Annotated in this window: 56 protein-coding genes, 2 tRNA genes, 2 riboswitches and 1 other annotated feature; of the genes, 39 read left to right on the top strand and 19 right to left on the bottom strand. The window is 38.6% G+C overall.

What is annotated here, in order from left to right; genetic code table 11:
* Positions 1-77: 77 nt before the first annotated feature.
* The 7 genes from ACRPLQ_RS24360 (at position 78) to ACRPLQ_RS24390 (ending at position 8518) form a co-directional block, all read left to right on the top strand.
* Positions 78-168 (top strand) — tRNA-Ser (locus tag ACRPLQ_RS24360).
* Between the two features lie 20 nt (positions 169-188).
* Positions 189-260 (top strand) — tRNA-Glu (locus ACRPLQ_RS24365).
* Between the two features lie 294 nt (positions 261-554).
* On the top strand, positions 555-2516 hold the full coding sequence (gene glgB / locus ACRPLQ_RS24370; protein WP_033579577.1) for a 1,4-alpha-glucan branching protein GlgB: 1962 nt from the start codon (positions 555-557) through the stop codon (positions 2514-2516).
* Positions 2467-3618: a glucose-1-phosphate adenylyltransferase gene (locus ACRPLQ_RS24375; protein ID WP_016765788.1), complete on the top strand. Its 1152-nt coding sequence runs from the start codon at positions 2467-2469 to the stop codon at positions 3616-3618. The genes glgB and ACRPLQ_RS24375 overlap by 50 nt, the downstream gene beginning before the upstream one ends.
* Before the next feature lie 22 nt (positions 3619-3640).
* Entirely contained in the window at positions 3641-4666 is a 1026-nt protein-coding gene (locus tag ACRPLQ_RS24380) for a glucose-1-phosphate adenylyltransferase family protein (protein ID WP_025750736.1), read from the top strand.
* The gene (gene glgA, locus ACRPLQ_RS24385) at positions 4663-6093 is read left to right on the top strand and encodes a glycogen synthase GlgA (RefSeq protein WP_028411872.1); all 1431 of its coding nucleotides are present in this window, start codon (positions 4663-4665) and stop codon (positions 6091-6093) included. The genes ACRPLQ_RS24380 and glgA overlap by 4 nt, the downstream gene beginning before the upstream one ends.
* A gap of 13 nt (positions 6094-6106) precedes the next feature.
* Positions 6107-8518: a glycogen/starch/alpha-glucan phosphorylase gene (locus ACRPLQ_RS24390; RefSeq protein WP_028411871.1), complete on the top strand. Its 2412-nt coding sequence runs from the start codon at positions 6107-6109 to the stop codon at positions 8516-8518.
* A gap of 38 nt (positions 8519-8556) precedes the next feature.
* Here the strand turns inward: ACRPLQ_RS24390 and ACRPLQ_RS24395 are convergent, their stop codons facing one another.
* Both ACRPLQ_RS24395 and ACRPLQ_RS24400 read right to left on the bottom strand, forming a co-directional pair.
* Complete coding sequence (locus tag ACRPLQ_RS24395) at positions 8557-9354, bottom strand: TIGR00266 family protein (protein WP_063248614.1); 798 nt, start codon at positions 9352-9354, stop codon at positions 8557-8559.
* A gap of 94 nt (positions 9355-9448) precedes the next feature.
* A complete protein-coding gene (locus ACRPLQ_RS24400; RefSeq protein WP_165635082.1) occupies positions 9449-10201 on the bottom strand; it encodes a TraR/DksA C4-type zinc finger protein in 753 nt (250 codons plus the stop codon).
* Between the two features lie 353 nt (positions 10202-10554).
* Between ACRPLQ_RS24400 and ACRPLQ_RS24405 the strand changes: the two genes are divergently transcribed.
* The 8 genes from ACRPLQ_RS24405 (at position 10555) to ACRPLQ_RS24440 (ending at position 21919) form a co-directional block, all read left to right on the top strand.
* A complete protein-coding gene (locus ACRPLQ_RS24405) occupies positions 10555-11976 on the top strand; it encodes an isochorismate synthase (protein WP_165635083.1) in 1422 nt (473 codons plus the stop codon).
* A complete protein-coding gene (gene menD, locus ACRPLQ_RS24410) occupies positions 11963-13717 on the top strand; it encodes a 2-succinyl-5-enolpyruvyl-6-hydroxy-3-cyclohexene-1-carboxylic-acid synthase (protein ID WP_033579580.1) in 1755 nt (584 codons plus the stop codon). Before ACRPLQ_RS24405 ends, menD begins: the two co-directional genes overlap by 14 nt.
* A gap of 3 nt (positions 13718-13720) precedes the next feature.
* Positions 13721-14530, top strand: a complete 810-nt coding sequence (gene menH, locus ACRPLQ_RS24415; RefSeq protein ID WP_165635084.1) for a 2-succinyl-6-hydroxy-2,4-cyclohexadiene-1-carboxylate synthase — start codon at positions 13721-13723, stop codon at positions 14528-14530.
* A 16-nt stretch (positions 14531-14546) separates the two neighbouring features.
* The gene (gene menB / locus ACRPLQ_RS24420) at positions 14547-15365 is read left to right on the top strand and encodes a 1,4-dihydroxy-2-naphthoyl-CoA synthase (protein WP_013085280.1); all 819 of its coding nucleotides are present in this window, start codon (positions 14547-14549) and stop codon (positions 15363-15365) included.
* Positions 15366-15447: 82 nt separating this feature from the next.
* Complete coding sequence (locus ACRPLQ_RS24425) at positions 15448-16911, top strand: o-succinylbenzoate--CoA ligase (RefSeq protein WP_165635085.1); 1464 nt, start codon at positions 15448-15450, stop codon at positions 16909-16911.
* A gap of 3 nt (positions 16912-16914) precedes the next feature.
* Positions 16915-18018 (top strand): o-succinylbenzoate synthase, encoded by a 1104-nt coding sequence (gene menC, locus ACRPLQ_RS24430; protein WP_028411865.1) that lies wholly within the window; start codon positions 16915-16917, stop codon positions 18016-18018.
* A gap of 278 nt (positions 18019-18296) precedes the next feature.
* Positions 18297-18482, top strand: a riboswitch (cobalamin riboswitch).
* Between the two features lie 133 nt (positions 18483-18615).
* The gene (locus ACRPLQ_RS24435) at positions 18616-20859 is read left to right on the top strand and encodes a ribonucleoside-diphosphate reductase subunit alpha (protein WP_028411864.1); all 2244 of its coding nucleotides are present in this window, start codon (positions 18616-18618) and stop codon (positions 20857-20859) included.
* A gap of 16 nt (positions 20860-20875) precedes the next feature.
* A complete protein-coding gene (locus ACRPLQ_RS24440) occupies positions 20876-21919 on the top strand; it encodes a ribonucleotide-diphosphate reductase subunit beta (RefSeq protein ID WP_013059560.1) in 1044 nt (347 codons plus the stop codon).
* 29 nt (positions 21920-21948) lie between these two features.
* Here the strand turns inward: ACRPLQ_RS24440 and ACRPLQ_RS24445 are convergent, their stop codons facing one another.
* Together ACRPLQ_RS24445 and ACRPLQ_RS24450 are read right to left on the bottom strand one after the other, a co-directional pair.
* Complete coding sequence (locus ACRPLQ_RS24445) at positions 21949-22152, bottom strand: hypothetical protein (protein WP_013059559.1); 204 nt, start codon at positions 22150-22152, stop codon at positions 21949-21951.
* Between the two features lie 66 nt (positions 22153-22218).
* Positions 22219-22377, bottom strand: a complete 159-nt coding sequence (locus ACRPLQ_RS24450) for a DUF1540 domain-containing protein (RefSeq protein ID WP_013059558.1) — start codon at positions 22375-22377, stop codon at positions 22219-22221.
* A 207-nt stretch (positions 22378-22584) separates the two neighbouring features.
* On the opposite strand from ACRPLQ_RS24450, the gene ACRPLQ_RS24455 reads away from it, so the two are divergent.
* The 3 genes from ACRPLQ_RS24455 to ACRPLQ_RS24465 are packed head-to-tail and all read left to right on the top strand — an operon-like array spanning position 22585 to position 24150.
* The gene (locus tag ACRPLQ_RS24455; protein WP_028411863.1) at positions 22585-22866 is read left to right on the top strand and encodes a DUF2325 domain-containing protein; all 282 of its coding nucleotides are present in this window, start codon (positions 22585-22587) and stop codon (positions 22864-22866) included.
* Positions 22867-22920: 54 nt separating this feature from the next.
* On the top strand, positions 22921-23676 hold the full coding sequence (locus ACRPLQ_RS24460; RefSeq protein WP_432236305.1) for a hypothetical protein: 756 nt from the start codon (positions 22921-22923) through the stop codon (positions 23674-23676).
* A gap of 15 nt (positions 23677-23691) precedes the next feature.
* On the top strand, positions 23692-24150 hold the full coding sequence (locus tag ACRPLQ_RS24465) for a flavodoxin (RefSeq protein ID WP_034271367.1): 459 nt from the start codon (positions 23692-23694) through the stop codon (positions 24148-24150).
* Positions 24151-24179: 29 nt separating this feature from the next.
* On the opposite strand, the gene ACRPLQ_RS24470 is transcribed toward ACRPLQ_RS24465, so the two are convergent.
* Both ACRPLQ_RS24470 and ACRPLQ_RS24475 read right to left on the bottom strand, forming a co-directional pair.
* Positions 24180-25217 (bottom strand): cytochrome d ubiquinol oxidase subunit II, encoded by a 1038-nt coding sequence (locus tag ACRPLQ_RS24470; protein WP_028411860.1) that lies wholly within the window; start codon positions 25215-25217, stop codon positions 24180-24182.
* A gap of 15 nt (positions 25218-25232) precedes the next feature.
* Positions 25233-26567, bottom strand: a complete 1335-nt coding sequence (locus tag ACRPLQ_RS24475) for a cytochrome ubiquinol oxidase subunit I (RefSeq protein ID WP_028411859.1) — start codon at positions 26565-26567, stop codon at positions 25233-25235.
* 152 nt (positions 26568-26719) lie between these two features.
* Here ACRPLQ_RS24475 and ACRPLQ_RS24480 point away from each other — a divergent pair, with 152 nt between their 5' ends.
* Positions 26720-26965: a type B 50S ribosomal protein L31 gene (locus ACRPLQ_RS24480; protein ID WP_013059552.1), complete on the top strand. Its 246-nt coding sequence runs from the start codon at positions 26720-26722 to the stop codon at positions 26963-26965.
* A 29-nt stretch (positions 26966-26994) separates the two neighbouring features.
* On the opposite strand, the gene ACRPLQ_RS24485 is transcribed toward ACRPLQ_RS24480, so the two are convergent.
* Positions 26995-27954, bottom strand: coding sequence for a metal ABC transporter solute-binding protein, Zn/Mn family (locus ACRPLQ_RS24485; RefSeq protein ID WP_028411857.1), 960 nt, complete (start codon positions 27952-27954; stop codon positions 26995-26997).
* An 83-nt stretch (positions 27955-28037) separates the two neighbouring features.
* Entirely contained in the window at positions 28038-29225 is a 1188-nt protein-coding gene (locus tag ACRPLQ_RS24490; protein WP_098112338.1) for a GTP-binding protein, read from the bottom strand.
* A 119-nt stretch (positions 29226-29344) separates the two neighbouring features.
* On the opposite strand from ACRPLQ_RS24490, the gene ACRPLQ_RS24495 reads away from it, so the two are divergent.
* Entirely contained in the window at positions 29345-29917 is a 573-nt protein-coding gene (locus ACRPLQ_RS24495) for a beta-class carbonic anhydrase (protein ID WP_028411855.1), read from the top strand.
* 3 nt (positions 29918-29920) lie between these two features.
* Here the strand turns inward: ACRPLQ_RS24495 and yidD are convergent, their stop codons facing one another.
* Complete coding sequence (gene yidD, locus ACRPLQ_RS24500; RefSeq protein WP_098112337.1) at positions 29921-30148, bottom strand: membrane protein insertion efficiency factor YidD; 228 nt, start codon at positions 30146-30148, stop codon at positions 29921-29923.
* A 150-nt stretch (positions 30149-30298) separates the two neighbouring features.
* Here yidD and ACRPLQ_RS24505 point away from each other — a divergent pair, with 150 nt between their 5' ends.
* From ACRPLQ_RS24505 to ytkD, 5 genes are all read left to right on the top strand, one after another.
* On the top strand, positions 30299-30772 hold the full coding sequence (locus ACRPLQ_RS24505) for an S-ribosylhomocysteine lyase (protein WP_013059547.1): 474 nt from the start codon (positions 30299-30301) through the stop codon (positions 30770-30772).
* Positions 30773-30922: 150 nt separating this feature from the next.
* Complete coding sequence (locus tag ACRPLQ_RS24510; protein WP_013059546.1) at positions 30923-31363, top strand: Dps family protein; 441 nt, start codon at positions 30923-30925, stop codon at positions 31361-31363.
* Positions 31364-31454: 91 nt separating this feature from the next.
* Positions 31455-31880: a phage holin family protein gene (locus ACRPLQ_RS24515; RefSeq protein WP_098112336.1), complete on the top strand. Its 426-nt coding sequence runs from the start codon at positions 31455-31457 to the stop codon at positions 31878-31880.
* Positions 31881-31954: 74 nt separating this feature from the next.
* Positions 31955-32275, top strand: a complete 321-nt coding sequence (locus tag ACRPLQ_RS24520) for a hypothetical protein (protein ID WP_028411854.1) — start codon at positions 31955-31957, stop codon at positions 32273-32275.
* A gap of 104 nt (positions 32276-32379) precedes the next feature.
* The gene (ytkD, locus tag ACRPLQ_RS24525) at positions 32380-32850 is read left to right on the top strand and encodes an RNA deprotection pyrophosphohydrolase (RefSeq protein ID WP_013059543.1); all 471 of its coding nucleotides are present in this window, start codon (positions 32380-32382) and stop codon (positions 32848-32850) included.
* 46 nt (positions 32851-32896) lie between these two features.
* Here ytkD and ACRPLQ_RS24530 read toward each other — a convergent pair whose 3' ends face one another.
* From ACRPLQ_RS24530 to ACRPLQ_RS24540, 3 genes are all read right to left on the bottom strand, one after another.
* Positions 32897-33616 carry an ABC transporter permease gene (locus ACRPLQ_RS24530; protein ID WP_223269001.1) on the bottom strand — a complete coding sequence of 240 codons (720 nt, stop codon included), beginning with the start codon at positions 33614-33616 and terminating at the stop codon, positions 32897-32899.
* Positions 33617-33689: 73 nt separating this feature from the next.
* Positions 33690-34460, bottom strand: a complete 771-nt coding sequence (locus ACRPLQ_RS24535; RefSeq protein ID WP_028411852.1) for an ABC transporter ATP-binding protein — start codon at positions 34458-34460, stop codon at positions 33690-33692.
* 1 nt (position 34461) lies between these two features.
* A complete protein-coding gene (locus ACRPLQ_RS24540; RefSeq protein WP_028411851.1) occupies positions 34462-35460 on the bottom strand; it encodes an ABC transporter substrate-binding protein in 999 nt (332 codons plus the stop codon).
* Between the two features lie 172 nt (positions 35461-35632).
* Between ACRPLQ_RS24540 and ACRPLQ_RS24545 the strand changes: the two genes are divergently transcribed.
* Both ACRPLQ_RS24545 and ACRPLQ_RS24550 read left to right on the top strand, forming a co-directional pair.
* Positions 35633-36415, top strand: coding sequence for an alpha/beta hydrolase family protein (locus tag ACRPLQ_RS24545; RefSeq protein WP_028411850.1), 783 nt, complete (start codon positions 35633-35635; stop codon positions 36413-36415).
* Positions 36416-36469: 54 nt separating this feature from the next.
* Positions 36470-36712, top strand: a complete 243-nt coding sequence (locus tag ACRPLQ_RS24550; protein WP_028411849.1) for a DUF2584 domain-containing protein — start codon at positions 36470-36472, stop codon at positions 36710-36712.
* 34 nt (positions 36713-36746) lie between these two features.
* Here ACRPLQ_RS24550 and pckA read toward each other — a convergent pair whose 3' ends face one another.
* Complete coding sequence (gene pckA / locus ACRPLQ_RS24555; RefSeq protein WP_028411848.1) at positions 36747-38336, bottom strand: phosphoenolpyruvate carboxykinase (ATP); 1590 nt, start codon at positions 38334-38336, stop codon at positions 36747-36749.
* A 373-nt stretch (positions 38337-38709) separates the two neighbouring features.
* Positions 38710-38827: riboswitch (SAM riboswitch) on the top strand.
* 132 nt (positions 38828-38959) lie between these two features.
* Here pckA and metK point away from each other — a divergent pair.
* Positions 38960-40162 (top strand): methionine adenosyltransferase, encoded by a 1203-nt coding sequence (metK, locus tag ACRPLQ_RS24560; RefSeq protein WP_013059536.1) that lies wholly within the window; start codon positions 38960-38962, stop codon positions 40160-40162.
* A 33-nt stretch (positions 40163-40195) separates the two neighbouring features.
* Here metK and ACRPLQ_RS24565 read toward each other — a convergent pair whose 3' ends face one another.
* The 3 genes from ACRPLQ_RS24565 to ACRPLQ_RS24575 form a co-directional block, all read right to left on the bottom strand.
* Entirely contained in the window at positions 40196-41341 is a 1146-nt protein-coding gene (locus ACRPLQ_RS24565) for a glycosyltransferase family 4 protein (protein WP_049166263.1), read from the bottom strand.
* Between the two features lie 18 nt (positions 41342-41359).
* Positions 41360-41884, bottom strand: a complete 525-nt coding sequence (locus tag ACRPLQ_RS24570; RefSeq protein ID WP_028411846.1) for a phosphatase PAP2 family protein — start codon at positions 41882-41884, stop codon at positions 41360-41362.
* A gap of 191 nt (positions 41885-42075) precedes the next feature.
* Positions 42076-42603, bottom strand: coding sequence for a gamma carbonic anhydrase (locus ACRPLQ_RS24575; RefSeq protein WP_028411845.1), 528 nt, complete (start codon positions 42601-42603; stop codon positions 42076-42078).
* A 107-nt stretch (positions 42604-42710) separates the two neighbouring features.
* On the opposite strand from ACRPLQ_RS24575, the gene ACRPLQ_RS24580 reads away from it, so the two are divergent.
* Together ACRPLQ_RS24580 and ACRPLQ_RS24585 are read left to right on the top strand one after the other, a co-directional pair.
* Positions 42711-43487: an alpha/beta fold hydrolase gene (locus ACRPLQ_RS24580; protein ID WP_013059532.1), complete on the top strand. Its 777-nt coding sequence runs from the start codon at positions 42711-42713 to the stop codon at positions 43485-43487.
* 31 nt (positions 43488-43518) lie between these two features.
* The gene (locus ACRPLQ_RS24585) at positions 43519-44577 is read left to right on the top strand and encodes a tetraprenyl-beta-curcumene synthase family protein (protein ID WP_028411844.1); all 1059 of its coding nucleotides are present in this window, start codon (positions 43519-43521) and stop codon (positions 44575-44577) included.
* 12 nt (positions 44578-44589) lie between these two features.
* Here ACRPLQ_RS24585 and ACRPLQ_RS24590 read toward each other — a convergent pair whose 3' ends face one another.
* Positions 44590-45159 (bottom strand): class I SAM-dependent methyltransferase, encoded by a 570-nt coding sequence (locus tag ACRPLQ_RS24590; RefSeq protein WP_033579588.1) that lies wholly within the window; start codon positions 45157-45159, stop codon positions 44590-44592.
* Positions 45156-46118, bottom strand: a complete 963-nt coding sequence (locus ACRPLQ_RS24595) for a TIGR01212 family radical SAM protein (protein ID WP_432236306.1) — start codon at positions 46116-46118, stop codon at positions 45156-45158. The genes ACRPLQ_RS24590 and ACRPLQ_RS24595 overlap by 4 nt, the downstream gene beginning before the upstream one ends.
* 169 nt (positions 46119-46287) lie before the next feature.
* Between ACRPLQ_RS24595 and ACRPLQ_RS24600 the strand changes: the two genes are divergently transcribed.
* From ACRPLQ_RS24600 to ACRPLQ_RS24630, 7 genes are all read left to right on the top strand, one after another.
* Positions 46288-46551 (top strand): YtzC family protein, encoded by a 264-nt coding sequence (locus tag ACRPLQ_RS24600; RefSeq protein ID WP_230183016.1) that lies wholly within the window; start codon positions 46288-46290, stop codon positions 46549-46551.
* A 12-nt stretch (positions 46552-46563) separates the two neighbouring features.
* Positions 46564-46719 (top strand): hypothetical protein, encoded by a 156-nt coding sequence (locus tag ACRPLQ_RS24605; protein ID WP_013059527.1) that lies wholly within the window; start codon positions 46564-46566, stop codon positions 46717-46719.
* Between the two features lie 158 nt (positions 46720-46877).
* Positions 46878-48065: an MDR family MFS transporter gene (locus ACRPLQ_RS24610; RefSeq protein ID WP_033579590.1), complete on the top strand. Its 1188-nt coding sequence runs from the start codon at positions 46878-46880 to the stop codon at positions 48063-48065.
* A 157-nt stretch (positions 48066-48222) separates the two neighbouring features.
* Positions 48223-49545 (top strand): GntP family permease, encoded by a 1323-nt coding sequence (locus ACRPLQ_RS24615; RefSeq protein WP_028411840.1) that lies wholly within the window; start codon positions 48223-48225, stop codon positions 49543-49545.
* A 411-nt stretch (positions 49546-49956) separates the two neighbouring features.
* Positions 49957-50175, top strand: a binding site (T-box leader).
* Positions 50176-50239: 64 nt separating this feature from the next.
* On the top strand, positions 50240-52654 hold the full coding sequence (leuS, locus tag ACRPLQ_RS24620) for a leucine--tRNA ligase (RefSeq protein WP_028411839.1): 2415 nt from the start codon (positions 50240-50242) through the stop codon (positions 52652-52654).
* Positions 52655-52893: 239 nt separating this feature from the next.
* Positions 52894-53205: a rhodanese-like domain-containing protein gene (locus ACRPLQ_RS24625; RefSeq protein WP_028411838.1), complete on the top strand. Its 312-nt coding sequence runs from the start codon at positions 52894-52896 to the stop codon at positions 53203-53205.
* A 214-nt stretch (positions 53206-53419) separates the two neighbouring features.
* On the top strand, positions 53420-53599 hold the full coding sequence (locus ACRPLQ_RS24630) for a sporulation protein Cse60 (protein ID WP_013059521.1): 180 nt from the start codon (positions 53420-53422) through the stop codon (positions 53597-53599).
* 4 nt (positions 53600-53603) lie between these two features.
* On the opposite strand, the gene ACRPLQ_RS24635 is transcribed toward ACRPLQ_RS24630, so the two are convergent.
* Positions 53604-54875, bottom strand: a complete 1272-nt coding sequence (locus tag ACRPLQ_RS24635) for an NAD(P)/FAD-dependent oxidoreductase (protein WP_432236307.1) — start codon at positions 54873-54875, stop codon at positions 53604-53606.
* Positions 54876-55085: 210 nt separating this feature from the next.
* Between ACRPLQ_RS24635 and ACRPLQ_RS24640 the strand changes: the two genes are divergently transcribed.
* On the top strand, positions 55086-56729 hold the full coding sequence (locus tag ACRPLQ_RS24640) for a putative polysaccharide biosynthesis protein (RefSeq protein ID WP_028411836.1): 1644 nt from the start codon (positions 55086-55088) through the stop codon (positions 56727-56729).
* A gap of 50 nt (positions 56730-56779) precedes the next feature.
* Positions 56780-57496 carry a pseudouridine synthase gene (locus tag ACRPLQ_RS24645; protein ID WP_028411835.1) on the top strand — a complete coding sequence of 239 codons (717 nt, stop codon included), beginning with the start codon at positions 56780-56782 and terminating at the stop codon, positions 57494-57496.
* Positions 57497-57671: the final 175 nt, after the last annotated feature.

Raw genomic sequence — 57671 nt, forward strand, 5'->3', positions numbered from 1 at the left:
CCACAGTAGCTCAGTGGTAGAGCTATCGGCTGTTAACCGATCGGTCGTAGGTTCGAGTCCTACCTGTGGAGCCATACGGAGAAGTACTCAAGTGGCTGAAGAGGCGCCCCTGCTAAGGGTGTAGGTCGTGTAAGCGGCGCGAGGGTTCAAATCCCTCCTTCTCCGCCAGTCGTTTTAAATTTAAATATGGCCCGTTGGTCAAGCGGTTAAGACACCGCCCTTTCACGGCGGTAACACGGGTTCGAATCCCGTACGGGTCATCTTAAAAAGGTTTGCATATATGCAAACCTTTTTTTATTTGCGCTTTTTTAAAGATTAAGTAAACAGGAATAATAGTTAGGAATAATTACCATGAATTTTCAGAATAAAAAGTAAGTTTTAAGCAGGATTTTCCCTATATCATATGGAATTATTCATAAAGTAATAAAGTATGAAGAGTATGGAATAAAGAGTAATTTTAAAGAACATTTATTCTATTATATTTGTAGAAAAGGTTTATGTTTTTACTATAAAAGGGAATGAGTGGTAAGAAGCGTATATTATGTGCGTATATTATGTTTGAAGTTAAAGGGGTGGCAAAAGTGAATCTAGCGGTTCAGCCTACTGAATTTGATGTTCATTTGTATCACGAAGGAAACTTATTTCGCAGTTACTCTATTTTCGGTGCGCATCAGGTAACGGTAGAAGGAATTGAAGGCGTACGATTTTGCGTGTGGGCACCTCATGCAAAGGGTGTAAGCGTTGTAGGTGATTTTAATAAATGGAACGGTTTTCAACATTCAATGGTTAAAGTTAATGAAGAAGGTATTTGGATGACATTTATCCCTGAATTAGAACAAGGGACTATTTATAAATATGAAATCATCACACAAAGCAATCAAAAAAAATTAAAAGCAGATCCATACGCTTTCTTCAGTGAAGTGCGTCCAAACACTGCGTCTATTGTTTACTCATTGGATGGGTACAAATGGAACGACCAATATTGGCGTAGAAAGAAAAAACAGCAAAATATATATGAAAGACCACTGTGTATTTACGAGCTGCATGCAGGGTCTTGGAGGACTCATGAAGATGGCAGCCTTTATACATACAGTGAATTAGCACAGGAGCTTATTCCTTATATTGCTGAACAAGGTTTTACACATATTGAGTTATTACCAGTCATTGAGCATCCGCTCGACCGATCCTGGGGATATCAAGGAACTGGATACTATTCTGCTACCAGTCGATACGGTACACCTAAAGAGTTGATGAACTTTATAGATGAGTGTCATCAAAATAATATAGGCGTTCTTTTAGACTGGGTACCCGGGCATTTTTGTAAGGATGAACATGGTCTGTATATGTTCGATGGAGAACCTACTTATGAATACAAAAAAGAACCCGACCGTGAAAACTATGTTTGGGGAACAGCTAATTTCGATTTAGGCAAGCCTGAAGTACAAAGTTTTCTCATTTCGAACGCTTTGTTTTGGTTGGAGTACTTCCACATAGATGGATTTCGAGTAGATGCTGTAGCTAATATGCTTTATTGGCAAAATTCTTCTGGAAAAGCAGTAAATGATGGAGCTGTCAGCTTCTTAAAAAAATTGAATGAAGCTGTTTTTAAATCTGATGAAACGATATTAATGATGGCAGAAGATTCAACGGATTGGCCCCTTGTTACAGCACCTACGTATGAGGGCGGTTTAGGCTTTAATTATAAGTGGAACATGGGATGGATGAATGACGTTTTAACGTACATGGAAGCTGGAGTGGAAAGACGTCCCTATCTTCACGATAAAATGACCTTTTCACTAATGTATGCGTTTAACGAAAACTTTATTTTGCCGCTTTCTCATGATGAAGTCGTACATGGGAAAAAATCATTGCTTAATAAGATGCCAGGTGATTACTGGCGCAAGTTTGCACAGCTTCGACTGCTATATGGATATTTCTTTGCACACCCTGGAAAAAAGCTTTTATTTATGGGCGGAGAGTTTGGCCAATTTGATGAGTGGAAAGATTTAGAAGAGTTAGACTGGATGCTTTATGACTTTGACATGCATCGCAATCTTAACGGATATATGAAGGATCTCATCAAGATTTATAAAAGAAGCAAGCCTTTATATGAATTAGACCATAATCCAGATGGATTTGAATGGATTGATGTTAACAATCATCATCAACAAATTTTCTCCTTTATTCGCAAGTCGAAAGAAAATCAGGAGATTTTTATAGTTGTTAGCAATTTTTCTGAGCATCCATATCATTCTTACAAAGTTGGAGTTCCAGTTGAGACAGAGTACATTGAAGTTATTAACAGTGATGACGAAGTGTACGGCGGTTCAGGCATTGTAAATAAAAAGGCATTAAAATCAGTGGATGAATCGTTTCACGGTCAACCTTTTTGCATTGAAATGAATATTCCGCCGTTTGGCATTAGTATACTACGAGCAAAGAGAAAACGAGGGGAGAGAAAACAACATGTTAAAAAAGAAATGCGTAGCGATGTTATTGGCAGGAGGAAAAGGTAGTCGGCTAAGTTCGCTTACAAAAAATCTAGCAAAGCCAGCTGTACCATTTGGTGGTAAGTATCGAATTATTGATTTTGCTTTAAGTAATTGTACAAATTCAGGTATTGAAACAGTGGGTGTATTAACACAATATCAACCGCTAGTTCTCAATTCATACATTGGAATTGGAAGCGCTTGGGATTTGGACCGACGGAATGGTGGCGTCACAGTATTGCCTCCATACGCGGAGTCAGATGGAGTAAAGTGGTATAAAGGCACAGCTAGCGCTATTTATGAAAATTTAAACTATTTGACACAATATGATCCTGAGTACGTACTGATTCTATCAGGTGATCACATTTATAAAATGAACTATGAAAATATGCTTGATTATCATATAAACAAAGAAGCAGATGTAACGATTTCTGTTATTGAAGTACCTTGGGAAGAAGCGAGCCGTTTTGGTATTTTAAATACAAATAGTGACCTAGATGTAATGGAGTTCGATGAAAAGCCACAGCGTCCTAAAAATAATCTAGCTTCTATGGGGATTTATATTTTTAAATGGAGTATTTTAAAAGAATATTTAGAAATGGATGCACGCAATCCATACTCAAGCCATGATTTTGGTAAAGATGTTATTCCGCTTTTACTAGATGAAAAGAAAAAGCTAATTGCATATCCATTCCAAGGTTATTGGAAAGATGTAGGAACTGTAAAAAGCTTATGGGAAGCGAATATGGATTTGTTATGTGATAAAGACGAGCTTAATTTATTTGACTCTTCATGGAAAGTATACTCTGTTAACCCTAATCAGCCTCCTCAATATATTGCGCCAAACGCCTGCGTGGTGGAGTCATTAGTAAATGAAGGGTGCGTTGTCGAAGGAAACGTAGAGCAGTCCGTGTTATTTCCAGGTGTACAAATCGGTTCAGGTTCTGAAGTTAAGAAAACGGTTGTCATGCCTACTGCAAAGATAGGCTCTAACGTATATATTGAAAACGCAATTGTTCCATCGGACATTGAAGTTCCAGACGGTACTATCATTCGACCGACCAAAGGAAGCGAAGAAGTAATTCTTGTTACTCAAGAATTGATTGAATCAGTTGCTAAATGCATTTAACGAACAGAGAGGATGAACGACATTGAATAATCAAATGCTTGGTATTATTGATGCTTGTACAAACACAACAGCGCTGCAGCCTTTAACCTTTTATAGATCGATTGCTGCCATTCCTTTTGCAGGGCGCTATCGATTAATCGATTTTACGCTTTCTAATATGGTGAACTCTGGAATTTCGAGCGTTGCCATTTTTCCTCGTGATCGCTATCGCGCATTGATGGATCATATAGGTTCAGGAAAAGAATGGGATTTGGATCGGAAGCGAGATGGATTGTTTATCTTCCCTCCTATGACAAGTGATTTACACTTAGAGAGTCCATCACTATTCACGCAGTTCCGTTATCATATTGATTATTTCTTAAGAAGTAAGCAGGAATACGTATTAATTGCTAATAGTTATACGATATGTACAGTTGACTTTGAGCACGTGCTGCAGCGTCATATTGCTTCAAATGCAGATATTACTGAAATGAAGCAGGGTGATAAATCGCTTAATATGTATATTATTAATAAATCTATTCTAGTTAATATTTTGCAAAATGAATCGCATGATTTTTATACGATTAAAGAAATGGTTCGATATATGGCACAATCTCATCGTGTAGAAAAGTACGAGCACCATGGATATACGGCTGAGATTTCTAGCTTAGATGCCTACTATAAAACAAGTATGGAAATTTTATCTCCAGATGTTTGGAAGCAGTTATTTATCAACGAACGTCCTGTTTTCACTAAAGTAAAAGATGAACCGCCTACTCGTTACGCAAAAAAAGCGGTTGTGAAAAACTCAATGATCGCAAACGGGTGCGTGATTGAAGGACATGTGGAAAATAGTATTATCTTCCGAGGCGTTAAAATTGGAAAAGGTACGGTCGTTAAGAATAGCATTGTGATGCAAAAAGGCGTTATTTTAGAAAATAGTGTATTAGAAAATGTTGTTTTAGACAAAGATGTGAAAATAGGAAGTAATGAAACGTTGCTAGGTGAGTCAGGTCTACCTAGAGTCATTGCTAAAGGAACAACTCAAGGAGCGTTGATGAAGTCGTGAATGTATTATTTGCTGTATCAGAATGTGTACCTTTTATTAAAACAGGAGGATTAGCAGACGTAGCAGGTGCCCTGCCTAAAGAATTAAAAAAGTTAGGAACGAACGTATGTGTAGTCATGCCAAAGTACGGAACCATTCCTCAACATTATCAAGATGAAATGGTGCTTGAAAAAGTTATTCATGTGCAGGTTGGGTGGAGAAGACAGTACTGCGGGATTGAATCGTTAACGATGGATGGCGTTAAATATATTTTCATTGATAATGAATATTATTTTAAAAGAGATAGCTTATATGGGCACTACGATGACGCTGAACGATTTGCTTTCTTCAGCAGAGCTGTGCTTGAAGCTATCCCATTTTTAGAGAATGAGCCTGATATCATTCATTGTCACGACTGGCATACGGCTATGATTCCATTTTTACTTCGTGCTAATTATGATATGTATGATCATATCCAGACGGTCTTTACGATTCATAACTTGCAATTCCAAGGAATTTTCCCTAAAAGCAATTTATATGAGCTATTAAATTTAAATGATTATTATTTTACTACAAGCCAGCTCGAGTTTTATGGGAATATTAATTTTATGAAAGCGGCTCTTGTATCAGCTGATAAAATTACCACGGTAAGTCCTACATATCGAGATGAAATTCAAATGCCCTATTACGGAGAAAGTTTAGATGGATTATTGCGTCAGCGAAATCAAGATTTAATTGGGATTGTAAATGGAATCGATGAAGAAGCTTATAGCCCAGACGCAGATCAGCTTATATCTTATCCTTATTCTGTAGAAGAGATTGAAGGAAAATATAAAAATAAAAAAGAGCTCCAGCGCTATCTTGAATTAGAGGAAAATAACGATGTTCCAATTATTTCGATGGTTACAAGGTTAACCCAGCAGAAGGGATTGGATTTAGTCAAGCACGTTTTCCATGAGACGGTTAACTTAGGAGCCCAAATTGTTATTTTAGGAACTGGCGAACACGAGTTTGAGCAGTTTTTCCGTGAGATGGAAGATACGTACCCGCAACAAGTAAAAGCCATTATTGGTTTTAATGAGGAACTCGCTCATAAAGTTTATGCCGGTACGGATTTATTTTTAATGCCTTCCCGTTTTGAGCCTTGCGGACTCGGACAATTAATAGCCTTAAAGTATGGAACCATTCCAGTCGTGCGTGAAACGGGCGGCCTGAATGACACGGTCAAAGCTTATAATGAATATAGCGGAGAGGGAAATGGCTTCTCTTTTAAGAATTATAATGCTCATGACATGCTTCATACGTTAGAAAGAGCTGTTTCATTTTATCACCAGAAAGATGTATGGAAAAAATTAATGATGGATGCTATGAGTCAGGATTATAGCTGGGGGCAATCGGCATTTAAATATAATCAATTGTATTCAAATTTGACATCTACTCCATCGTGAAAGGGTGAGCAGATTGTTCTCTGATAAAAAAAGCTTTCAAGAGGCTTTTTTAAAAAAGCTGGAAATGACATATGGAAAGAGCTTTAAAGAATCTACTGTTCAAGATCACTATCATACATTAGGAAATATGGTGCGAGAGTATATTAGCAGCGATTGGATTTCAACCAATGAAATTCATAGGTCTTCACATACAAAGCAAGTGTATTATCTTTCTATCGAATTTTTATTAGGCAGACTGTTGGGTCAAAATCTGTTGAACTTAGGAATTCGGGAAGTTGTAAAAGAAGGATTAAGTGATCTGAATATTTCACTTGAAAATATTGAGGAAATCGAAGTAGACGCAGGATTAGGAAACGGGGGATTAGGCAGGCTTGCTGCTTGTTTTTTAGATTCTCTTGCTTCACTTAATCTTCCTGGTCACGGTTATGGGATTCGCTATAAACACGGTTTGTTTGATCAAAAGATTGTAAACGGCTTTCAAATTGAGCTCCCAGAACAATGGTTAAGGCATGGGAATTCATGGGAAGTACGCAAATTAGATCAAGCAATCGAAGTGAACTTTTGGGGCGAAGTTGAAATGGTACAGGAAGACGGAACATTCTCTTTTCGTCATGTAAAAGGAGAACCCGTCTCTGCTGTTCCTTATGACATCCCGGTTATCGGGTATAAAACAGATACAGTGAATACACTTCGCCTTTGGAATGCGGAGCCTTCATCATTTCCAGTACATAAAGATGTGATGGAGTATAAGCGTCAAACAGAGGCTGTATCAGAATTTTTATATCCGGATGATACACATGAAGATGGTAAAATATTAAGGTTGAAACAGCAATATTTTCTTGTGTCAGCTAGCTTACAAAGTATTATCAGAGCACATCGAAATACCTATCAAACACTTACAAACTTTCACGAAAAAGTAGCCATTCATATTAACGATACGCATCCTGTACTTGCGATTCCTGAGCTAATGAGAATTTTACTGGATGAAGAAAAAATGGAATGGGAAGATGCATGGCATATTACGTCCAATACCATTTCATACACAAACCATACGACTCTTTCTGAAGCCCTTGAGAAATGGCCGATTGATTTATTTCAACCCTTGCTTCCACGAGTGTATATGATTATTGAAGAAATTAATGAGCGCTTTTGTAAAGAATTATGGGAAGCATATCCAGGAGACTGGCAGCGGATTGAAAATATGGCTATTTTAGCGCACGGGCTAGTAAAGATGGCTCATTTAGCAATTGTGGGAAGTTATAAAGTAAACGGCGTGGCAAAGATTCATACTGATATTTTAAAAGAACGAGAAATGAAAGATTTTTATCAGTTTTATCCTGCTAAATTTAACAATAAAACGAATGGAATTACCCACCGGCGCTGGTTGTTAAAAGCTAACCCGCAGCTTTCCTCTCTTATTACCGAGGTGATAGGAGATAAATGGATTAAACAGCCGCATTCTCTTATAAAGCTCCAAGAGTATGTGGAAGATCCAAGCTTTTTACAAGGACTAAAAACAGTAAAACAACAGCGTAAAAAGCTGCTTGCCGATATTATTCAAGAGCAAACGGGAATTAAAATAGATTCACATTCTATTTTTGATGTACAGGTTAAAAGGCTTCATGCTTATAAAAGACAGCTTTTAAATGTACTGCACATTATGTATTTGTACAATCGATTAAAAGAAGACCCTAATTTTCAAATCGTGCCTCGTACATTTATTTTTGGTGCGAAAGCTTCTCCCGGCTATTATTATGCAAAAAAAGTCATCAAGCTAATTAATTCTGTAGCTGATGTTGTCAATCATGATCCACAAACATCACCGTTTTTAAAAGTCGTTTTTTTAGAAAACTATCGAGTGTCACTTGCTGAGTATATCTTTCCTGCAGCGGATGTCAGCGAACAGATTTCAACCGCCAGCAAAGAAGCTTCGGGAACGGGAAATATGAAATTCATGATGAACGGAGCGTTAACTCTTGGTACGATGGACGGAGCGAACGTCGAAATTAGCGAGGCAGTAGGAAAAGATAATGTCTTTATTTTTGGGTTAAAAGCCGAAGAAGTATTGAGCTATCAGCAAAATGGAGGATACCGTGCCTATGATTATTACCATCATGATAAGCGGATTCGACAAGTGCTCGAGCAGCTCACAAACGGCTTCTTACCTGACACATATGACTTATTCGAGCCTATATATGATTCATTATTAATGCAAAATGATGAATACTACGTACTCCGTGACTTTGACTCATATGTTACGGCACAGCAAAAAGTAAACGAAGCTTATGGAAATGAAAATAAATGGCTTCAAATGAGTGCGACGAACATTGCACATTCCGGCTTTTTTTCTAGTGACCGAACGATTGAGGAATATGCATCTGATATTTGGGGAATTCATTCCACTAAAAATTTATTAAATCAATAAATAAAAAAGGTGTAGTCAACGACTACACCTTTTTTATTTTATCTGTTATCACCGTTTAAGAAATCACCTAAAGAACCAAGGATACTGCCTTCGCCTTTACCTCCCGTTGGTGAAACTGCACTTGATAAAACGCGATCGGCTAGTCGACTAAAAGGAAGAGATTGAATCCAAACTGTTCCCGGTCCTGACAGAGTAGCAAAAAACATGCCTTCTCCTCCAAACAGAGCTGTTTTAATTTTCCCTACATACTCGATGTTGTAATTTACATCACGGGTCATGGCCACTAAACAGCCAGTATCCACACGAAGGCGTTCACCCGGCTGCAGCTGTCTCTTATGAATGGTGCCGCCTGCATGCAAAAATGCGAGGCCATTGCCTTCTAATTTTTGCATAATAAAACCTTCACCGCCAAAGAAGCCCGTTCCTAGTTTTTTTTGAAAGTCAATACCAACGGATACGCCTTTGGCAGCGCATAAAAAGGAGCTTTTTTGACAAATAATTTTATGATCGAGCTGCTCTAAATGGACAGGAATAATCTTACCTGGAAAAGGTGAAGCGAAAGATACTTTTCGCTTGTGATATCCGTTATTTGTATATACCGTCATAAATAAACTTTCACCAGTTAATACGCGTTTCCCAGCACCTTTTAGTTTATTAAAAAGTCCGCTGCTGTTGGAGGAAGAACCGTCACCAAAAATGGTTTCCATCTCAATATCATCTTCCATCATCATCATTCCTCCAGCTTCTGCTATCACACTTTCTGAAGGATCTAATTCAATTTCAACAAACTGCATGTCATCTCCATACAATTTATAATCAATTTCATGTGCATTCATTATGTTCACCTCATTATTAATTCTAATCTCCTATTCATTCGATGTCATCTCCCATAGCTCCTACTAAAAATAGAAAAAAGAGTAGTATGAAGAACTACTCCTTTTCAGTGTATGGATCTTTCTCATAGGCCGGTAAATCTCCAAATATGGTCATCGTACCTTCTTCATCCAGTGCATTTTCATATCGCTCATGCTCTTTTGAAGGATAAATAGGAAGAGGCTGTCCATATAAATCGGTAGCGGCAAAGTTTTCATAATCTTCAACGTACCCAATAGCTTCATCCGCCTCAATATAGGTTTCACTATAGTTAGACGTATCTTCTATAAAATCAGAAGGAGATTCAGACGTCCCGTAACGCGCAACGTCTTGCCAAGAATCTTCTGCGTCGTATCCTGTCGTCTCGGTATCGTCATAGTCGTATTGACCAAATGGGTGATGGAGAACATTTTCTTCTACAGGTCTGTGCTTTGGAATATCCTGTGATGGGCTATGTTCTCTACAGTATAAAGTAGTTGGTACAGCCTGAAGTCTTTCAAACGAGATATCTGCTCCACATACTTTGCATGTTCCATACGTGCTGTGAGCGATTGCCTGCAGTGCTTCTTCTATTTCATGTAGCTCTTGTTTTGCATGTTCATTTAGTGCAAGGTCTTTTTCACGCTCGTATGTTTCTGTGGCTGTGTCACCAGGGTGGTTATCGTAGCTTGAAAGTTCTCCTACAGAATCGTGAGCGTCGCTTCGAGTTAGACCAAAATGATCATTTTGATCAAAGTGCGATTGAATATCAGCCTGCTGCTGCTGTAAATTTTGTTTTAACTGACTGATTTCTTGTTTTGAAAGTGTCATGAAGCTCCCCCTTAAAAATTTAGTGTGCTTTTGTAGTATGTGTTAAAAATTCAAAAAAACACGATTCATATTAGGAGGATTTGGGGTATTCATGAAGCTAAGAGAGAAATGGAGTGGAAAATTAAAGAAAGGTAAAGGTTATAGAAAAGGGTATGATAAAAATAACATTCTTGAGGGCTAAAGAGTACTAAATAGATCATAAAGATTTTTTTATTGGTTTACTGAAAAGGCGTAATTTAGACAAGCGAAATTAATTTTTGCTCATGAATCGCGATGCTAGATTTTTTTGAACTGAAAGTTTATAATAAGTTAGTTACAGACTTAAGAAAAAAAGATGAACGGGGGGACGTAGTGTGATTGCAACGACCGAACAGTTAGTACAAGAATACATTAAAGATGCGATTGAGTGTGCAAAAAATGAAAATCAGCCAAAATTGGTCAGTTTAGTGAAAAAAGTAAGACCTATTGACCCCCTTATTTTTTATGCGAACGGACATGACCAGTTTTATAAAGAACGCTTTTTTTGGAAAGATCCCAACAGTTATTATACATTTGTTGGACTAGGATATGCGCATACTATTTGCACCAATGCGGCAAAAGAACGTTATTTCCACATTGAAAATGAATGGAAGCGCTTTATAAAAGAAGACTTTTATAAAAATAACCAAATTTTCCCTGATGGGACAGGTCCTCTTTTATTTGGAGGATTTTCATTTGACCCAAATCAGTATCGAGAAAACTATTGGAGTGATTTCCCGAGTTCAAAATTTATGATTCCAACTGTGTTATATACCCAGGTAAATAAAGAAGGATATCTTACCGTTAATATGATGGTTAAAGGACAAGATTCTGTAAAAGAGCACATCAATTATTTCGAAGAGATCCAAAAACTTGTTCTTTGTGAAGAGTACGACGGGGAATCTCATATTTCACCTTTGCTGTTGGAAAAAGAAGAAATTGGGGTAGAGAAATTTAAAGGAAATATTGAAAGAGCTACTACTTTAATTAAGCAACAGGTTATAGAGAAAGTGGTTCTTGCTCGCCAATTAAAAGTAAAATTTAATGAAGATATTTCTACTGAATACGTGCTTCAGCGTCTGTTAAAGGAACAGCCAACTAGCTACACATATATTTTAGAGGGAGAGCATCAGCATTTTATCGGCGCTTCCCCAGAAAGACTAGTACAAAAACAAGGAGATTACGTGTTTTCCACTTGTTTAGCGGGTTCGATTCCAAGAGGAAAGACAAGGCAGGAAGATCACGAACTAGGTGAGGAATTGCTTCAGGATCCTAAGAACTTAATTGAGCACGATGTTGTTGTTCATATGATTAAAGAAGCGATGAATTCTTATTGTTATGAAGTAGAAATTCCAAGTAAGCCAAGTTTATATAAAACAAAGCATATTCAACATTTGTATACACCTGTGAAAGGGCGTATAAAGGAAGATGTGACGCTATTTTCATTTATTCAAAAGCTCCATCCAACACCAGCGTTAGGAGGATATCCTCAACAGGAGGCCTTGCCTATTATTCGAAAGCTAGAATCCTTTGACCGAGGGTGGTACGCAGCTCCTTTAGGATGGATGGATATCAATGGAAACGGTGAATTTATAGTAGGAATCCGCTCGGCTGTTATTCAGCAAAAAGAAGCTGTTTTATTTGCAGGCTGTGGAATTGTAGCAGATTCTACGCCTGAAAGTGAATATGAAGAAACAAAAATTAAATTCAACCCGATGCTTTCAGCTTTAGGAGGGATTATGCGTGGAACACATTAAATCATTAACAACGTATATTGCGTCATTCGTGGATGAATTAGTAGAAGCAAATGTTGAAGAAGTAGTGGTCAGTCCAGGGTCACGTTCAACGCCTATTGCGATGCTTATGGCTGAGCACCCTGATATTCATGTGCACTTAAACATTGATGAACGTTCTGCCGGCTTTTTTGCTCTAGGAATAGCAAAAGCAAAGAAAAAACCAGTGGCGCTTGTATGTACATCTGGAACAGCTGCAGCGAATTATTATCCTGCAGTAATTGAAGCTCACTACTCACGCATTCCTTTAGTCGTTATCACAGCGGATCGGCCGCACGAGTTAAGGGATATAGGTGCCCCGCAGGCAATTAATCAGAATCATCTTTTCGGTCAGTATGCGAAGTGGTTTGTAGATACAGCTTTACCAGAAGAAAGTGCAGATATGAATCGTTATATTCGAACAGTAGCTTCAAGGGCTGTTCATACAGCTCAAGCTATACCGAGCGGTCCTGTACACATTAACGTACCTTTACGTGAACCGATTGTACCAGATTTGTCTATTGAAGATTTATGGAGTCAGGGGAAACGCGGTAAATCATATGTGGCTGCTATTCATGGAGAAGCATCTCTATCTGAAAAAGGATTCGAAGAAATTGCGAAGCGCCTAGAGGGAACAACAAAAGGACTTATTATATGCGGAGATCAAATGTCTTTAAAAGCAGTAGACAGCGTATGCCGTTTAGCTGACGCTTTAAGCTTTCCGGTGCTCGCAGATCCGTTATCACAATTAAGAAGCGGCAAGCATTCAAAAGAAAATGTAATAGAGACATATGATACATTTTTAAAAAGTGATAAGGTTGATGAGCGTTTTTACCCCGAAGTTGTCATTCGTTTTGGCGCGATGCCGGTATCGAAACCGCTATTGCAATTTTTAAAAGCACACGAGCCGAAAGAAATGTTTGTAGTTGACCAAGGTAAAGGCTGGAGAGATCCTACTTTACGTTCAACAGTAATGATCGAAGCCAATGAAACATTATTTTGTGAAGAACTGATCAAGCGCCTTTCAGCAAATCAAGAGGAGTCTACTTCATGGCTGAGTCTGTGGAAAAAGATTAATGCTCAAACTGCACAGGCTCTCAAAACATTAACTTCTGGCCAGGAATGGTTCGAAGGACAAGTAGTTCAAGAAATTGTGGATGTAGTACCTGAAGGCACGGCTTTGTTTGTTGGAAATTCAATGCCTGTTCGAGATATTGATTCTTTCTTCTTAAATACGGAAAAAGATATTCCACTCTTTGTAAACCGAGGAGCAAATGGAATTGATGGTGTGGTTTCGTCTGCTCTAGGCGTAAGCACGGCTTACGATCACACCGTTTTATTTATTGGTGACCTATCTTTTTATCACGATTTAAATGGTCTGCTGGCAGCTAAGATGCATAATTTAAATTTAACCGTTGTGCTAGTTAACAATGACGGCGGAGGAATTTTTTCATTTTTACCGCAGTCAAAACAAGAAAAGCACTTTGAATTTTTATTCGGTACGCCAACTGGATTGAATTTTGAGCATGCCACTCGTCTGTATGATGGCACATTTTCTTCAGCAAGCAGCTGGGAAGAATTTCGACATGCAATGAACCATGCTTTCACAAAAGGCGGGTTACATGTTGTAGAGATTCGCACAACTCGTACAGAAAATGTAGAGACTCATCGCAGTTTGTGGAAACTTGTTTCCGAGGAAATAAATTTGTCAAACGGTGAGGAATAAGCAATGATGTATCAATTAAATGGTGTATCTTACTATGTGCACACCGAGGGAAAAGGAGAGCCGCTGCTGCTTCTTCACGGCTTTACCGGTTCTTCTCAAACCTGGCGTACCTTTATGAAGAAATTCGTTAAAGACTATCAAGTGATTGCTGTTGATATTATTGGTCATGGCCAATCAGCAGCTCCGAAAGAAATCAAACCATATTCAATGGAAGCAGTTGTTGAAGCACTGCATGAGCTGCTTCAACAGCTATCTCTATCACAGGTGAATGTAATTGGATATTCGATGGGAGGAAGGCTTGCTCTCTCATTTGCTCAGCGATATCCACACCTTGTGAAAAAGTTGGTATTAGAAAGCGCATCGCCTGGTTTAAAAACGCGAGAAGAACAAAAGCTAAGAAAAGAAAAAGATGAGCAGCTGGCGAGCCGCATTGTGAAAAATGGAATTGAAGAATTTGTGAACTTTTGGGAGGAAATCCCTCTTTTTCGTTCTCAAAAGCAATTGCCTAGCTATGTTCAAGAAGCGGTGCGTCAAGAAAGACTTTCGCATACAGAAATCGGCCTTTCCAACAGTTTGAAAGGAATGGGAACAGGAGTCCAGCCGTCCCTTTGGAAGAAGCTGGACGATCTGTTGATGCCGATTTTGCTTATTACAGGAGAAGTAGATCAAAAGTTTTGTTTAATTTCCAAAGAAATGCAAACATTAATACCAAATGCTACTTCTAAAATTATTTTAGGGACAGGCCATGCAATTCACGTGGAACAACCCGAGATTTTTGGTAGAATAGTAAGTGAGTTCTTAGCTACTACATAATTAGGAGGAAATAAAGATGACAGTTGAATGGACATCAGTACGTCAGTATGAAGACATTTTATACGAAACATATAATGGAATCGCTAAAATTACGATTAACCGTCCGGAAGTGCACAATGCATTCCGTCCAAAAACAGTAATGGAATTGATCGATGCATTTGCTTATGCTCGTGACGATGCAAGCGTTGGAGTAATTGTATTAGCAGGTGCTGGGGATAAAGCATTTTGCTCAGGCGGAGACCAAAGAGTTCGCGGTCACGGCGGCTATGTAGGAGAAGATGAAATTCCACGTCTAAACGTTCTAGATTTACAGCGTTTAATTCGCGTAATTCCAAAGCCGGTTGTTGCAATGGTATCAGGCTATGCAATTGGTGGAGGCCACGTTCTTCACGTTGTATGTGACTTAACAATTGCAGCGGATAACGCAGTCTTTGGACAAACAGGTCCTAAAGTTGGAAGCTTCGATGCAGGATATGGCTCTGGTTACTTAGCTCGCATCGTAGGCCATAAGAAAGCGCGTGAGATCTGGTTCTTATGTCGTCAGTACAACGCTCAAGAAGCACTAGACATGGGATTAGTAAACACGGTCGTTCCATTAGAACAGCTTGAAGCTGAAACAATTCAATGGTGTGAAGAGATGTTAGAAAAAAGTCCAACCGCTCTTCGTTTCTTAAAAGCAGCATTTAATGCTGATACGGACGGCTTAGCTGGTATCCAGCAATTTGCGGGTGACGCAACGCTTCTTTATTACACAACGGACGAGGCAAAAGAAGGTCGCGATGCATTTAAGGAAAAACGCAATCCAGACTTCCAACAGTTCCCACGTTTCCCTTAAACAGCTGAAACAGCTTGGTGATTATCATCAGGCTGTTTTTTCAATTTGATTTAGTTAATTAGTATAAAAAGGAGAGAAATTTATGAGTGGCCAAACGATTCCTAATGGGCTTATGCAAAGAGCATATTTGACGCCAAACCGAGTGGCGGTAGAAACACCGCAAACGTTGCTTACTTTTCAAGAGCTTCATAAGCGTGTTCAAAAAGTAGCGCAGCAGCTTTCGTTTAACGGTGTAAAGCAAGGTGATACCATTGCTTTATGCATGAAAAACAGCGTGGAGTTTATTGAGATTTTACATGCGGTTTCTTATATTGGCGCTCGGGTGCTGCTCGTCAATACGCGTTTGACAAATGAAGAAATCAATTATCAGCTAACAGATGCAAACGTGTCGTTGCTTATTACGGATGAAGCATTTTTAACGAGAGAGTTCCAAAGTTCCATTACTCAGCTTCCTTTATCTTCTTTAAAAAGTTCTCCAGAAACAGAAACGTATTTTCAGAAAACGTGGAATCTCGAGGAGACGTTCACCATTATGTATACGTCTGGAACAACAGGTAATCCAAAAGGAGTGCTGCAGACATATGGAAATCACTGGTGGAGTTCTATTGGTTCAGCGCTTAATTTAGGATTAAATGAAAAAGACTGCTGGCTTATAGCGGTTCCTTTGTTTCATATTAGCGGATTATCCATTTTAATGCGGAGCGTCTTTTACGGAATGAAAATCATTTTAGAAGAACGATTTGAAGCAAGAGCGGTGAATGAAGCCATTGAAAACAAAGGAGTAACAATTATTTCGGTTGTCACTTCCATGCTATCGAATATGCTGGATGAATTAGCTGAACGTAAATATCCAAATACATTTCGCTGTATGCTTTTAGGAGGAGGACCCGCACCGCTTACTATTTTAGAGGCTTGTGTGAATAAAGAAATTCCTGTTTATCAAACGTATGGAATGACAGAAACATCTTCACAGTTCGTTACGCTTTCACCTGAAGATAGTTTGCGAAAACTGGGATCAGCAGGTAAACCATTATTTCCGTGTGCAATGAAAATTGTAGATGAGAATGGAAATGAAACACGTGAAGCAGGAGAAATCATTGTTAAAGGTCCAAATGTTACAAAAGGATATTTAAATAAACCTGAAGCTACTAAAAAAGCCCTTCAACAAGGCTGGTTCTATACAGGAGATATCGGGAAAGTGGATGAAGAAGGCTTTCTATATGTATTAGACAGACGCTCGGACCTTATTATTTCAGGTGGAGAAAATGTATATCCAGCTGAAATTGAAAATGTTTTGTTGAAGCATCCCGCTGTTAAAGAGGCCGGTGTAACGGGAGTAGCCGATGGAAAATGGGGACAAGTTCCTGCAGCATGCATTGTTATAAACGAAGACGTTTCAGATGAAGAGTTATCTTTACACATTCAACAATTTTTAGCAAAGTACAAACTTCCAAAGTATTTCGTTCGAGTAGAGGAGCTGCCGCGAACGGCCTCTAATAAAATCATACGCCGGAAGCTATCATCGTTCATACAGAAAGGAATTTAATCGATGATTATCAAAAAAGTACATCTTTATAAAATTGACATGAAGCTTCTTTCTCCTTTTTCAACAAGCTATGGTACGGTCCAGGATCGAGAATTGATTTTGCTTGAAGTAGAAGATGAAAAAGGATTTACAGGATGGGGAGAAGTCGTTGCTTTTTCATCTCCTTGGTATACGGAAGAAACGATTCAGACATGTTTTCATATGTTAGACGATTTTTTAATTCCTTCGCTTCTTCACCAGCAGCTTCAAAAACCAGAGGATGTTCAAAAGTTATTCAAACCTCTAAAGCGGAACAACATGGCTAAAGCAGCTTTGGACTGTGCTGTATGGGATTTGTATGCAAAGCGCCAAAATAAGCCCTTAGCTGAAGTAATTGGCGGAATAAGGCCTGCTGTAGAAGCTGGAGTGGTAGTTGGCTTAAATGATATTTCCATCATGAAAGAACAAATAAAGACTTATATGAAAGATGGTTATAAGCGCTTTAAAGTGAAAATTAAGCCAGGCGCTGACTATGAGCTACTGAAACAAATTCGAGATGAATTTCCAAGCATTCCTCTTATGGCTGATGCCAATTCAGCCTATACGTTAAGCGATAGTGATTCATTGAAAAAACTAGATGAATTGAATTTAATGATGATCGAACAGCCGTTAAGTTCGGATGATATCCTTGATCATCGATTATTACAAAAGCAAATGAAGACGCCGATTTGCTTAGATGAAAGTATTGTGAGCTATGAAGATGCACGTCATGCAATCGAACAAAAAAGCTGCAAGATTATCAATGTGAAAATCGGTCGAGTTGGCGGAATGTCTGTAGCAAAAAAAATTCATGATTTATGCGCCCTACATGGTGTAAGGCTTTGGGTTGGCGGAATGTTAGAAGCCGGGATTTCACGAGCTCATAACATCGCCCTTGCCACACTGCCTTCTTTCACGATACCAGGTGACATTTCTGCGTCGTCTCGCTATTGGGAAAAAGATATTATTAAGCCCGAAGTAGAGGTAGAAGCCGGAGTAATAAAGGTGAAGGAAAAACCGGGGATCGGATACGATATTGATAAAAAGTTTATCAAAACAATCACAGCATTTGAAAAAGAATACAAATAATTAAAAACCGTTTTTTATGAAAAACGGTTTTTTTATTGATGTTGGCAATGTTTAGTAGAAAAATAGGACAAATTTTTTAAAAAGAGCACATTGTTCCATCAAGCGTGTCAAAACATGTTATGATGGAGTAGTTTGATGAAAAAAGTCGAAGGATTTTATCGTAAAAAACAAAATTATTTTTGAAAATAGGTTGATAGTTTTCTAAGTTGTCCTATATAATGTGTTTATAACATAACACAATATGTTGTTTGTTAAACAATAATAAAATACTATATTTTGTGTTTTCCAGTGAAAAAGGTGTCTGATAAAAAGACTTAAAAGGGAATTTGGTGAAAATCCAAAGCTGTCCCCGCAACTGTGAATGCTGATGAAATAAGGAGATCCACTGTGAGTAAACATCATGGGAAGGCCTTAAAGTAAAAAGAAGCATAAGTCAGGAGACCTGCCTTTTTTATGTCGTTTTATCTTCTTCGGGAGGTGAGAGGGTAGAGCGAGGATTGAGAAAAGACTTAGTGTCTTCTTCTATCTTCGTTCTATTCGCTCACCGAGGTACGGTGAGCGATTTTTTATTTTGAAGTGAAGAGAGGAGCCATATTTATGGTGAATACATTAAAGCCTACAATTCTACATGAATTAACTGCATATATTGAACGTTTAAAAAAAGAATTTACGCAACTTGATTTTTCTTTGTATGAGGAAAAGGTTATTCAAACTGTTACAGTAAAGGAAAATATGACGGACGAAAAGGTTGCAAACGTACTAATTTTGGCAGCCCTAGAGCGTATTTCAATGGAAGAACCAGATTGGACGTACGTGGCGGCAGACGTCTACTTAAACGAACTATATCGAAAAGCAGCGGACAACCGAGGTTATGATAAAAAAGAGAAGTACGGTTCGTTTTATCAGCTTATTCAAGAACTAACAAAAATCGGCATTTATAATAAACAGCTATTAAAAACATATACAGAAGAAGAAATTAATGAAATTGCTTCAGTCATTATTCCTGAACGCGATCGTTTATTTACATACATTGGATTGCTGACATTAGCAGATCGCTATTTAGCGACATCACATGATAAGCGTGTATACGAATTACCGCAAGAACGTTTTCTTATCATTGCTATGACGCTGATGTCTCAAGAAAAGAAAGAAAATCGAACAGCATTAGTAAAAGAAGCGTACTGGGCGCTTTCTAGTCTATATATGACGGTTGCCACACCAACACTCTCAAACGCAGGAAAGAGCTACGGACAGCTATCTAGCTGCTTTATTGATACGATTGATGACAGCTTACGCGGTATTTATGATAGCAATACAGATTTGGCCACGCTTAGTAAAAATGGAGGCGGAATTGGTGTCTACCTCGGTCATATTAGAAGCCGAGGAAGTGATATAAAAGGTTTTAAAGGCGTATCATCAGGAACAATTCCATGGATGAAACAGCTAAATAATACGGCTGTAAGTGTCGATCAGCTAGGTCAACGACAAGGAGCTATTGCCGTATATTTAGACGTTTGGCATAAAGACATTTTTTCATTCTTAGACGCGCGTTTGAACAATGGTGATGAACGCCAGCGCACGCATGATTTATTCACTGGCGTATGTTTGCCAGATTTGTTTATGGAAAAAGTAGAAGCACGTGAAGACTGGCACTTATTCGATCCTCACGAAGTTCGTACGCTGATGGGCTACTCGTTAGAAGATTTTTATGATGAAGAAGAAGGCAGCGGTTCGTTCCGCACTCGTTACGCTGAGTGTGTAAACAATGAACAGCTTTCAAGAGAAACAGTGCCTGCTATTGAGATCTTCAAGCGCATTATGCTTTCGCAGCTTGAAACCGGAACTCCTTATATGTTCTATCGTGATACGGTTAACCGAGCTAATCAAAACCGACACGCGGGCATGATTTACTGCAGTAACTTATGTACAGAAATCACGCAAAACCAAAGTACAACGGTCGTAACAGAGGAAATTACGGAAGACGGAAAAATTATTATTACAAAGAATCCGGGCGATTTTGTTGTATGTAATCTTTCTTCTATTAACTTAGCGAGAGCCGTAACTGAAGATGTACTTGAACGTTTAATTCCAATTCAAGTACGCATGCTTGATAATGTTATTGAGTTAAATGATTTGCCGGTACTTCAAGCAAAGCTAACGAATCAAAAGTACCGCGCAGTAGGGCTTGGCACATTTGGCTGGAACCATTTGCTTGCCTTAAAGAAAATAGCATGGGAGACAGATGAAGCGGTAGCATATTGCGATGAATTGTATGAACAAATTTCTTACTTAACCGTGCAGGCAAGCATGAACTTAGCTAAAGAAAAAGGCGCATATCCATTATTTAAAGGCTCAGATTTTGAGTCAGGCGCTTATTTTGAAACACGTGAATACACGAGCGAAGCGTGGAGTGAACTGCGTAGCGAAGTTCAAAGCAATGGGATAAGAAATGGATATTTAATGGCTGTAGCACCTAATTCATCAACATCTATTATCGCGGGTTCTACGGCAAGTATTGATCCGATTTTCCGTAAGTTTTATTCAGAGGAAAAGAAAAACTATAAAATCCCAGTGACGGCACCAGATTTATCGCCAGCAACAAACTGGTATTATAAGTCCGTTTATTTAATTGATCAGCACTGGAGCATTAAGCAAAACGCCAAGCGCCAGCGTCATATTGATCAATCTATTTCATTCAATTTATATGTACAAAATGATATCCGAGCAAAAGAGCTGCTGGATCTTCATATGACGGCATGGAAAGAAAAATTAAAAACGACCTATTACGTACGTTCAACATCAAGTGAAGTCATTGAAGAATGTGAAAGCTGTCATAGTTAAAAGGAGTGAATAATTGATGACAAGCATGTTAAAACGAGAATTAATGAACGAAACAGCTCCGAACCGTTCGACAGGAATCATCAACGGCAAGAGCTCCAATATTCTAAACTGGGATGACGTCCGATTTTCATGGGCGTTCCCTAAATACAAGCGTATGCTAGCTAATTTCTGGACGCCGTTTGAAATTAATATGGGGCAAGATATTAAACAGTTCCCTCAGTTAACCGCTGACGAACAAGAGAGCTTTCTAAAAATTATTGGCCTGCTGGCGCTACTGGACAGTATTCAATCAGATTATGCTAGCAAAGTAGCTGACTATGTAACCGATTCTTCGATTAACGCTCTAATGATTATTTTAGCGCAGCAAGAAGTGGTTCATAATCATTCGTATTCATATGTTTTATCAAGTCTTGTACCAAAAGGAAAACAAGATGAAGTATTTGAATACTGGCGTACAGACGAAAAGCTTCGCGCACGAAATGACTTTATTACAAACGGATATAAAGCATTTAGCGAAGAAGCAACGGTTGAAAACTTTTTGAAGTCTATGGTATATGATGTTATTTTAGAAGGACTTTTCTTCTATAGCGGATTTGCGTTCTTCTATAATCTTGCGAGAAATCAAAAGATGGTGGCGACATCTACGATGATTAATTATATCAATCGTGATGAACAGCTTCACGTTGGGTTATTTGAAAAGATTTTCAAGGAAGTACTAAATGAAAATCCAGCTTATCGTACGGAGGAGCTAGAAACGTTTGTAGTTGAAACGTTCCAAGAGGCAGCTCGTCTTGAAATTGAATGGGCGGAATCTGTTATTGGAGAAAAATTCGACGGCATTACGATGAAAGAACTGCAGCAGTACATTGAATATATGGCGAATAAACGCTGTAATCAGTTAGGCTTCGGTCGAGCTGCTTTCCCAGAAGCACCGATTGAAAATCCTCTTCGTTGGATTATTGCTTATCAAGAGGTAGATTTAGGGAAAACCGATTTCTTTGAACAGAAATCACGACAATATACAAAAGCATCAGATGCAAATGGATTTGATGATCTATAAACACAAAAGCTGACTAATTTCCTTATTGATTAGTCAGCTTTTTTTAAGTGAATAAGTCCAAGTTCTAACGCACGTGTGGTAATTAAGTCATCAATTTCTTCTGGAATGTTTTCAAGTGTTCCCCATTTGTATGTCCATAAATGAGTAAATGATTGTACATAGATTGGAAAGGTTTGTTCATTTGCTTTTATGGCTTCTTCTTTAAAAAAATGAATCAGTTGTTCAGTCTTCATACTAGTCTCCTTTTTTATAATCTTGAAGAGAGAAAAAAGACAACCCAGAGGCTGTCCTTTTGCGGGTTACGCTTCAGTTGGCTTGAACGTTTTACAGTCTGTTTCATAGCTGCTTGCTGCATGTTTTCCGCTATGACTTACTACGTAAATTTCTTCTGCACTGCAGTGATTTCCATTTTTCCAAAAGTGACAGTTATTTACTTCACAAAGAATGTTTTGTTCCAACGTTAACCCTCCTTTGTATGTGATAGCTATAGTATGGTCAAAATTCAACTAACTTATAAGAAAGGTGGTAGACTTTCATTTTAATTGAGAATTTTTATCAATTAAACATTGACAAAGAGAATCATTCTCAATTAAACTGTATATATAGTAAAGAATACAGGTTGTTGTCAAATCATTAAATGAATAATTAATTGGGAGGGAACAAACATGTCATCAGTCATGGTTGTAGGAGGAGACAGGTTAAAGCATATTACAGATCGTCTAGCGGGAGAAGGGTTTAATGAAGTAATTCATTTAGATGGCCGTAAAAGCAATATGGTGAAGCGAGAAATTCCCGAACATATTGGGTTTGTATTAGTTATTACGGATTTTATTAATCACAATATGGCAAAAGTCATTAAAGAGAAAGCAAAAAAACAGCAAAAACCAATTTATTTCGTCAAACATTCATGGAGTGCTATTCGTAAAGTGATTGAGCAAATTTCATGATTTAATTTTTGATCATTATTGAGAATGAATTTCAATTAGGGTGGTGAGACATAGATGGAACCGATGAAAGTGCATATAAAGACACTCTCCAATAACCACATCGAACAATTTATTCGATGTCCGTACAAATTTTATCAGCAGCAGCTTCTTTTGAAAAAGACATCTATAGATTGGAAACAGCATGTTCAAGTAACCGTCCATCAAATCATTAAAACATACTATAGCAAGCCAGTTGAGTATCGCTCAAACCTCTATGTTTTACAGCTTATTGAAAAATATTGGCGTCTAAAGCCAAATATGTTTTCATCACCCATTCACTATTACGATGTGTTAGCTAAAGTAAGTGATTATTTACTGAGGTTTTTAGGCGAGAAAACACATGTGGAGCTACCACTTTTTGTGTTTGAGAAATACAGCGTTTATGTAGAAGAAATTCAAAGCAACCTTTCTCTGACCATTGATTTTGCTGCATGGACAGAGAAGTCTTATACGGTAACAAAATTCATTCTAGATGACCATGAAGAAGTGAAGAACGCAATGAAAGACTTTATTATCGTTTTTTCGAAACAAGCTTTTAAAAAGGTTCCTGAACAAATTCGTTTTTATTCATTATTAACCGGAGAAACAACAACTTATTATATTGCAACAGGCGATTATGAAAAAGCCATACTTCAACTACATATTGTCAAAAGTGTGTTAATGGAACCAAAACATTTTCAAAAGAACTATGCATCCAGTGAGTGTAAAAACTGTCCTCTTAAGCAAGAATGTGATGAAGAAGGGGATGTGCGGCCCACACTGCTGGTGTAAAGGAGCGTCATTTACATGAAGGAAATCTTACTAGCTTATGCGAGTATGTCAGGCAACACAGAAGCAATAGCCGATTTGATCGAAGAAGAATTAGTCAAGCATGGATTGCATGTGAAACGAGCAGAAGTATATGACATTGATGCTTCGGACCTTGTATTGGCAGAATCTATTATCTTTGGAGCTTATACGTGGGGAGATGGAGAGCTGCCAGATGATTTTTTAGATCTTTATGATGAAATGGATGATATAGATCTCAGTCAAAAGCAGATGGCTGTATTTGGTTCAGGTGATTCATCATATGATGTTTTTTGCGGAGCAGTTGATTTAATTGAAGAAAAAATAAAGGGACGCAACGGAAATATAGCTGTTCCTGGTTTGAAAATCGAGCTTTCTCCCTTTGGAGAAGATGTAGAAAAATGTAAGGTATTTGCTAAAGACTTTGCTGAAGTAGTGGCAAAATCTGCTGCTTCATAAGAAAACCCGGTCAAGTGCTGACCGGGTTTTTAATATGGCTTCTTTTTGCTGTATTCTTTATTATCTTTCATAAATAGACGCCAGAAATAAAAGAATCCAGGAAATAAAATCGCAAAGCCAACAATATACACAATAAATAACGAATGGAACGCATCGGGATGTGTAAATCCATTCTCAATCGTTACGTTTGGATACACGACATACGGTAAATGACTTCGTCCGTATACGTAACTTGCTAAGAAATATTGAAGGACGATTGATACCACGGCTAAACGAGGCATTCCTTTTCCTTTTTGAGAAGGCAGCAGCAGAGCAATACCAGCTACTACAAATAGACCTACAGACCCGTAAAGAAGAGGCTTAAACTGCATCATTTTATCATATAACCAGCTGGCTTCTGATTGCATTGTAATCATAATAAAGATAGCCATTAGCAGTGAAAGAGGTCCTGTAATGAGCGCATCGCGCCGATAGACCGCATAAGCTTCCATTTCGTCAGATGACTTCGAGTAATCTGCTAATAAAAGAGACGACAGAAACAGGGAAGAGGTAATGGCAAAACCAATAAATGAATAGACGTGCGGACTTGAAAACACTCTTGCTAAATTTAATCGCTGCGTTCCGTCAATTACATCAATAAATCCACCTTGACTTACGGGCAGTACGGCGATTAAAAAAGCAGGAATTAATACACCAGATATACCAGATACATAAACCAACGCTCTCCGATATTTGAAGCTGCCAGCATAGTGTGAAAACACTAAAAATCCGCTTCGAATAGATAAGAGAAGTAAAATGATACTCCCCGGTACTAGTAGCACTGTTCCAAGCGTAAATGTAGCTCGCGGAAAAAAGCTAAACAGCGCAACAACAATCGCAACGATAAATACATTGGTTACTTCCCAAGTAGGCGATAGATATCTGTTTGCTACATCTGTAGCATTTGTTTTCGTACGGTTAATATAGACCATCGACCAAAAACCAGCTCCAAAGTCCATCGTTCCCATTACAGCATAGATAAAAATGAAGCCCCATATTACAGTAATTGCTAGTAATGAATCACCCATATTCTCACATCCTTTTTAATCTGCTTGCGCAGCAAGCTCTTTAGAAAGCGGATTTCGTCTAAAATAAAACACCAGTACAAGGGCGACTGCGGCCACGAGTACGATATAAACAAGCAAAAACAAGAAAAATAAAATATGCAAATTAGCAGAAGTAGTAACGGCTTCTGATGTACGCATGATGCGGTAAATGACCCAGGGTTGTCTGCCTGTACATGCGAAAATCCATCCGAATTCAATGCCCATGATCGCGAGAGGGCCCGTTGCGACAAATGCCCACATGAAAACTTTAGGGAAGCTTTTCTTCTTTAAAAACTTGTACCAAACAACGCCCACTAGCGCCACTAAAATTAAAATCGATCCGATAATGACCATACCGTTAAACAAGGTATGCACAAAAAGCGGCGGCCAATAATCTCTAGGGAAGTCATTGAGTCCAGTAATCACTGTATTAAAGCTATTACCTGACAAGAAGCTGAGCATCCACGGAAACTCAATGCCATACTTGACTCGCTGTTCTTTTTCATCTGTAAATCCGCCTAAAGCTAATGGCGCATGATCTTGCGTTTCAAATAGACCTTCAGCTGCTGCAAGTTTTTCGGGTTGATATTCGTATACTTTTTGCATCGATTCATGTCCATTCAAAGCTGTTACAAAAGAAAAAATCCCGCCGATTACTAATCCCATCATCAATGCTTTATGATGAAATTTATATTCTCTTGGATTATGTTTTCGCGCACGAAGCATTTTAAAGGCAGCGACTGAAGCAATGACAAAGCCTCCTGTTGTATAAGCAGAAACGGCTACGTGACCGGACGTTACAAAGAAACTCGGATTAAAGAAAGCTGCCCAAGGATCTACGCTTACAATTTCGCCATTTAAAATTCGAAAGCCAGCAGGTGTTCCTTCAAATGCGTGCACGTTTGTAATTAAAACGGCAGAGGCAAGAGCGCCTATTGCTACTAAAATGAGACTGATAATCCTCATTTTTCGAGAAATACGGTCCGCTGCGTATACGTAAATAGAGAGAAAAAGAGCCTCAATAAAGAAAGCATAAATTTCAATTTGAAAAGGAAGAGCCATCACTTTTCCTACGATTTCCATAAAACCCGGCCAAAGCAACGCTAATTGCACACCAGCAATCGTTCCCGTAGGAATAGCGACTCCAAGCAGGACAGCAGCTCCTTTTGTCCAGCGCTGTGCCATAAGTTCATAATCTTTATCTTTTGTTTTGTAGTAAAGAATTTCAGCCAATAAAATCATGAGAGGAATGCCGACGCCAAGAGTGGCAAAAATGATATGTACTCCCATGTTCAGACCAAACATTGAACGTGCAGTAACTAAATGATCCATTCATTTTTCAACCTTTCCAGTAAAGTATTGATAAACCTTATTGTCCACTTTTTACCACGCTTTATGCATCAGAATTGGTAAAACATATAACTTGAAAATAGTAATCATTACGATTATAATAAGTATATATTGTTTTAAAGGAGAGATATTTAATGAAAACAAATATTCATCCAGACTATCGTAAAGTTGTGTTTATGGATACAAATAGCGGAACATCATTTTTATCAGGATCTACAAAACAATCAAATGAGACCGTCCAATGGGAAGATGGCAACACATATCCGCTTTTAAAAGTTGAAATTAGTTCGGATACACATCCATTTTATACAGGAAAACAAAAATTTGCTGATAAAGGCGGCCGTGTGGAACGCTTTAAGCAAAAATATAAATTACAATAAAAAAACTAGCCGAGAGGCTAGTTTTTTTATTAATATAATGCTTTTTTCAACGTATCAATGTTGTGTTGCATAATGGAGAAATAATCTTCTTTATTTTTAACATCGTTTTTCGTTAATGACTCTAAGTTATGAAGTGTTAAAGCTTGAGCTCCCACTTCATTTTTTACAAGTGTAGACACTTTAGGCTTTAAATTTTGGTCAAAGATAAAGTATTTGATATGGTCTTTTTTTGCTTGTTTTACGATGTTTTCTAATTGTTTTTGAGACGGCTCATTTGTAGGAGATAAACCCGCTACGCTAATTTGCTTTAATCCGTATCGTTTTTCCCAGTAGCCGTAGGCTGCATGTGATACTAAAATTTCTTTATGAGGTGCGTCGCCAATCGTTGTTTTTAACTCTTGGTTCACATCTTCAAGCTGAGTCTTTAAGGATTGGAAGTTCTTTTCAAATTCTGCTTTTTTATCCGGTTTTAATTCAACAAGTTCATTTTTAATATTTTCTGCTAATTGAATAGCTAAAATAGGATCAAGCCAAACGTGAGGGTCTGTATCTCCGTGGTGATGCTCTTCTTCATGTGCATGTTCGTCCTCATGGGCATGCTCATCTTCAGAACTCTTTGCTAGTTCAATTCCTTTTGCAGCTTCTACTAAAGCGACATCTTCATTCTTTAGCGTAGACTGTGCTTTATCTGCAAAGCCTTCAAGCCCAATTCCTGAGTAAACGAATGCGTCCGCGTTTGCGATTTTGACCATTGTTTTTGTGGTAGGTTCAAATGAGTGAGCATCTACACCTGTTGGTAAAATGCTTTTAGCTTCTACATATTTTCCACCGATTTTTTCAGTGAAATCCTGTAAAGGGTAAATTGTTGTGTAAACTTCTAATTTTTTATTTTTATTATCAGATGCGTTATTTGCACTGCTTGAACTGCACCCTGCAAGGGCTGTTCCAATTCCTAATGCCAGCACCATTAAAAGTGGTTTGAATTTCATTATGTTGCTCCTTCCGTTCGTATCGTAACCATTTATGACCTATGTTATTATATCGTAATTATTACGATTTGAAAACTAAAAATTTACGCACTTACTGTAAACTTAGGAAGGGGGTCTTTGAAAGTAGCCCAATCTTGATTCATTTCCTCATTTGTCAGCAAACAGTGGTCTAAAGTTTCAATTATTTCAGCTTTGTTCATATCAATACCAATGAATACAAGTTCGTTAATACGGTCTCCAAATTGTTCATCCCATTTTGCTCGTAATTCAGGTTCTTCCTTTAAGGTTTGTTCCCTTTCCTCTGCTGTGTACGTTGCGACCCATTCACCCGCTCCTTGAATCATAATGGACGTACCTGCTTGAGAAAGAAGTCCTGCCATATGGTTACGTGAAGCAAGCCAGAAAAATCCTTTTGCACGTACAATATCAACCGGCCAGTCCTCTAACCATTTCATAAAGCGTTCAGGATGAAGGGGACGATTCCTTCTATATACAAAAGAAGAAATACCAAACTCTTCTGTTTCAGGCGTATGGTGTTCTTCATTTAATTCTTTAATCCATCCGGCTCCTTGACTAGCTTTTTCAAAGTCGAATAAGTCGGTATGAAGTATGGTTTCAAGTTTTACCTCACTATTAATTGTTTGGATAACAGTGGCCTCTGAGTTTAATTTGTGAAGAACAGCCTGCAGCTCATCTGCATCATCTTTTGTTAACAAATCAACTTTGTTTAATAAAATGACGTTTGCAAATTCAATTTGATCGATTAATAAATCAACCACTTCTCTTTTATCGTTTTCATCCGTTCCTTCTTTGCGGTCTAATAAGCTTTCGCCTGATGAAAAGTCTTCCCAAAAGCGATTAGCATCTACTACAGTGACCATCGTATCTAATGAACATTTCTGAGTTAAATCAATGCCAAGCTCTTCATCAATATAAGTAAATGTTTGAGCAACAGGGATAGGTTCGCTGATTCCGGAAGATTCAATGACAATATAATCAATATCATCATTGTCAGCGAGGCGTTCTACCTCTTTCATTAAATCATCTCGAAGCGTACAGCAAATACAGCCATTTTGCATTTCAACAAGTTTTTCTTCTGTTCGAGAAAATCCGCCTTGTTTAACTAAGTCTGCATCAATATTTACTTCGCTCATGTCATTGACAATGACCGCGACCTTTAAACCTTCTTTATTTTTTAAAATATGGTTCAAAAGAGTTGTTTTACCTGACCCAAGGTATCCGCTTAAAACGGTAACGGAAATTTTTTTCACTGTTATAACCTACTTTCTTGTCTTTAAATAATAATGATTACGATTTAACACTTTTCATCTTATAGGAAAAAGTATTATAATACAAGAAAGAATTTTTTTTATGAAGGAGAAGACAGCAAATGAGCTTATTACAAGATGTTTTAGAATTCAACAAAAAATTTGTAGAAGAAAAGAAGTATGAACTTTACGAAACAAGCAAATTCCCTAATAAAAAAATGGTTATTTTATCGTGTATGGACACAAGATTGGTAGAATTGCTTCCGCACGCTTTAAATCTGCGTAACGGAGACGTGAAAATTGTTAAAAATGCAGGAGCACTTGTTTCACATCCATTTGGAAGTATTATGCGAAGCATTTTAGTAGCTGTGTACGAGCTACAAGCTGATGAGGTATGTGTAATTGGTCACCATGACTGCGGAGCAGGTAAACTTCAGGCGGAACCTTTTTTAGAGAAAGTAAGAGCAAAAGGAATCTCAGATGAAGTGATTAATACCATTGAATATTCTATGGACTTGAAAAAATGGTTAACGGGTTTTGATTCAGTAGAAGAGACTGTTCAGCATAGTGTAGAGACAATTCGTAATCATCCTCTATTTTCAAAAGATACTCCTGTACATGGACTAGTTATTGATCCAAATACAGGAAAGCTAGATGTTGTTGTAAATGGGTATGAAGCAATCGAAAACAACTAAAGCTTAGTGTAATTTTTTCTCAGGTACTTCATCGATGCCACCCGGATGGAACGGGTGGCATTTTAAAATGCGTTTTATAGTCAAATAAGATCCCTTTACGGCACCAAAGCGTTTAATGGATTCAACTCCGTACTGGGAGCAAGTAGGGTAAAACCGGCACCTTGCCGGAAGAAAAGGCGAAATTCCTTTTTGATATCCTTTTATAAGTAAAAGCAAAAGCTTTGCAATCATTTATTATCACGTTCTTTCTTTCGTGTTTGCTCATACTATAAGGGATAGAAGGAATAAAAAGCAACTAAAAGAAATAAAGGTTATTAAATGGATGAAATATATCGGAATTGCATGTTATGATAGGTGAAAGAAGAAAAAAGGAGTGGTATTATGCCATCAGTAGAAAGTTTTGAGCTAGATCATAATGCGGTTAAAGCACCTTACGTAAGACACTGCGGTGTTCACAAAGTGGGAAGCGACGGCGTTGTAAATAAATTCGATATTCGTTTTTGCCAACCAAACAAACAAGCAATGAAGCCGGACGTTATTCATACGTTAGAGCATTTATTAGCTTTTAATATTCGTACTCATGTAGAAAAATACGATCACTTTGATATTATTGATATTTCGCCTATGGGATGTCAAACTGGGTACTACTTAGTAGTGAGCGGCGAGCCAACTGTACGTGAAATCATTGACTTGTTAGACGATACGTTAAAAGATGCAATTAATATTACTGAAATTCCAGCAGCAAACGAAAAGCAGTGTGGTCAAGCGAAACTTCACGATTTAGAAGGAGCAAAACGCTTAATGAAGTTCTGGTTAGAACAGGACAAAGAAGATTTAGAAAAAGTATTTGGCTAAAAATAAGCAGTCCGCTGGGCTGCTTATTTTATTTGGAAAAGATAAATGATTAAAGAAAGGGAAATGTCTCTTTTTATGAAAAAAATGTTTTAATCAACTAAAAAAGGGTACAACTATACTATACAAAGAGTTCACAAAGGAGCGAAAAACATGGCAGCAAATGTAAATGAAATTGTTAATAAACAAGTGGCAAACTTTAGTGTAATGTACATAAAACTTCATAATTTTCATTGGTACGTGAAAGGTGAACAATTCTTCACTCTTCATGAAAAGTTTGAAGAGCTGTATACGGAAACAGCTACAATTATTGATGACCTTGCAGAACGCCTCTTAGCATTAGAAGGAAAACCTGTGGCAACAATGAAAGAATCGTTAGAACTTTCTTCTATTAAAGAAGCGGATGGAAGCGAAACGGCTAAAGACATGGTTGCTTCTTTAGTAAGCGATTTTGATACGCTAACTGCTGAATTAAAAGAAGGAATGGATGCAGCCGGTGAAGCGGGCGACGAAACAACAGGAGACATGCTGTTAGCCATTCATCAAAGCTTAGAAAAACATACGTGGATGTTAAAATCATTCCTAGGCAAGTAAGTAAAACCTGCGAGTACTCGCAGGTTTTTTTATGATAAGATGGACGAACACTTTTTTTTCACTGGCATATACTGTAGGGATATGACTGCTTATGACTGCTGAAAGGGTGAAAAAAGTGGATATGCAGAAGCTTTCTGTCTTAATAATCTCAAGTTTAGGTTCACTGGCTTTTTTTTTATTTGGAGAGTGGGACTATTTACTAATGGCTTTAGTAGCATTAGTGGCAATGGATTACTTGACGGGTACAATTGCAGCTTTTATAAATAAACGTTTATCTAGCAAAGTAGGTTTTAAAGGAATTGCCAAAAAGATTTTTATTTTTGCCATGATTGCTGTAGCAAACTTTATCGATTCTGTATTTTGGGAAAACGGTCATATTATTCGAGATGGAGCTATTTTGTTCTATATTTTAAACGAAATGATTTCAATTACAGAAAACGCAAGAATTGTAGGGGTTCCGATTCCAGAGCCGTTAAAAAAAGCAATAGCGATTTTAAAAGAACGCTTTAAATCGTAGAGTGTATAAAAAAAGAATAAGATACACATAAGAAAGATAAGTTGGCACTAGAAAGAAGGAGCTGAATATCTTTCATGACAAAAAAATATTATGTATCTCTGAGTTCAGGAGAAATCAATCAGTCAAATACTGCTTCAGATTGGAATTATGCGATTGAAGCAACAGATGAAGAAGTGGAGCAGCTGAGAATCTATTTAGATCAGCGCGCTTCAAGCGATTGGTCAAGCTTTTGGCGATCACATATTCCGTATCTGGAATATCATCATGATTCTCAAAATGATATGTACGATAAAACAACAGTTGAGATATATGCCATGCTTTATAAGCTGGGAGACGATGAAACAAAATCACATATCAAACAGATGAATATTTTATCTTCAGATAGAACGGAATAAGGGGTAAAAAGCAAAGAAAAAAAGTACGAGCATACTTTTCTTATCAGGTATGGCCGTAATGTATGATAAAATAAGGGAAAAATCAAATGGAGTTTGAGTCGACCATGTACACATTTAAGGATGCATATCATAATCAAGTATTTTTATCATTTGAAAAAAATCCATTCTCGAAAACTCCACGTCATGTTTGGGTCGTATGCAGGTATGAAAATCAATGGTTGCTAACGAATCACTCAAAACGAGGTTTAGAATTTCCCGGAGGAAAACTAGAAGGCAATGAAGTACCAGAAGAAGCAGCGGTTCGAGAAGTGTTTGAAGAAACAGGCGGAGAAGTCTCTTCTTTAACTTATATTGGTCAATATAAAGTAGTAAGTAAAGGAAAGACTATTATTAAAAACATTTATTTTGCTACGATTGGAAATGTAATTAAAAAAGAAGACTACATGGAAACAGATGGTCCCGTAATGATTGACGAACTACCTTCGGGCATTCAACAAGATGATGCGTACAGCTTCATCATGAAAGATAATGTTTTACAATATGTAATGAAATATGTAAAGCGAACATTTTTGTAAAAGCATCATATCAACGAAAATACCCCCGTTTGTACGGGGGTATTTTTTATGAGCGTCGGATCAATTTCTTTTCTAAATAAGCCACGCCTTGGTACATAATCGTAGCGAAAATGGCAATTAATAATAAGCTGAGAAGAACAAGAGTAAAGTTGAAGACTTGGAAACCATAAATAATCATATATCCAAGCCCTTTTGAAGAAACTAAAAATTCTCCTACGATGACGCCTACCCAAGATAAACCGACGTTTACTTTAAATGTGGAAATAATGGCAGGCATGGAAGCTGGAAGAATTGCTTCTTTAAAACAGCGGGTTTTCGTTGCCCCGAAGCTTTTTAGTAATTTAATATAGTTTGGATCCACTTCTTTAAAGGCTGTGTAAACGACGATGGATGTAATAATAACGGATATAATCGCTCCCATCGTTAAAATTGAGAAAAATCCTGGACCGATCGCTACTATTAAAATAGGGCCCAGCGCTACTTTAGGCATGGCGTTTAAAATAACGAGGTAAGGGTCTAATATGTTTGCAAGCCTAGTTGAATACCAAAGGGCCGTTGCAAGTAAAATACCTAGCAATGTGCCTAAAATGAAGCCAAGAACCGTTTCAAATAATGTAAAACCAATATGTTCTGCTAGCGAGCCGTCGGCAAGTTTAATTAAAAATAAATGCCACACTTTAGTAGGGGAACTGAAAATTAAAGGATCAATCCACTTTAAACGAGAAGCTAGTTCCCAGAAGCTAAAAAAGGCTAAAAAAATGACCATCTGCACGCTCAGTACTAATCGTTTTTCGCCCCGAACCTTGCGAAGGTAGCTTTCGTGAAGAGTATCTAGGGAGCTAGTGGGTTTCAAGTTGATCAAGCTCCTTCCATATGTCCATAAATAAATCGTTATAGACAGGATGCTGTCGTGCTTCAAACGGAGAGAGGGTTCGTAAAATAGAAGGAACCGTAAATGTTTTTGCGATCTTCCCCGGCTTGGCTGAGAATAAAAAGATTCGGCTGCTCATAGCAATGGCTTCGCCGATATCGTGCGTGACCAAAACGGCCGTTTTTTGATAGGTCATCAGTGTTTTGGAGACAAGTTCTTCAAGCTTGAGTTTTGTTTGAAAATCAAGTGCTGAAAAAGGCTCATCCAAGAGTAAAATAGCGGGGTCAATGGCAAGTGTTCGGACTAAAGCGACGCGTTGTCTCATGCCTCCGGATAACTGGTGCGGATATAGGTCATCTACGTCCTGTAAACCAATTTCTTTTAGAAGTGAAAGTGCTTTACTCTCTGTTTTATCTGTTAGCTGTCCGCGAATTTCAAGCCCAAGTAAAATATTTTCTTTAATGGTTTTCCACGGAAACAAATAATCTTGTTGAAGCATATAACCGATGTTTGGGACTGATGTTCCGATATTTTCACCGTCTATTGTGACAGAGCCGGACGTTGGTTCAATCAAGCCTGCAATAATCGATAGAAGCGTCGTTTTTCCACATCCGCTTGGGCCGAGAAAGGAAACGAATTCTCCTTCTTCAATAGACAAATTAATATGTTCAAGTGCAGTGGTAGCAGACTTTGTCGTAAGGTACATATGTTGAATATCTTGAATGTGAAGTTTTGTCATATTACTCCCTCATTGCATCTTTTGCGAATTTTGTGTTGACTAGCTTGCTGTGATCAATGTGTCTTGGAAGTTCTCCAGATTCGTCCATGATTGTTTGTAAATGATCCCACTCTTTCTCATCTAATAAAGGGTTAGTTGCAAAGGATTTTTGCGATTTATAGCGGTCAATAACAGTTTTTAGCGTGTCTTTAGGTGTATCTTCAAAATACGGTGCAACCACTTCAGCAATTTCATCTGTGCTATGTGTATTCACCCATTTTTGTGCTTTGTAAATAGCTCGAGTAAATTTAGCTGCTGCTTCAGGGTTATCTTTTAAATAGCTTTCTTTGGCCATAAATGTTGTATAAGGAACTGTTCCTGATTCTTTTCCGAAGGAAGCAACGATATGTCCTTTTCCTTGTTTCTCTAAAATACTAGCCGTTGGCTCAAATAATTGAACGTAATCTCCAGTACCAGAAGCAAAAGCATTCGCAACGTTAGCAAAATCAATGTTCTGAACGAGTTTTACATCTTTTTTAGGATCAATATTATGCTGTTTTAACACATATTCCCCTACCATTTGCGGCATGCCGCCTTTGCGTTGACCAAGAAACGTTTTGCCTTTAAGCTGATCCCATGAAAATTGATCGACCTTTTTACGTGCTACTAGAAATGTTCCGTCGGTTTGGGTTAGCTGTGCAAAGTTGATGACGGGATCACTAGACCCTTGTGCATATACGTAGATTGACGTTTCCGAGCCGACTAAGGCGACGTCGATGCCATCAGATAAAAGTGACGTCATTGTCTTATCTCCGCCCCAAGTTGTTTTTAAATCTACCTTTAGTCCTTCTTCTTCAAAAAAGCCTTTTGAAATAGCGACGTACTGGGGAGCATAAAAGATAGAGCGAGTTACTTCGCCGACACGAACCGTTTGTACAGATGTTGTTTTGCTGCAGCTAATTAGTGGAATGAGTAAAATCATAATAGCAAGCAAAGAAAAAAGCCATTTAATTGGTTTCATAAAGCAAACCTCCTTAAAGTAATAAAATATTTTATGATAATGTATGTAAAGAAGTGGAAGAAGGTGAGTGCCTATATAACTATGTGGAAAATCAAAGAAGTAGTAGTCAACGACTGAAAGTAAACCTTAGCGGAAGAAAGTAGGCTAGTTATATAAAGAATGGAGGAAAAAAATGAAAGATGGAACAATTCTTCATAAACAGCGTTTCCCATCATCAAATCCTCGCGTGACGCTGTGGGTGATTACATATGCATGTCAAGGGCTTAAGATTAAAGGAATGCTTGCAGAGCCAAAAGAAAAAGGAATGTATGACGGCTTTTTATACTTAAGAGGAGGTATTAAGAACGTAGGAACGGTTCGCCCTGCTCGACTCATTCAATTTGCTTCACAAGGTTTTATTGTGATGGCTCCGTTCTATAGGGGAAATCAAGGAGGCGAAGGAAACGAAGATTTTGCAGGAGATGATCGTTACGATGCTTTTGCTGCTTACGATTTACTGAAGCAGCTCCCTAACGTCCACCATGACCGCATTCATATTTTTGGGTTTTCACGAGGGGGAGTGATGGCTTTACTCACAGCCATTGAAAAAAAAGACAGCCGTTCTCTTGTGCTATGGGGAGGCGTCACGGATATGGTGCTGACATATGAAGAAAGAGAAGATTTAAGAAGAATGATGAAGCGGGTGATTGGAGGAACTCCTTCTAAATATCCTGAAAGATACGAATGGAGGACACCTTTGCATCGTGCTCATCTCGTCGAGCCGCCGGTCTTGCTTATTCATGGTTTAGAAGATAAAAACGTCTCAATTGATCATTCCTATCAGCTCGAATCTAAACTAAAGAAGTCCAATAAAAAAGTTACCAGCTGGTATTTTGAAAACTTTCCACATGCTTTTCCACCAAAAGAAAACCGAGAAACGGTAAAGAAGTTAACGAAGTGGATGAAAGCGCAATAAAAGATATGCTACGATAGAAAAAACAAGTAGAATAACAGTGAGGAGTGAGAGAAAATGGGGATGCCGCTAGAATTAAATACAATGATTGTGACAAAAGGCAACGAAAAGCGTGTAACAGATAACATTTTTCAAGTTGAGAAAAAAGGATATCGTTTGTATCCGTTGGATATTCCATTAAACATTCACAAAACGAAAAATGGAGAATGTATTGGAACTGCTGTTGTGCGTAAGGTAGAAATGGAGCAGGAAAAAACCATTGTCACATATGAACTGACAAAATTACATTCGACTAACTAAAAAACCGATCGTCTATAAGACGATCGGTTTTTTATTAGACTCTAGGTCCGCCTAATGTTGAAATGTCCGATGCTACATCATTAAAACGCTTGAAGTTCGCTTTGAATTTAGCGGCAAGTTCAGTTGCTTTTTGGTTATAAGCTGTTGCATCGTTCCATGCTTTAGAAGGCTGAAGCACTTCATCAGGAACTCCGGGAACATGAGTTGGAATCGATAAACCAAAAATAGCATCTGTTACTGTTTCGGTATTAGCTAGTTCTCCTTCAAGAGCTGCTTGAACCATAGCTCGAGTGTAACTTAACTTCATTCGTTCACCCACGCCGTATTCACCGCCGGTCCATCCAGTGTTTACAAGGTAGACATTTACGTTATGTTCATCGATTTTCTTTCCTAGCATTTCTGCATAAGTTGTTGGAGCAAGAGGTAAGAAAGGCTCACCAAAGCATGTAGAGAAAGTAGCCTGTGGCGATGTTACGCCGCGCTCTGTTCCAGCTAACTTACTAGTGTATCCGCTCAGAAAATGGTACATCGCTTGTTCTTTTGTAAGCTTGCTGATTGGAGGTAAGACGCCGAAGGCATCAGCAGTTAAAAAGACAATAGCTGTAGGGTGCCCAGCAACGCTTGGCAATACCGTATTATCAATAGAGTCAATTGAATAAGCGGCACGAGTATTCTCTGTTAAACTATTATCATTGTAATCTGCTACTTTCGTATTTTGATTCAACACTACATTTTCCAGTACTGCGCCGAAGCGAATTGCATTAAAAATTTGCGGTTCTTTTTCTTCGGAAAGCTGAATGCACTTCGCGTAGCAGCCCCCTTCAATATTAAATACACCAGAGCTTGACCAACCGTGCTCGTCATCTCCGATTAAACGACGGTTTGCATCAGCAGAAAGCGTTGTTTTACCCGTTCCAGATAAACCAAAGAATAATGCAACGTCACCTTCTTCTCCTACGTTAGCAGAACAGTGCATGGATAGAATATTGTTTTGAGGAAGCAAGAAGTTCATCACTGAAAAAATAGATTTTTTCATTTCACCAGCGTATTCAGTTCCTCCAATTAGCACAATGCGTCGCTCTAATGAAAGAATAATGAAGGTTTCAGAATTCGTCCCGTCTGTTTCAGGATCAGCTTTGAACGTTGGAGCTGCTACAATTGTAAACGGCTTCACATCATCATTTGTTTTTTGTTCAGCTGAAGGGCGAATGAATAACTGCTGAGCGAATAGGTTGTGCCATGCAAATTCATTAACTACTTGAATTGGTAACTGATACTTTTTATCAGCTCCAGCATATCCATTAAAAACAAAAAGTTCATCCTGCTTCTTTAAGTGGGTTAAGACTTTTTTGTATAGCGCATCGAATCGCTGAGCAGAAATTGGCTGATTGACGGGTCCCCATTCAACCGTTTTTGAAGATACAGCATCGCTTACAATAAATTTATCCAAAGGAGAGCGACCTGTATATTTTCCGGTTTCGACTGACACAGCACCTGTAGAAGTCAGCGTTCCTTCGCGTCGAGCTAGAATTTTTTCAACAAGTTGTGGAACAGATAATTGGTGTTTTGTTGTTTTTAATTGAAGCAAACCATTTAATTCGATAGACATATCAACAGTACTCATGTGCACTACCTTCCTTTTTAGCTATTATTTATTCATTAATGTTTGAAATTTATAATTAGTATAACACATTTATTTAATTATTCTATACTATTTAACTAAAAATGTTTGTGTATTATAAAAAAATGTACGTTATACCTATTTTAGACACATGTATATGTGCTAGAAGCGAAAAAAGTGAAGCTATTTCAAGTGAAAGCCTTTTTTTGGTCTGTCTTGTTAACCAAACTTCGTGATCATTCTTAATAAGGTATACTATTTTTAAATTTGAGTATGTTACATTAAAACAGATTCAAACATAAAGAGATGATTTCCATTTGAATGTTGTTGACAGTGAAGCGCTTTTTCATGTATTATATGTCCTTGAACGGATACTCTCTTATCCCGAGCTGGTGGAGGGACAGGCCCTGTGAAACCCAGCAACCATCGTCATTTTTTTGTGTAGACGATAAGGTGCTAACCTGATGCAAGGGCACAACCTTGATCGATAAGAGTGAAAGGCTTATGTAGAATTTGATACCTTTCCTCGATACAAGGAAAGGTTTTTTTATATTTTTTAACGTGTAATGAAAATAAGGGAATGAGTACCGTATCACAATGTATCGTATTTATAAGGAGGAAAACTGATGTCAACACAACGTCGTCTGTTCACGTCAGAATCTGTTACAGAGGGACATCCCGATAAAATTTGTGACCAAATTTCTGACTCAATTCTTGATGCTATCCTAGCAAAGGATCCAAATGCTCGTGTTGCTTGTGAAACAAGCGTAACAACTGGTTTAGTTTTAGTAAGCGGTGAAATTACAACTTCTACTTACGTGGATATTCCTAAAACAGTTCGTGAAACAATTAAAGGAATTGGCTATACTCGTGCAAAATACGGATTTGATGCTGAAACTTGTGCAGTATTAACATCTATCGACGAGCAGTCAGCTGATATCGCTGCTGGTGTAGACCAAGCGTTAGAAGCACGTGAAGGTCAAATGTCCGATGAAGAAATCGAAGCAATCGGAGCTGGAGACCAAGGGTTAATGTTTGGTTATGCATGTAACGAAACAAAAGAATTAATGCCTCTTCCAATTTCATTAGCTCATAAACTTGCTCGCCGTCTAACAGAAGTACGTAAAGAAGAAATTCTTCCTTACCTTCGCCCGGATGGTAAAACACAAGTAACAGTTGAATATGATGAAAACAACAAACCTGTTCGCATCGATACAATTGTTATTTCAACTCAGCATCACCCAGAAGTAACGTTAGAGCAAATTCAACGTAACTTAAAAGAATATGTAATTAATCCAGTTGTTCCAAATGAGTTAATTGATGAAAATACAAAGTATTTCATTAACCCAACAGGACGTTTCGTAATCGGCGGCCCTCAAGGAGATGCTGGTTTAACTGGTCGTAAAATTATCGTTGATACTTACGGCGGATATGCTCGTCACGGCGGCGGTGCATTCTCTGGTAAGGACGCAACAAAAGTAGACCGTTCAGCAGCTTATGCAGCTCGTTATGTTGCGAAAAACATTGTAGCAGCTGATCTTGCTGATAAATGTGAAGTACAACTAGCATATGCAATTGGTGTTGCACAGCCAGTATCTATTTCAATTGATACATTCGGTACAGGAAAAGTTTCTGAAGAAGTACTAGTAGATGTAGTACGCAAAAACTTTGACCTACGTCCAGCAGGCATCATTAAAATGCTTGATTTACGTCGCCCAATTTATAAGCAAACAGCAGCTTACGGTCACTTTGGTCGTACAGATGTGGAGCTTCCTTGGGAGTTCACAGACAAAGCTGAAGCATTAAAAACTCAAGCTTTAGCTAAATAATAAAAAAAATCTCCGTGAAAACGGAGATTTTTTTTATGCCCATTGAATACCTTCAGCAGATTTTTCTACGACATCTTCATATTCTGAAAGCAAATGCTGAAAAATGGCGTCCCATGATTGAGTAAGAGCATAGTGTCTCGCTGCATGGCCAAAGTGAAGCCGCTGGTGCAAATCATCAAGTAAACCTGTAATAGCCGAACTGAATTCTTCTAAGGAGTGAGGTTTGCAAAGGTAGCCGTTTCGCCCGTGCTGAACCATCTGTTTAACTCCTCCTGCATTTGCTGCCACCACGGGAGTTCCAGAAGCAAGAGACTCCAGTACGACATTTCCGAACGTTTCTGTTTCTGAAGGGAAAACAAACAAATCAGATGAAGAATAGATATGAGCAAGTTGCTTACCTTCAAGAAAGCCTGTAAATGTCATATGCTCAGATGCTTGCTGTTGCATTTGTTCTTTTAAAGGACCATCTCCCACAATAAGCCAGTGAACTTGGTGGCGGATATGATCAGGTAAAGATCGGGCAATTTTTAGTAAAAAATCAGCGTTCTTTTCTTTAGCTAACCTTCCTACATACGTTAAGATGTAGGGTTTTTTTATATTATATTTAATACGAATATCAAAGCGGTCATAGTGGGGATGGAACAATTTGTGATTTACCCCTCGCGACCAAATAGCTACGTTGTGAAACCCTTGTTTTTCTAGCTGCTGTTTGGTCACTTCGGAGGGAGCGAATAATTTTTGTACAGGTTTATAAAACCATTTCATATATTTTTGCAGTGGTACACGCATTTTTTCAAGTTCATAGTGAGATAAATAATCATCAAAATTGGTATGATAAGAGCCGACAAGAGGAATACCTAATCTTTTTCCGTAATAGGAGCCGCAAAGCCCCATTGTAAAAGGAGTGGCCAAATGAATAAGAGAAGGGTTGAATTCCTGCAGCTGCTTTTTAATTTTTAGAACGTTTGGCAATGAAAAGCGGCTGTTTGGATAAAGGAAAAACGGCATGCTAGGCGAGCGGTGAACATACGGTGAAAACGACCGATTATGAGCAAATTCAGGAGCAAATACCTGGATGGGAATTTGCTTTGATTTGACATACTGAGTAAATTGATAAAGTGTTTTAGCAGCTCCGTTAACTTCCGGAGCAAATGTATCTGTAAATAAAGCAATTCTCATGAGTACTCCTCCTATCAATTAGACTAAAAATATGTTCAGTGAAACAGCACCTGAAAAGATGCCGAGTATCAGGCCTACCATGACATCCGTCGGATAGTGCAGACCGAGATAAATTCTTGAAATGCCTACCGTTACTGCAAGCGGCAAAAGAACGGCAGCGAAGGCTGGGTAAGTAATCATCAGAGGGGTAACTAACGAAAAAATAGCCGTTGTATGCCCCGATGGAAATGAATGATCTTTTAATGGATTTTCTAATACTTTTGTATGCTTTAGTTGAATATAAGGCCGTTGTCTCGGATATAGCTTCTTAGCAATGGCAACAGGAATATGGCTAACGGCTAGAGAAAAGGCACAGGCGTAAGCGACGGATGAAGGATGCAGAAATAGCAGCAAGCACGCTATCACAATGGTAAACGTGGCTCCGCCGGCATGAGTTAGTAAACGTAAAAATCTATTTAAGTGCTTTCGATCAAAATGTTGATTTACACTTTTGAATAATCGGCATTCGGCATCGTATACATACTGAATTAACTTGGCTTTCATAGAGTCGCTCCCTTTTTAATAAATACGTCTTTATTATTCAGTTTAATCTTTAATTGTGGAGGCAGTACTAAAACGATGTAAATTAATATGGAAATTTCTTTACAATTGTGGAGAGAATAGAACATGATTAGAGAGTTTGTGGAGATACTAAAAAAATTCCCTCAGTATGACTTTCTGAGGGAACGTTTCCTTTATAATGAAGAATCAGATTTCTTAATAGACTTATAATACTGCCCTTTTTCTACATATTCTGTACGAATGCGCTGCATATCTTTTAAATCCTCCTCAGTCAGAGTGCGGATTACTTTAGCAGGTCGACCGAGTGCGAGAGTATTAGGTGGTATTTTTTTACCGGGAGGCACTAAACTTCCTGCACCGATAAAAGCACCTTCACCAATTTCCGCACCGTCTAAAATAATAGAGCCCATGCCAATGAGCGCGCGTTTGCGGATGATGGAGCTGTGTAAAATAACTTGATGTCCTACTGTCACATCATCCTCAATAAGCAAAGGAGCATTTGGGCTTTGATGGAGTGTTGATTGATCTTGTATATTTACTCGTTTCCCGATAATAGTAGGCGAAACATCTCCTCTAATAACGGTGTTAAACCAAATGCTGCTTTCTTCACCAATGGTGACATCTCCAGTAATCGTGACATAGTCTGCGAGGAAGCAGCTGGGTGCAATATTAGGCATTTTTTCTTTATACGGATAAATCATCAAATCATCTCCCTTTATTAGTTGAAAAAAAGTAGTAAATCTTCTAATGTAAGTGTACAAAGGTTTTTAAAGCAGGTAAACAAAAAAAGGAAGAAGGAGTAACTCAAATGCATAAATGGGAAGCAGTAAATCCAAAAGGCGTTATTGTCATGGTCCATGGAGCAGCGGAGCATCACGGGCGCTATCGCTGGCTGATTGAGATGTGGCGTTCGGTTGGAATGCACGTAATCATGGGAGACCTTCCTGGCCAAGGCTTAACAACGAGAAGAAGAGGACATATCCTATCCTTTGATGAATATGTATATGAAGTGGAAGAATGGGTACGTGAAGCGCAAAAATATGATTTGCCTATTTTCCTGTTAGGACATAGTATGGGAGGACTGGCGGTTATTCGTACGCTGCAGACAAAAAATCTTCCTATATGGGGTGCGATCCTTTCCTCACCTTGTCTAGGATTAAAAGAGCAAGTACCAGCTTACTTAGATATGTTATCTAAAGGATTAAATAAAGTCATGCCGAACAAACTTTTTGATTTGGGTCTTACTGTTGAAAAAGCAACAAGAAACCAAGAAGTTCGAGATGAAGATGAAAACGACTCACTGTACGTTACAAAAGTTTCTGTAAGATGGTACCGAGAATTGATTCAAGCTGTTAACTTAGCTTTTAAAGATATCGATCGTTTGCCGGATGTTCCGCTTCTTGTGATGCAGGCAGGAGAAGATAAAATTATTGAAAAGCTGATTGTTAGACAGTGGTTTGATGAAATAGAGCTAAGTGAAAAAATCTACAAAGAATGGTCTCAGCTGTATCACGAAATCTTTAATGAGCCTGAAAGAGAATACGTTTTTACATACGCGAAAAGCTTTGTTGATCTTCACATTTAATGAGTGCTGTCAGAAATTGAGGTGAAAATAAATGAAGATTCCGTCTCGTCCTATTTCATTAATGAGAAAAATTTATCGAGAAGTGTTTCCCGTCGTTCATCATGAGCTTAACCATTGGCGGGAAAGGGCAAAAGAGATTCCTAATAAAGAATTACGCACTCAAGCATTGGCAAGTATCGATACAAAAACTTTTCATTGTGAAGGAGGCGGCATCCTATCGATTTTAGCGAAAGAAAACATGATTGAATGCGTAAAATTTATCGTTGCCTACCAAACAATCAGCGATTACTTAGATAACTTATGTGACCGCAGCAATTCGCTCGATCCTAAAGATTTTGCAGCCTTACATGAATCGATGCCAGATGCGTTGACTCCTCATGCACCTCTTGGGGATTACTATCGTTTTCGAACGGACAAAGACGATGGAGGATATTTAGCGGAACTTGTCCAGACTTGTCAGCAGTCCTTGCGAAAAGCCTGTAATTACCATATCGTCTCTTCACATTTATTAGAACTAGCTACTTATTATTGTGATTTGCAAATACATAAGCATGTTGAAATCAAGGAAAGAGTTCCACGATTAGAGAATTGGTTTGATGCTCACCGGCACAGTGTTCCTGAAATGGAGTGGTATGAATTTTCAGCGTGCTCTGGTTCAACGTTAGGCATTTTTTGTTTGGCTGCTTACAGTTTTCAAGAAGAGATGACCAAAGAAATGACGGAGAAAATAAAAGCGGGATATTTTCCTTATATTCAAGGTTTACATATTTTACTCGATTATTTAATTGACCAAGAAGAAGATAAAGCAGGAGGAGATTTGAACTTTTGTTTTTATTATCCTCACTATCAGCAAATGATGGACCGCTTTTTGCATTTTGTTGTAAAAGCGGACGAATATGCTAAAAAACTGCCGGATTATCACTTTCACTGCTTTATCTATAAGGGACTCCTGGGCGTTTATTTGTCCGATCAAAAAGTGAGGGCACAAAAACATGTTCATGTGAATGCACGTCGATTAATCAAAGCGGGGGGAGCACTCAGCTACTTTTTCTATATCAACGGACGCTTGTACCGAATGTTAAAAAGATAAGCCATATGCGGCTTATCTTTTTTCAATAGCAATGATGAACGGAGGATTGTTTTGCTGATTCATGAAGCGATATTGTAAAACATGGACGTCTTTTTGATCCAGATTTTGGACGTACGTTAGTAAATCGTCTCTTTCTTGTTTCCCTTGTTCGTGTCCGTGATAAATAACGAGCACAATCACTCCTTCAGGTGCTAGCAAATCAAGTAACTGCTCAATTGCAGAAATTGTTGTTTCAGAAGTGGTGACGATGTCTTTATCTCCACCTGGTAAATAACCTAAATTAAAGACAGCGCCCGTCACTCGTCCATTAATAGAGTGGGGAAGCATGCTTATATTGCTATGGCTTTCTTGGATAAGCGTGACTCGTTTTTCTACATGATGTTCTGTCAATCGCTGCTGAGTTGCTTGAATGGCTTGGGGCTGAATGTCAAATCCATATACATGACCTGTATCTCCGACTAAGTTGGCTAAGAACAATGTATCATGTCCATTTCCTGCTGTAGCATCAATCGCGACATCTCCTTCGGCCACAGCATTAGTGAGCAACGTGCGGGCAAAAGGCAGGATACGTTCTATTTTCATCTTTCCATCAACTCTTTTTCGTAATATTTTCCTTGATAGCTTTGGCGACGTTCGAGCTCTTGATCAATGGCATTTAATACGCTCCACTTATTTACGCTCCACATCGGTCCGATCATGAGGTCTATCGGTCCATCACCGGTAATACGATGAACAATCATCTCAGAAGGGATTACTTCGAGCTGATCGCATACAAGCTTTACATATTCTTCAAATGAAAGAAATTCAACAAGGCCCTTTTCATACTGTTTGACCATAGGAGTTCCTTTTAGTAAATGAAGCAGATGAATCTTAATTCCTTGAACGTCTAATTTTGCTACTTGCCGTACCGTTTCCATCATCATCTCAGGTGTTTCTAAAGGCAAACCATTAATGATGTGAGAACAAACGCGAATACCGTGTTTTCGAAGCTTTGCTACACCATCTACATAGCATTGATGATCGTGTGCCCGGTTGATAAGCAGTGAAGTTCGTTCATGAACAGTTTGCAGTCCAAGTTCTACCCATAGATAAGTTCGTTCATTTAATTCAGCCAAGTACTCCACCACATCGTCGGGGAGACAGTCAGGGCGCGTGGCGATAGAAAGCCCAACAACTCCGGGAAGCTTTAAGACCGCTTCATATTTTTCACGAAGCTCCTCAACAGGAGCGTGAGTGTTAGTGAATGCTTGAAAGTAAGCAACGTATTTTCCGTCTTTCCATTTATGATGCATTTTTTCACGGATTTCGTTAAATTGTGTCACAAGATCATCCGCTCTGTTTCCAGCGAAATCTCCTGAACCGGCAGCGCTGCAAAACGTACAGCCGCCGTGAGCTACCGTGCCGTCTCTGTTTGGACAATCAAATCCTCCATCTAAGGCTACTTTAAATACCTTATGGCCAAAGTGGTTACGTAAGTGGTAATTCCAGGTATGATAACGTTTGTTTTCAGATTTATACGGAAATGGGTTTGTCTGATTCAAATCAGCAACCTCCTTTTTACATGCAATATACATCAACAAATTGTATCAAAAACGTGAAAAAGTGCCAAACAAATTTAAGGATGCTTATATTTAACAGGTTCTTCTTGTCGTAAAGGAGAGTAAAGTTGCGCAAAATAAGACAGAAATGAACGAATAGGAGGAATAGACAATGACAACTCGTCAAGCAGTGGATCAACTTATGCAGCAGTGTGAAGATGCTATTCGCTTTGGACAAGGTCAGTTACAGGAAGGCATGAAACAAGAACATTACAATGACACTGAATATACAAAAGCACAGGAAAAATTAGAAAATGCTTATAAAGAAATTGAAGAGTTTTCTCACAGTGCAAATGCACAGCAAAGAGAGCAGCTATATCGCATGCGCCTGCAAGTTCAGCAGCTGCAAAGTAAATTGATTACAACTCAGCATTAAGGAGAGGATTTTATGGCAACTCGTTCAAATCAAAATAACCCGGAACAAAAAACAAAAAACGGGATCAACAGCAATGATATTGAGCTAGGAAAAGATTTTGATCCTGTAAAAGAATTAAAAGCACGGAACAGCAAGCGTGCCCAGCCGGTTCGTTCGAAGCAAAAATAAGCGGTAAAAAGGTGATTTTGCATGATATTGTCATGTGAAATCACCTTTTTAAATAGTCAGCGAATTTCAAATAAATTGTCTATATGTAAAAGCATTGCGAACCCTTTAAGAAAAGACTAGAATGTACGTTGGCATTCGAATAGATAGGGGGGAGATCAATGCCCAAGTCACTTTGGTTTTTGATTATTGGTATGCTTGTAAACGTAACGGGAGCTTCGTTTTTATGGCCTCTCAATACAATTTATATAAATGAACATTTAGGAAAGTCGTTATCCGTTGCAGGAGTGGTTCTTATGCTGAACTCTGCTGCAAGCGTAGTGGGTAATTTACTAGGGGGAACGCTTTTTGACAAAATTGGAGGATATAAATCCATTTTATCAGGAATTATTATTACCCTTGTTGCATTAGTGGGACTGGTGTTTTTCCATGGTTGGCCTACATACGTTGTTCTCTTGGTTATTGTAGGATTTGGATCTGGTATTGTGTTTCCATCTATGTATGCAATGGCAGGCTCAGTCTGGCCACAAGGCGGAAGAAAAGCATTTAATGCGATGTACGTTGCTCAAAATGCAGGAGTGGCTATTGGCGCAGCGGTAGGGGGCGTTGTAGCATCCTATTCATTTACGTATATTTTCTTAGCTAATACAATTTTATACGTTATTTTTCTTCTTATTGCTATTTTTTCATACCGTCATATTTCGGTTACAGTTGGGCAAACGAATGTCCTTAATGAAGCCGGTAGTATTCAGCACAAAACGAAACTGACGGCCCTTCTTATTTTATGTACAGGATACGTATTATGCTGGGTCGCGTATGTTCAGTGGCAAACAACGATTGCTACGCATACGCGTGAGTTGAATATACCTCTTTCTAGCTACAGTTTGCTTTGGACGATTAACGGCATTTTAATTGTAGTCGGTCAGCCTTTGATTGTGCCTATCATTCAAAAAGTAGCAAAGACATTAAAAGTACAGGTTCTAATTGGAACGGTTATTTTTGTGGCTTCTTTCATCATCGTGGTGAATGCCACAACATTTTCGCAGTTCTTAACAGCAATGATTGTGTTAACAGTTGGAGAAATGTTTGTTTGGCCAGCAATTCCAGCTGTCGCAAGTCAGTTAGCTCCATCAGGAAAAGAAGGGTTTTATCAAGGCGTAGTCAACAGTATGGCTACTGCAGGTAAAATGATTGGCCCTCTCTTTGGAGGCATTATTTTCGATGCGTTTAATATGTCTACCCTGTGCTATTTATTAATTGCACTATTGTTATTTAGCATGTGTACAACATGGATATACGATTATAAATTAAAAGAAAAACGTCAGCGTTCACTAACCATCTCTAAATAAATAGAGGTGGTTTTATTTTTGACTGTTCAATAAACGTAGGAATGTCTTCAGTATTCCTTTAATAATATAGTAAGGGTCGTGACAAGCAAAGAAAGGAGTATATACCTGTAAAAATGTAAGCGTTTTCTAATTATATAACTTCTTGGGGGGCTAGAATATGCTTAGTATGATTGGATTAATTGGAGGATTATTGCTGCTCATTGTATTAACGATGAGAGGCATGAATTTATTTATAGCAGGTCCGCTTAGTGCTTTAGTTGTTGCGTTAACAAGCGGAATGCCTTTATTTCCACAGCTGGTGAAAGAAGGAGAAGCAAATTTTGTTGGGAATTATATGTCTGGTTTCACAGGATTTATTGCTTCTTGGTATTTAATGTTTCTATTGGGCGCCGTTTTTGGAAAAGTGATGGAAGACAGCGGGGCCGCTGATAGTGTTTCTCGCTGGATTGTCAGTAAACTAGGAATGAAAAGAGCAGTGTTGGCGATTGTACTTGCCTGTGCGGTCTTAACATATGGAGGAGTCAGTCTGTTTGTAGTAGCATTCTCTGTCTATCCAATGGCTTTAAGCTTATTCAAACAAGCTGATTTGCCGAGGCGGTTTATCCCTGCTGCTTTAGCATTCGGTTCCGTTACGTTTACGATGACCTCGGCTGGATCGCCTGAAATCCAAAACTGGATTCCAATTGAATATTTAAAGACTAGTCCGTATGCAGGATGGGAAGTTAGTTTAGTTGTAGCGGTAGTGATGGCTGTATTCGGCTACTGGTGGTTAAAGCGCTTGATTTCAAAAGCAGTTAAAAATGGAGAGCGTTTTATATCACGCGAGAAAGATCCAGCAGTAACGGAAAATCAGTCTCTTCCTAATCCGTTATTAAGTTTGCTTCCGCTTGTGGTCGTGCTCATTATTTCTTTTGCACTTCATAAGCCGCTTCAGCAATCTGCGTTGATTGTCGCACTTTTAAGCGGTATCATTGTCACATACATTGTGAACCGAAAACACTTTAAAGGATTTTGGAATGCAGCATCAGAAGGGACGCTTGGAGCGTTAATTGCAATTGGGAATACAGCTGCTGTCGTAGGTTTTGGAGGGGTTGCTAAGGCTGTTCCCGCGTTTGGAGTGGCTGTAGATGCCATGACGCATATTCCAGGCAGTCCGTTGATAGGGGGAGCTATTGCGGTGAGTGTTATCGCGGGGATGACAGGTTCGGCTTCAGGAGGTCAGGCGATTGCTTTGCCAATTTTAGCCCCTCACTATCTAGATGCTGGTGTAAATCCAGAAGCTCTCCATCGTGTAGTAGCTATATCTTCTGGCGTATTAGATTCCTTGCCTCATAATGGTTATGTCGTCACCACAATTAATTCTATTTGTGGAGAAACTCATAAAGATGCGTATGGATCAGTTGCAGCGATGACGGTAATTGTTCCGCTTGTTGGTCTCGTACTTGCGATTATCCTGTTTTCTTTTGGATTTGGTATTTAATAATAGCTGTTAAAGAAAGTAGAGGCGGGGACAAAAGTATTTTAGCTGAAGGAAGATCCGAACGATAAATCGTTCGGATCTTTTCATTATTATGGTGAACTCGGCTTTTATGTGTTTAGTTGCTTTAAGCTGTTGATTGGAGCGCAAGATGAAGCCTTGCACGGAAATGAACAGTTTTGTAGCAAGGAGTCCAGATATCCTATTTATTCAGCTTTAGATAGGATTAACTTAATTATGTCTAAATCTCTTTGTTTGGCGTTGTATGTATGTTTTTGGGAGAAGTTGTTCATATATAAGAATGAAAGAGGGGATTTAGCAACAAAGCAGTGAGGCAGTGTAGAAACTTTTACAAAATCCGTTGAACAACTTGCAGTTTGCGAACATATTATTTACAATACAAGGTAGTATGATGTAAAAACTATGATAAGGAATAGTAGTGAACGAAGCGAGCTAAGAGAGCTGACGGGTGGTGCGAGTCAGCAAACGGGCGTTCATGAACTCACCTTGGAGTTGTAAATGTGAAGTAAAGTAACATTTACCGTCTATCCGCGTTAAGGAAAATGAGTGAGTACATAATTGTGCTAATTTGGGTGGTACCGCGGGAAGTTTATTCAACCTCTCGTCCCTTTGTTTGAGGGATGAGGGGTTTTTTAGTTTAATTAAATACAGCTGGAGCGTACAAGGAGGATTATGTATGGCTTTTAATCATGAAAAGATCGAACAAAAATGGCAAAAAGTTTGGGAAGAAAATAAAACATTTAGAACAACAGAAGATGAAGGAAAGCGTAAGTTTTACGCATTAGATATGTTCCCTTATCCATCTGGGGCGGGTTTACACGTTGGGCATCCAGAAGGTTATACAGCAACGGACATTTTATCTCGTATGAAGCGTATGCAAGGATACAATGTACTTCATCCAATGGGATGGGATGCATTCGGACTACCTGCTGAGCAGTATGCATTAGATACAGGAAACGATCCGGCTGAGTTCACTGAACTTAACATTAATAATTTCCGTCGTCAAATCAAATCGTTAGGTTTCTCTTACGATTGGGAGCGTGAAATTAATACAACTGATCCTAACTACTACAAATGGACGCAGTGGATTTTCTTACAGTTATATAAAAAAGGCTTAGCTTATGTGGATGAAGTAGCTGTTAACTGGTGTCCTGCGTTGGGAACAGTACTTGCAAACGAAGAAGTTATAGATGGCAAAAGTGAGCGCGGTGGGCATCCGGTTGAGCGTCGTCCAATGAAGCAGTGGATGCTTAAAATCACAGCTTATGCAGATCGTTTACTAGAAGATTTAGATGATCTTGATTGGCCAGAAAGTATTAAAGAAATGCAGCGAAACTGGATTGGCCGCTCTGAAGGAGCTCACGTTCACTTCACAATTGATGGATATGACGAAACATTTACTGTGTTCACAACGCGTCCTGATACGCTGTTTGGGGCAACGTATGCCGTTTTAGCACCTGAACATCCGTTTGTGGATAAAATTACGACAGCCGAACAAAAAGAAGCGGTAGAAGCGTATTTAGATCAAATTAAAAGCAAAAGCGATTTAGAGCGTACAGACTTAGCTAAAGACAAAACGGGCGTATTCACAGGTGCTTATGCAATTAACCCTGTAAACGGTGAGAGAATGCCAATTTGGATTGCTGACTATGTTCTAATGAGCTATGGTACAGGTGCAATTATGGCTGTTCCTGCTCATGATGAGCGTGATTATGAGTTTGCTGTTAAATTTGAACTGCCGATTAAAGAAGTAGTAGCTGGTGGAGACGTTTCAAAAGAAGCTTATACAGGCGACGGCGAGCACGTTAATTCAGACTTCTTAAATGGTCTAGACAAAGAAGAAGCAATTTCAAATATGATTCAGTGGCTTCAAGCAAATGAAAAAGGTGAAAAACAAGTAACATACCGTCTGCGTGACTGGTTATTCAGCCGTCAGCGCTACTGGGGTGAACCGATTCCTGTTATTCACTGGGAAGATGGCACAACAACTGCAGTTCCTGAAGATCAGCTTCCGCTTGTTTTACCAAAAACAACTGAAATCAAGCCGTCAGGTACAGGTGAATCTCCATTAGCAAACATTGATGACTGGGTGAACGTTGTAGATCCGGAAACGGGCAAAAAAGGGCGCCGCGAAACAAATACAATGCCTCAATGGGCAGGCAGCTGCTGGTATTACTTACGCTACATTGATCCAACGAACAGCGAAGCATTAGCAGATGCAGACAAATTAAAAGAATGGTTGCCGGTTGATATTTATATCGGTGGAGCTGAACACGCTGTTCTTCATCTATTGTATGCTCGTTTCTGGCATAAATTTTTATATGATATCGGCGTAGTTCCAACAAAAGAGCCGTTCCAAAAACTGTTTAACCAAGGTATGATTCTTGGAGAAAACAATGAAAAAATGAGTAAGTCAAAAGGTAACGTTGTAAACCCAGACGAAATCGTAGAAAGCCACGGTGCAGATACGCTTCGCCTTTACGAAATGTTTATGGGACCGTTAGATGCATCCATTGCTTGGTCAACAAAAGGGCTTGATGGTGCACGCCGTTTCTTAGATCGTGTATGGCGTTTACTTATCGAGGATAATGGTGAATTAAGCAGCAAGGTTCAAGAAAGCAATGATACTACACTTGAACGCGTATATCACCAAACGGTGAAAAAAGTAACGGAAGATTACGAAGGTCTTCGTTTTAATACAGGTATCTCTCAACTTATGGTATTCATCAACGACGCATACAAAGTTGATGTGCTGCCAAAGCAATACGTAGAAGGATTTGTGAAGCTATTAGCACCAATTTGTCCTCATACAACTGAGGAATTATGGAGCAAACTAGGCCACGAAGATACGATTTCATATGAAGCTTGGCCTGCGTTTGATGAAGCGAAACTTGTAGATGATGAAGTGGAAATTGTCGTTCAAATTAACGGTAAAGTACGTGCAAAATTAAACGTACCTGCTGAGGCATCTCGTGAAGAGCTTCAAGATATTGCAATGGCTAATGAAGATGTTCAAGAGTTCATTGAAGGTAAGACAGTACGCAAAGTGATTGCTGTGCCTGGTAAATTAGTAAACATCGTAGCTAATTAAGTATTGATGTAGAACAGCCCCCCTGACTAAAGAGCAGTCAGGGGGGCTGTTCTAGACCTAAGCGTCTGATGTCCCCCTTTCGGGGTTGACATCAGGCCCTTAGTTAAACCTTTAACTACGATTGGAAAAGCTTAGGTAGGCTGCTGCTTAAGCTTTTCTTATTTAGTGGCATAAAGGTATTTGAATTTGCTACAATAGCGATAGCAAGCTGAATGAAAGAATAGAGAGGAATGACGAAGATGGAAGAAGTAAAAGTGATTACGCCTGAAGAGCTTCAAAAACGCGTTGAAAATGGAGAAGAGCTTCATTTAGTTGATGTTCGCGAAGATGAGGAAGTAGCAGAAGGAATGATTCCAACTGCTAAACACATTCGTATGAATGATATTCCAACTAATGTGGATTATTTCGATAAAGAAAAAGAATATATTTTCATTTGCCGTTCTGGACGCCGCAGTGAAAACGTATGTTACTACCTTCAAGAACAAGGTTATAAAGTAACAAATATGGTTGGCGGTATGTTAGAGTGGGAAGGAAAAACGGTTAATAAATAAGAAAAAGCGCCTTTGACAGGCGCTTTTTTCTTTTGGAATGAAACTTCTACCATTCGACTAAAATGATAGTAGCAAAACAAATGATGACTAAATCTATAAAAGTCTTCATAAAAATAGAGGTAGGAAGAAGTTGAAAATCAGTACGAAAGCCATCATTGAGAGAAGCAGTCCATTCTGATTGAAACAAATTTGATAGGACAAGGTGGTAGAAGCTATGATACAGGTGAAAATGTTTGATAAAGAGCATGAAAAAGATTTAGAGTTTGCGGTGAACCGATTTTTACGCAAATTAGAAGATGAAGACGTCGTGGATATTAAGTACCAAGTCACAGTGGATGTTGATCGTGATGAGCAGGTGTACTGTTTTTCAGCCATGGTTATGTATAAAGCCTAGCATATTATGCTAGGCTTGTTGCAAATTCTCCTGCATTACTGCCAGCCAAACGGCCTGTTACAAGGGCAGAAGTAATATTGTATCCTCCAGTATATCCGTGGATATCAAGAATTTCCCCGCAGAAGTAAAGGCCTTGCATAAATTTAGAAGACATTTCTTTTGGGTGAATTTCTTTAACGGATACTCCGCCTCCTGTGACGAATGCTTTCTCTAAAGAAAGTGTGCCGTTTACAGCAAATTCAAATCGTTTGCACATTCTCGAGAATTCTCTCAGTTTTTCATGCTGAAGCTGTCCCGCTAGCGCTTGGCTATCAATGTCTGCTTGCTCGAGTAAAAATAATAGATAGCGTTCAGATACAAAACCTTTTAAAACATTTTTAATCACTTTTTTCGGCTCTTCTTTTGTTGTTTTGACTAATTGTTGAAAAATCTCTTCTTCGTTTTGGCTAGGAAATAAATCAAGAGACATTTGAACAGTGTTGCTTTTTTGTTTCTTTAACTCTTTAACAACATATTGGCTGCAGCGAAGAGCGGCAGGGCCAGAGATGCCAAAGTGAGTGAAAATCATATCCATCTGATGAGTTATGACAGGTTTGCCTTTTTTATTAAGTACGCTTAGTCCTACGTTGCGAAGCGATAGACCTTGAAGCGTTTTTGTTTTAATAAAGTGTTCGCTAGATGTAATAGGAACTTCTGTTGGGTAAAGTTCAGTAATTTTATGACCTGCATCTTTTGCCCATTGATAACCGTCTCCTGTCGAACCCGTATGAGGCACTGATTTTCCGCCTACTGCAATCACAACGCTTTTCGTTTGGACTGCTTCTCCGTCTTGAAGTACAACTTCTTTCACGGTGTTGTTTTCATAGTTTACGCGTTTAACGGCTGTGTTTGTGCGAATTGTTACACGAAGACGGTGAAGTTCACTAATTAATGCATCAACAACAGATTGTGCTTTATTGCTAACCGGAAACATACGCCCGTGATCTTCTTCTTTTAATTTAATTCCAAGGCCTTCAAAATAGGAGATGATATCTTCGTTATTAAAAACAGAAAACGCACTGTATAAAAAGCGTCCGTTTCCTGGAATGTGTTTAATAAGTTCATCAATCGGAAGGCGGTTTGTTACATTACAGCGGCCCCCTCCAGAAATGGCAAGCTTTCGTCCGAGTTTATTGCCTTTATCAATTAATAATACGTTTGCACCTGACTCACCAGCTGCAATCGATGCCATCAAACCAGAAGGTCCTCCTCCGATTACGACTACATCATATATCATACTTTCACCAACCTGTCTATTCTTAAAAAATTTTAGTTTGTTCACTGACAAATCTCTCAACATTGGATAAAATGGGCTATAGTCTTTGTTTTTTAGCTTGTTGACGAGTGTGAGTGAGTATAAGACCTTTCTTAGTGTATACTCTCACTTGCTTCTTTTCAATTCTATCATTATTATCAGTATGTAACATTAAGTATCGGAGGCAAACGTATGTCTGATTCAAAATTGTTAAGAGGGACCTTTGTGCTAACGCTTGGCACTTATGTATCCCGAATTCTGGGAATGATTTATTTATTTCCATTTGCGATCCTTGTTGGAACCGTAGGGGGAGCACTGTTTGGTTATGGATATAACCAATATGCTATTTATTTAAGTATTGCTACAGCCGGTATGCCAATGGCCGTATCGAAATTTGTATCAAAATATAATGCACTCGGTGATTATTATACGAGTAGAAGAATGTATCGGGCCGGCATGAAATTAATGCTTGTCACAGGAATACTTGCATTTTTACTTTTATATTCGTTAGCGCCTGTTATGTCTAGAATTACACTTGGAGGCTCTGATTTAAATAACTCCTTAGAAGATGTAGTAATGGTTATGCGAATGGTTAGTGTTGCGTTAATTGTAGTACCGATGATGAGTTTAATGCGAGGATTTTTCCAAGGTCACCAGTCTATGGGACCCACAGCTGTTTCACAAGTAGTTGAACAACTTGTGCGGGTTGTCTTTTTATTAGCATCCACTTATATCGTCATCAAAGTTGTACATGGGAGTCTTGCGCTAGCCGTTGGATTTGCTACAATGGGTGCTTTTGTAGGAGCTCTTGCTGGACTTGCCGTATTAATTTGGTACTGGAAAAAACGAAAGCCTCATCTCGATAAAATGGTGAACGAGCAGACGGTAACCCCTACGCGTATTTCTACCGTATCCATTTTTAAAGAGCTGCTTACGTATTCATTGCCCTATGTATTTGTCAGCTTAGCTATTCCGCTTTATCAGTATGTGGATCAATTCACATTTAACCGTGCGATGGTAGCGGCTGGACAAAAAGAAATAGCGGAGTCCATGAACGGAATTGTTCAGTCTTATGTTCCAAAGCTTGTGATGATTCCTGTTTCATTAGCTACTGCATTCGGTTTGACTCTTGTACCAACGATTACACGTTCATTTGTGAATAAAGATTATAATGTATTGCAAAAGCAAATTGATCAAACATATCAAACGATTATGTTTCTTGTGCTGCCAGCATCTGTAGGGTTAATGGCTTTAGCTGGTCCAGCATATACGTTTTTCTTTGGAACAGATGCATCGGATGCGGGTGGAAATGTCTTGCTTTATTATGCACCCGTAGCTTTATTGTTCTCGTTTTTCACGGTTAATGGAGCTATTTTACAAGGGATCAACAAACAAAAATATGCTGTTTTAAGTCTATTATTTGGATTGATTGTGAAAATTGTCGTGAACGTGCCATTTATTCTTATGTTCCACGAGATCGGTTCAGTTTTAGCGACAGCACTAGGCTATATCGTATCTCTTGTTTATATGTTTGCGCTTATTCAAAAACACGCAAAATATAACTACAGTGAGTTTATAAAACGCTCTGTGCTCATTCTCATTTTTGTTGCGATTATGGGAATCAGCGTAAAAATTGTTTCAGTAGTAATTGGTCTGTTTACAACCCCAGGACGATTCTCTGCCACGGTTATTACGATTATAGGAGCAGCAGTAGGCGGCCTTATTTACTTTATTATTACCTATCGTTCAAGCCTGCTTGAAAAAGTAATGGGAGCGAGGGTAACAGGTGCAATTGAACGAAAGATACTGCGCCGAAATAAACAGCGCAGTGCATAAGAAGATGACTCGTTAGAGTCATCTTCTTTTCAAAAAAAGGAGGATATTACATGCGTTTGGATAAATTGCTTTCTACCATTGGGTACGGAAGCCGAAAAGAAGTTAAAGGTCTTTTAAAGACTGGAGCTGTTAAGGTAGACGGTACAGCGGTTAAAGATGCTAAGGTACATGTTAATCCAGATGAACAAGAAATAACTGTGCATGGCGAAGCCGTTTCTTACCGAGAATTTGTTTACTTTATGCTGCATAAGCCGCAAGGTGTCATATCAGCGACGGAAGATTCTCTTCATGAAACAGTTTTGGACTTATTGGAAATTGACGATGCTGTGTACGACCCATTTCCGGTAGGGCGTTTAGACAAAGATACAGAAGGGCTCTTGCTGCTGACAAATGACGGTCAGCTTGCACATCAGCTGCTATCTCCTAAAAAGCACGTTCCTAAAACGTATTTTGCAAAAATTAATGCGCCGGTGACTGAAGAAGATGCTGAAGCATTTAGACAGGGTGTCACTCTTGATGATGGATACGTAACAAAATCAGCAGAGTTAAAGGTACTAACAAGCGGTGTGGAATCAGAAATTGAATTAACGATCGTTGAAGGGAAATTTCATCAAGTGAAGCGTATGTTTGAAGCAAGAGGAAAAAAAGTAACGTATTTAAAACGTTTATCTATGGGAGCTTTGCTATTAGACGAGTCGTTAGATTTAGGAGAGTACAGGGAGTTAACGGAAGAAGAACTAGCTTTATTACAAAAATCAAATGCCTAAGAAGAGGCGAAAGAAAAAGGAACCTAAGTCTAAAATGGTTCCTTTTTTTGTCCACTTTATTCGACAAGTGAAACATTTCACGTTAAAGCACTTAAACGAGTACCAACTCTGCTTGACGTGCAAATGGAGCGGGGGACTATGCACTCGTCCAAGTCTTGACTTTCTACTGCGTAGA

It is taken from the genome of Priestia sp. TRN 1309 (assembly GCF_050846875.1).
GTDB classification, from domain to species: Bacteria; Bacillota; Bacilli; order Bacillales; family Bacillaceae_H; genus Priestia; species Priestia zanthoxyli.

Bases quoted from the DNA above. Each gene is read 5' to 3' on its own strand.
- glgB (WP_033579577.1), top strand. From the start codon at position 555: ATGTTTGAAGTTAAAGGGGTGGCAAAAGTGAATCTAGCGGTTCAGCCT.
- ACRPLQ_RS24375 (WP_016765788.1), top strand. From the start codon at position 2,467: ATGTTAAAAAAGAAATGCGTAGCGATGTTATTGGCAGGAGGAAAAGGT.
- ACRPLQ_RS24395 (WP_063248614.1), bottom strand. From the start codon at position 9,354: ATGAATGCACATGAAATTGATTATAAATTGTATGGAGATGACATGCAG.
- ACRPLQ_RS24400 (WP_165635082.1), bottom strand. From the start codon at position 10,201: ATGACACTTTCAAAACAAGAAATCAGTCAGTTAAAACAAAATTTACAG.
- menH (WP_165635084.1), top strand. From the start codon at position 13,721: ATGATGTATCAATTAAATGGTGTATCTTACTATGTGCACACCGAGGGA.
- menB (WP_013085280.1), top strand. From the start codon at position 14,547: ATGACAGTTGAATGGACATCAGTACGTCAGTATGAAGACATTTTATAC.
- ACRPLQ_RS24425 (WP_165635085.1), top strand. From the start codon at position 15,448: ATGAGTGGCCAAACGATTCCTAATGGGCTTATGCAAAGAGCATATTTG.
- menC (WP_028411865.1), top strand. From the start codon at position 16,915: ATGATTATCAAAAAAGTACATCTTTATAAAATTGACATGAAGCTTCTT.
- ACRPLQ_RS24435 (WP_028411864.1), top strand. From the start codon at position 18,616: ATGGTGAATACATTAAAGCCTACAATTCTACATGAATTAACTGCATAT.
- ACRPLQ_RS24440 (WP_013059560.1), top strand. From the start codon at position 20,876: ATGACAAGCATGTTAAAACGAGAATTAATGAACGAAACAGCTCCGAAC.
- ACRPLQ_RS24445 (WP_013059559.1), bottom strand. From the start codon at position 22,152: ATGAAGACTGAACAACTGATTCATTTTTTTAAAGAAGAAGCCATAAAA.
- ACRPLQ_RS24455 (WP_028411863.1), top strand. From the start codon at position 22,585: ATGTCATCAGTCATGGTTGTAGGAGGAGACAGGTTAAAGCATATTACA.
- ACRPLQ_RS24460 (WP_432236305.1), top strand. From the start codon at position 22,921: ATGGAACCGATGAAAGTGCATATAAAGACACTCTCCAATAACCACATC.
- ACRPLQ_RS24465 (WP_034271367.1), top strand. From the start codon at position 23,692: ATGAAGGAAATCTTACTAGCTTATGCGAGTATGTCAGGCAACACAGAA.
- ACRPLQ_RS24470 (WP_028411860.1), bottom strand. From the start codon at position 25,217: ATGGGTGATTCATTACTAGCAATTACTGTAATATGGGGCTTCATTTTT.
- ACRPLQ_RS24475 (WP_028411859.1), bottom strand. From the start codon at position 26,567: ATGGATCATTTAGTTACTGCACGTTCAATGTTTGGTCTGAACATGGGA.
- ACRPLQ_RS24480 (WP_013059552.1), top strand. From the start codon at position 26,720: ATGAAAACAAATATTCATCCAGACTATCGTAAAGTTGTGTTTATGGAT.
- ACRPLQ_RS24485 (WP_028411857.1), bottom strand. From the start codon at position 27,954: ATGAAATTCAAACCACTTTTAATGGTGCTGGCATTAGGAATTGGAACA.
- ACRPLQ_RS24495 (WP_028411855.1), top strand. From the start codon at position 29,345: ATGAGCTTATTACAAGATGTTTTAGAATTCAACAAAAAATTTGTAGAA.
- yidD (WP_098112337.1), bottom strand. From the start codon at position 30,148: ATGATTGCAAAGCTTTTGCTTTTACTTATAAAAGGATATCAAAAAGGA.
- ACRPLQ_RS24505 (WP_013059547.1), top strand. From the start codon at position 30,299: ATGCCATCAGTAGAAAGTTTTGAGCTAGATCATAATGCGGTTAAAGCA.
- ACRPLQ_RS24510 (WP_013059546.1), top strand. From the start codon at position 30,923: ATGGCAGCAAATGTAAATGAAATTGTTAATAAACAAGTGGCAAACTTT.
- ACRPLQ_RS24515 (WP_098112336.1), top strand. From the start codon at position 31,455: ATGACTGCTGAAAGGGTGAAAAAAGTGGATATGCAGAAGCTTTCTGTC.
- ACRPLQ_RS24520 (WP_028411854.1), top strand. From the start codon at position 31,955: ATGACAAAAAAATATTATGTATCTCTGAGTTCAGGAGAAATCAATCAG.
- ytkD (WP_013059543.1), top strand. From the start codon at position 32,380: ATGTACACATTTAAGGATGCATATCATAATCAAGTATTTTTATCATTT.
- ACRPLQ_RS24530 (WP_223269001.1), bottom strand. From the start codon at position 33,616: ATGGTCATTTTTTTAGCCTTTTTTAGCTTCTGGGAACTAGCTTCTCGT.
- ACRPLQ_RS24535 (WP_028411852.1), bottom strand. From the start codon at position 34,460: ATGACAAAACTTCACATTCAAGATATTCAACATATGTACCTTACGACA.
- ACRPLQ_RS24540 (WP_028411851.1), bottom strand. From the start codon at position 35,460: ATGAAACCAATTAAATGGCTTTTTTCTTTGCTTGCTATTATGATTTTA.
- ACRPLQ_RS24545 (WP_028411850.1), top strand. From the start codon at position 35,633: ATGAAAGATGGAACAATTCTTCATAAACAGCGTTTCCCATCATCAAAT.
- ACRPLQ_RS24550 (WP_028411849.1), top strand. From the start codon at position 36,470: ATGGGGATGCCGCTAGAATTAAATACAATGATTGTGACAAAAGGCAAC.
- pckA (WP_028411848.1), bottom strand. From the start codon at position 38,336: ATGAGTACTGTTGATATGTCTATCGAATTAAATGGTTTGCTTCAATTA.
- metK (WP_013059536.1), top strand. From the start codon at position 38,960: ATGTCAACACAACGTCGTCTGTTCACGTCAGAATCTGTTACAGAGGGA.
- ACRPLQ_RS24565 (WP_049166263.1), bottom strand. From the start codon at position 41,341: ATGAGAATTGCTTTATTTACAGATACATTTGCTCCGGAAGTTAACGGA.
- ACRPLQ_RS24570 (WP_028411846.1), bottom strand. From the start codon at position 41,884: ATGAAAGCCAAGTTAATTCAGTATGTATACGATGCCGAATGCCGATTA.
- ACRPLQ_RS24575 (WP_028411845.1), bottom strand. From the start codon at position 42,603: ATGATTTATCCGTATAAAGAAAAAATGCCTAATATTGCACCCAGCTGC.
- ACRPLQ_RS24580 (WP_013059532.1), top strand. From the start codon at position 42,711: ATGCATAAATGGGAAGCAGTAAATCCAAAAGGCGTTATTGTCATGGTC.
- ACRPLQ_RS24585 (WP_028411844.1), top strand. From the start codon at position 43,519: ATGAAGATTCCGTCTCGTCCTATTTCATTAATGAGAAAAATTTATCGA.
- ACRPLQ_RS24590 (WP_033579588.1), bottom strand. From the start codon at position 45,159: ATGAAAATAGAACGTATCCTGCCTTTTGCCCGCACGTTGCTCACTAAT.
- ACRPLQ_RS24600 (WP_230183016.1), top strand. From the start codon at position 46,288: ATGACAACTCGTCAAGCAGTGGATCAACTTATGCAGCAGTGTGAAGAT.
- ACRPLQ_RS24605 (WP_013059527.1), top strand. From the start codon at position 46,564: ATGGCAACTCGTTCAAATCAAAATAACCCGGAACAAAAAACAAAAAAC.
- ACRPLQ_RS24610 (WP_033579590.1), top strand. From the start codon at position 46,878: ATGCCCAAGTCACTTTGGTTTTTGATTATTGGTATGCTTGTAAACGTA.
- ACRPLQ_RS24615 (WP_028411840.1), top strand. From the start codon at position 48,223: ATGCTTAGTATGATTGGATTAATTGGAGGATTATTGCTGCTCATTGTA.
- leuS (WP_028411839.1), top strand. From the start codon at position 50,240: ATGGCTTTTAATCATGAAAAGATCGAACAAAAATGGCAAAAAGTTTGG.
- ACRPLQ_RS24625 (WP_028411838.1), top strand. From the start codon at position 52,894: ATGGAAGAAGTAAAAGTGATTACGCCTGAAGAGCTTCAAAAACGCGTT.
- ACRPLQ_RS24630 (WP_013059521.1), top strand. From the start codon at position 53,420: ATGATACAGGTGAAAATGTTTGATAAAGAGCATGAAAAAGATTTAGAG.
- ACRPLQ_RS24635 (WP_432236307.1), bottom strand. From the start codon at position 54,875: ATGATATATGATGTAGTCGTAATCGGAGGAGGACCTTCTGGTTTGATG.
- ACRPLQ_RS24640 (WP_028411836.1), top strand. From the start codon at position 55,086: ATGTCTGATTCAAAATTGTTAAGAGGGACCTTTGTGCTAACGCTTGGC.
- ACRPLQ_RS24645 (WP_028411835.1), top strand. From the start codon at position 56,780: ATGCGTTTGGATAAATTGCTTTCTACCATTGGGTACGGAAGCCGAAAA.